The organism is Maccoyibacter intestinihominis, assembly GCF_040096355.1.
In the GTDB taxonomy this organism is placed as follows: domain Bacteria; phylum Bacillota; class Clostridia; order Lachnospirales; family Lachnospiraceae; genus Maccoyibacter; species Maccoyibacter intestinihominis.
On record NZ_JBBMEX010000005.1, the window covers coordinates 57,672 to 115,342 of the forward strand.

At 42.2% G+C, this 57,671-nt stretch carries 55 protein-coding genes and 1 pseudogene (2 of these 56 cut by a window edge); 52 read left to right on the forward strand and 4 right to left on the reverse strand.

Translation table 11 applies throughout. The features are described 5' to 3' along the window. From WMO43_RS06135 to WMO43_RS06150, 4 genes and pseudogenes are all read left to right on the forward strand, one after another. Positions 1 to 68: the end of an L-lactate dehydrogenase gene (locus tag WMO43_RS06135; protein WP_353530616.1), read on the forward strand. It extends 877 nt beyond the left edge of the window; only the last 68 of its 945 coding nucleotides appear in the window; its start codon lies off the left edge, out of view; its stop codon occupies positions 66 to 68. 27 nt (positions 69 to 95) lie between these two features. Beyond that, positions 96 to 470 (forward strand): desulfoferrodoxin family protein, encoded by a 375-nt coding sequence (locus WMO43_RS06140; RefSeq protein WP_023920586.1) that lies wholly within the window; start codon positions 96 to 98, stop codon positions 468 to 470. A 58-nt stretch (positions 471 to 528) separates the two neighbouring features. Continuing rightward, a pseudogene (locus WMO43_RS06145) lies at positions 529 to 705 on the forward strand (HD domain-containing phosphohydrolase); the annotation flags it as partial. A 114-nt stretch (positions 706 to 819) separates the two neighbouring features. Further along, complete coding sequence (locus WMO43_RS06150; protein ID WP_353530617.1) at positions 820 to 1,008, forward strand: hypothetical protein; 189 nt, start codon at positions 820 to 822, stop codon at positions 1,006 to 1,008. Between the two features lie 261 nt (positions 1,009 to 1,269). On the opposite strand, the gene WMO43_RS06155 is transcribed toward WMO43_RS06150, so the two are convergent. Continuing rightward, the gene (locus tag WMO43_RS06155; RefSeq protein WP_353530618.1) at positions 1,270 to 1,977 is read right to left on the reverse strand and encodes a FadR/GntR family transcriptional regulator; all 708 of its coding nucleotides are present in this window, start codon (positions 1,975 to 1,977) and stop codon (positions 1,270 to 1,272) included. A gap of 680 nt (positions 1,978 to 2,657) precedes the next feature. Between WMO43_RS06155 and WMO43_RS06160 the strand changes: the two genes are divergently transcribed. The 7 genes from WMO43_RS06160 to WMO43_RS06190 all read left to right on the forward strand — a co-directional run bounded on the left by WMO43_RS06160 (position 2,658) and on the right by WMO43_RS06190 (position 11,511). Then, positions 2,658 to 3,674: an SPM autocatalytic domain-containing protein gene (locus tag WMO43_RS06160; protein WP_353530619.1), complete on the forward strand. Its 1,017-nt coding sequence runs from the start codon at positions 2,658 to 2,660 to the stop codon at positions 3,672 to 3,674. A gap of 82 nt (positions 3,675 to 3,756) precedes the next feature. Continuing rightward, on the forward strand, positions 3,757 to 4,563 hold the full coding sequence (locus WMO43_RS06165; protein WP_353530620.1) for a transporter substrate-binding domain-containing protein: 807 nt from the start codon (positions 3,757 to 3,759) through the stop codon (positions 4,561 to 4,563). A 16-nt stretch (positions 4,564 to 4,579) separates the two neighbouring features. Beyond that, the gene (locus WMO43_RS06170; protein WP_177962660.1) at positions 4,580 to 5,269 is read left to right on the forward strand and encodes an amino acid ABC transporter permease; all 690 of its coding nucleotides are present in this window, start codon (positions 4,580 to 4,582) and stop codon (positions 5,267 to 5,269) included. Continuing rightward, positions 5,259 to 6,002, forward strand: coding sequence for an amino acid ABC transporter ATP-binding protein (locus WMO43_RS06175; RefSeq protein ID WP_353530621.1), 744 nt, complete (start codon positions 5,259 to 5,261; stop codon positions 6,000 to 6,002). The genes WMO43_RS06170 and WMO43_RS06175 overlap by 11 nt, the downstream gene beginning before the upstream one ends. Positions 6,003 to 6,200: 198 nt before the next feature. Next, entirely contained in the window at positions 6,201 to 9,683 is a 3,483-nt protein-coding gene (locus WMO43_RS06180; RefSeq protein ID WP_353530622.1) for a DNA polymerase III subunit alpha, read from the forward strand. A gap of 26 nt (positions 9,684 to 9,709) precedes the next feature. Next, on the forward strand, positions 9,710 to 10,684 hold the full coding sequence (gene pfkA, locus WMO43_RS06185) for a 6-phosphofructokinase (RefSeq protein WP_353530623.1): 975 nt from the start codon (positions 9,710 to 9,712) through the stop codon (positions 10,682 to 10,684). Positions 10,685 to 10,692: 8 nt separating this feature from the next. Then, positions 10,693 to 11,511, forward strand: a complete 819-nt coding sequence (locus WMO43_RS06190; protein ID WP_353530624.1) for a TrmH family RNA methyltransferase — start codon at positions 10,693 to 10,695, stop codon at positions 11,509 to 11,511. Positions 11,512 to 11,520: 9 nt separating this feature from the next. Here WMO43_RS06190 and WMO43_RS06195 read toward each other — a convergent pair whose 3' ends face one another. Continuing rightward, complete coding sequence (locus WMO43_RS06195; protein WP_353530625.1) at positions 11,521 to 12,039, reverse strand: transcription repressor NadR; 519 nt, start codon at positions 12,037 to 12,039, stop codon at positions 11,521 to 11,523. A gap of 1 nt (position 12,040) precedes the next feature. Continuing rightward, positions 12,041 to 12,304: a hypothetical protein gene (locus WMO43_RS06200; RefSeq protein ID WP_177962656.1), complete on the reverse strand. Its 264-nt coding sequence runs from the start codon at positions 12,302 to 12,304 to the stop codon at positions 12,041 to 12,043. A gap of 304 nt (positions 12,305 to 12,608) precedes the next feature. Between WMO43_RS06200 and WMO43_RS06205 the strand changes: the two genes are divergently transcribed. The 19 genes from WMO43_RS06205 to carB all read left to right on the forward strand — a co-directional run bounded on the left by WMO43_RS06205 (position 12,609) and on the right by carB (position 35,305). Continuing rightward, positions 12,609 to 13,259, forward strand: coding sequence for a GTP pyrophosphokinase (locus tag WMO43_RS06205; protein WP_177962859.1), 651 nt, complete (start codon positions 12,609 to 12,611; stop codon positions 13,257 to 13,259). A 52-nt stretch (positions 13,260 to 13,311) separates the two neighbouring features. Next, the gene (locus tag WMO43_RS06210) at positions 13,312 to 13,671 is read left to right on the forward strand and encodes a TIGR04086 family membrane protein (RefSeq protein WP_353530626.1); all 360 of its coding nucleotides are present in this window, start codon (positions 13,312 to 13,314) and stop codon (positions 13,669 to 13,671) included. Between the two features lie 105 nt (positions 13,672 to 13,776). Beyond that, positions 13,777 to 13,920: a six-cysteine ranthipeptide SCIFF gene (gene scfA, locus WMO43_RS06215; RefSeq protein ID WP_177962857.1), complete on the forward strand. Its 144-nt coding sequence runs from the start codon at positions 13,777 to 13,779 to the stop codon at positions 13,918 to 13,920. 109 nt (positions 13,921 to 14,029) lie between these two features. Next, on the forward strand, positions 14,030 to 15,391 hold the full coding sequence (scfB, locus tag WMO43_RS06220; protein ID WP_353530627.1) for a thioether cross-link-forming SCIFF peptide maturase: 1,362 nt from the start codon (positions 14,030 to 14,032) through the stop codon (positions 15,389 to 15,391). Positions 15,392 to 15,413: 22 nt separating this feature from the next. Beyond that, positions 15,414 to 17,561: a protein translocase subunit SecD gene (secD, locus tag WMO43_RS06225; protein ID WP_177962860.1), complete on the forward strand. Its 2,148-nt coding sequence runs from the start codon at positions 15,414 to 15,416 to the stop codon at positions 17,559 to 17,561. A gap of 1 nt (position 17,562) precedes the next feature. Next, entirely contained in the window at positions 17,563 to 17,820 is a 258-nt protein-coding gene (locus WMO43_RS06230) for a DUF1294 domain-containing protein (RefSeq protein WP_177962855.1), read from the forward strand. Positions 17,821 to 17,858: 38 nt separating this feature from the next. After that, on the forward strand, positions 17,859 to 19,097 hold the full coding sequence (gene glyA, locus WMO43_RS06235) for a serine hydroxymethyltransferase (protein WP_177962854.1): 1,239 nt from the start codon (positions 17,859 to 17,861) through the stop codon (positions 19,095 to 19,097). A gap of 123 nt (positions 19,098 to 19,220) precedes the next feature. After that, a complete protein-coding gene (locus WMO43_RS06240) occupies positions 19,221 to 20,621 on the forward strand; it encodes an efflux RND transporter periplasmic adaptor subunit (protein ID WP_353530628.1) in 1,401 nt (466 codons plus the stop codon). A gap of 6 nt (positions 20,622 to 20,627) precedes the next feature. Further along, positions 20,628 to 21,317 carry an ABC transporter ATP-binding protein gene (locus WMO43_RS06245; RefSeq protein WP_353530629.1) on the forward strand — a complete coding sequence of 230 codons (690 nt, stop codon included), beginning with the start codon at positions 20,628 to 20,630 and terminating at the stop codon, positions 21,315 to 21,317. Continuing rightward, a complete protein-coding gene (locus tag WMO43_RS06250) occupies positions 21,310 to 22,884 on the forward strand; it encodes an HlyD family efflux transporter periplasmic adaptor subunit (RefSeq protein WP_177962851.1) in 1,575 nt (524 codons plus the stop codon). The genes WMO43_RS06245 and WMO43_RS06250 overlap by 8 nt, the downstream gene beginning before the upstream one ends. Before the next feature lie 12 nt (positions 22,885 to 22,896). Beyond that, complete coding sequence (locus WMO43_RS06255; RefSeq protein ID WP_177962850.1) at positions 22,897 to 24,147, forward strand: ABC transporter permease; 1,251 nt, start codon at positions 22,897 to 22,899, stop codon at positions 24,145 to 24,147. 491 nt (positions 24,148 to 24,638) lie between these two features. Continuing rightward, complete coding sequence (serS, locus tag WMO43_RS06260; protein WP_353530630.1) at positions 24,639 to 25,925, forward strand: serine--tRNA ligase; 1,287 nt, start codon at positions 24,639 to 24,641, stop codon at positions 25,923 to 25,925. A gap of 805 nt (positions 25,926 to 26,730) precedes the next feature. Then, entirely contained in the window at positions 26,731 to 27,654 is a 924-nt protein-coding gene (locus WMO43_RS06265; RefSeq protein WP_353530631.1) for an RpnC/YadD family protein, read from the forward strand. Positions 27,655 to 27,952: 298 nt separating this feature from the next. Then, complete coding sequence (locus tag WMO43_RS06270; protein ID WP_353530666.1) at positions 27,953 to 28,792, forward strand: Rossmann-like and DUF2520 domain-containing protein; 840 nt, start codon at positions 27,953 to 27,955, stop codon at positions 28,790 to 28,792. Positions 28,793 to 28,805: 13 nt separating this feature from the next. Next, positions 28,806 to 29,633 (forward strand): 3-methyl-2-oxobutanoate hydroxymethyltransferase, encoded by an 828-nt coding sequence (gene panB / locus WMO43_RS06275; RefSeq protein WP_353530632.1) that lies wholly within the window; start codon positions 28,806 to 28,808, stop codon positions 29,631 to 29,633. Between the two features lie 30 nt (positions 29,634 to 29,663). After that, positions 29,664 to 30,503: a pantoate--beta-alanine ligase gene (panC, locus tag WMO43_RS06280; protein WP_353530633.1), complete on the forward strand. Its 840-nt coding sequence runs from the start codon at positions 29,664 to 29,666 to the stop codon at positions 30,501 to 30,503. Positions 30,504 to 30,516: 13 nt separating this feature from the next. Continuing rightward, the gene (panD, locus tag WMO43_RS06285) at positions 30,517 to 30,900 is read left to right on the forward strand and encodes an aspartate 1-decarboxylase (RefSeq protein WP_353530634.1); all 384 of its coding nucleotides are present in this window, start codon (positions 30,517 to 30,519) and stop codon (positions 30,898 to 30,900) included. A gap of 131 nt (positions 30,901 to 31,031) precedes the next feature. Further along, positions 31,032 to 32,102: a carbamoyl phosphate synthase small subunit gene (locus WMO43_RS06290; protein ID WP_177963595.1), complete on the forward strand. Its 1,071-nt coding sequence runs from the start codon at positions 31,032 to 31,034 to the stop codon at positions 32,100 to 32,102. Continuing rightward, positions 32,102 to 35,305, forward strand: coding sequence for a carbamoyl-phosphate synthase large subunit (carB, locus tag WMO43_RS06295; protein WP_353530635.1), 3,204 nt, complete (start codon positions 32,102 to 32,104; stop codon positions 35,303 to 35,305). Before WMO43_RS06290 ends, carB begins: the two co-directional genes overlap by 1 nt. Positions 35,306 to 35,393: 88 nt before the next feature. Here the strand turns inward: carB and WMO43_RS06300 are convergent, their stop codons facing one another. Next, positions 35,394 to 36,581, reverse strand: a complete 1,188-nt coding sequence (locus tag WMO43_RS06300; RefSeq protein WP_353530636.1) for an HD-GYP domain-containing protein — start codon at positions 36,579 to 36,581, stop codon at positions 35,394 to 35,396. A gap of 269 nt (positions 36,582 to 36,850) precedes the next feature. Here WMO43_RS06300 and WMO43_RS06305 point away from each other — a divergent pair, with 269 nt between their 5' ends. The 22 genes from WMO43_RS06305 to WMO43_RS06410 form a co-directional block, all read left to right on the forward strand. Then, complete coding sequence (locus WMO43_RS06305; RefSeq protein ID WP_353530637.1) at positions 36,851 to 37,021, forward strand: hypothetical protein; 171 nt, start codon at positions 36,851 to 36,853, stop codon at positions 37,019 to 37,021. Positions 37,022 to 37,090: 69 nt separating this feature from the next. Continuing rightward, the gene (locus tag WMO43_RS06310) at positions 37,091 to 37,441 is read left to right on the forward strand and encodes a hypothetical protein (protein WP_353530638.1); all 351 of its coding nucleotides are present in this window, start codon (positions 37,091 to 37,093) and stop codon (positions 37,439 to 37,441) included. Between the two features lie 12 nt (positions 37,442 to 37,453). Further along, entirely contained in the window at positions 37,454 to 38,611 is a 1,158-nt protein-coding gene (locus WMO43_RS06315; protein WP_291541602.1) for a cell wall hydrolase, read from the forward strand. 304 nt (positions 38,612 to 38,915) lie between these two features. Beyond that, entirely contained in the window at positions 38,916 to 40,097 is a 1,182-nt protein-coding gene (locus WMO43_RS06320; protein ID WP_177963600.1) for an acetyl-CoA C-acetyltransferase, read from the forward strand. Positions 40,098 to 40,175: 78 nt separating this feature from the next. Further along, positions 40,176 to 41,015 (forward strand): 3-hydroxyacyl-CoA dehydrogenase family protein, encoded by an 840-nt coding sequence (locus WMO43_RS06325; protein WP_177963601.1) that lies wholly within the window; start codon positions 40,176 to 40,178, stop codon positions 41,013 to 41,015. A 130-nt stretch (positions 41,016 to 41,145) separates the two neighbouring features. After that, positions 41,146 to 42,300 carry an acyl-CoA dehydrogenase gene (locus WMO43_RS06330; protein WP_177963602.1) on the forward strand — a complete coding sequence of 385 codons (1,155 nt, stop codon included), beginning with the start codon at positions 41,146 to 41,148 and terminating at the stop codon, positions 42,298 to 42,300. Between the two features lie 60 nt (positions 42,301 to 42,360). Next, the gene (locus WMO43_RS06335) at positions 42,361 to 43,143 is read left to right on the forward strand and encodes an electron transfer flavoprotein subunit beta/FixA family protein (protein ID WP_177963603.1); all 783 of its coding nucleotides are present in this window, start codon (positions 42,361 to 42,363) and stop codon (positions 43,141 to 43,143) included. A 37-nt stretch (positions 43,144 to 43,180) separates the two neighbouring features. After that, positions 43,181 to 44,197: an electron transfer flavoprotein subunit alpha/FixB family protein gene (locus WMO43_RS06340; protein WP_177963615.1), complete on the forward strand. Its 1,017-nt coding sequence runs from the start codon at positions 43,181 to 43,183 to the stop codon at positions 44,195 to 44,197. Between the two features lie 260 nt (positions 44,198 to 44,457). Next, positions 44,458 to 44,715: a type II toxin-antitoxin system HicA family toxin gene (locus WMO43_RS06345; protein ID WP_353530639.1), complete on the forward strand. Its 258-nt coding sequence runs from the start codon at positions 44,458 to 44,460 to the stop codon at positions 44,713 to 44,715. Positions 44,716 to 44,743: 28 nt separating this feature from the next. Beyond that, a complete protein-coding gene (locus tag WMO43_RS06350) occupies positions 44,744 to 45,232 on the forward strand; it encodes a type II toxin-antitoxin system HicB family antitoxin (protein ID WP_353530640.1) in 489 nt (162 codons plus the stop codon). Further along, positions 45,219 to 45,575, forward strand: a complete 357-nt coding sequence (locus WMO43_RS06355; RefSeq protein ID WP_353530641.1) for a hypothetical protein — start codon at positions 45,219 to 45,221, stop codon at positions 45,573 to 45,575. Before WMO43_RS06350 ends, WMO43_RS06355 begins: the two co-directional genes overlap by 14 nt. Positions 45,576 to 45,808: 233 nt before the next feature. Next, entirely contained in the window at positions 45,809 to 46,417 is a 609-nt protein-coding gene (locus WMO43_RS06360; RefSeq protein ID WP_353530642.1) for an ECF transporter S component, read from the forward strand. A 262-nt stretch (positions 46,418 to 46,679) separates the two neighbouring features. Then, complete coding sequence (xth, locus tag WMO43_RS06365; protein WP_353530643.1) at positions 46,680 to 47,441, forward strand: exodeoxyribonuclease III; 762 nt, start codon at positions 46,680 to 46,682, stop codon at positions 47,439 to 47,441. 15 nt (positions 47,442 to 47,456) lie between these two features. Further along, a complete protein-coding gene (gene pfkB / locus WMO43_RS06370) occupies positions 47,457 to 48,380 on the forward strand; it encodes a 1-phosphofructokinase (RefSeq protein ID WP_353530644.1) in 924 nt (307 codons plus the stop codon). A gap of 33 nt (positions 48,381 to 48,413) precedes the next feature. Then, complete coding sequence (locus WMO43_RS06375) at positions 48,414 to 48,935, forward strand: peptidylprolyl isomerase (RefSeq protein WP_353530645.1); 522 nt, start codon at positions 48,414 to 48,416, stop codon at positions 48,933 to 48,935. A 23-nt stretch (positions 48,936 to 48,958) separates the two neighbouring features. After that, positions 48,959 to 49,954, forward strand: coding sequence for a DHH family phosphoesterase (locus WMO43_RS06380; protein WP_353530646.1), 996 nt, complete (start codon positions 48,959 to 48,961; stop codon positions 49,952 to 49,954). Further along, positions 49,923 to 50,810: a GNAT family N-acetyltransferase gene (locus WMO43_RS06385; protein WP_353530647.1), complete on the forward strand. Its 888-nt coding sequence runs from the start codon at positions 49,923 to 49,925 to the stop codon at positions 50,808 to 50,810. Before WMO43_RS06380 ends, WMO43_RS06385 begins: the two co-directional genes overlap by 32 nt. A gap of 100 nt (positions 50,811 to 50,910) precedes the next feature. Further along, positions 50,911 to 53,217 (forward strand): RelA/SpoT family protein, encoded by a 2,307-nt coding sequence (locus WMO43_RS06390; protein ID WP_353530648.1) that lies wholly within the window; start codon positions 50,911 to 50,913, stop codon positions 53,215 to 53,217. A 26-nt stretch (positions 53,218 to 53,243) separates the two neighbouring features. Continuing rightward, complete coding sequence (locus WMO43_RS06395) at positions 53,244 to 53,873, forward strand: MBL fold metallo-hydrolase (RefSeq protein WP_353530649.1); 630 nt, start codon at positions 53,244 to 53,246, stop codon at positions 53,871 to 53,873. 21 nt (positions 53,874 to 53,894) lie between these two features. Beyond that, entirely contained in the window at positions 53,895 to 55,400 is a 1,506-nt protein-coding gene (gene hemZ / locus WMO43_RS06400; RefSeq protein ID WP_353530650.1) for a coproporphyrinogen dehydrogenase HemZ, read from the forward strand. Between the two features lie 11 nt (positions 55,401 to 55,411). After that, positions 55,412 to 57,271: an ABC-F family ATP-binding cassette domain-containing protein gene (locus WMO43_RS06405; RefSeq protein WP_353530651.1), complete on the forward strand. Its 1,860-nt coding sequence runs from the start codon at positions 55,412 to 55,414 to the stop codon at positions 57,269 to 57,271. Positions 57,272 to 57,471: 200 nt separating this feature from the next. After that, a protein-coding gene (locus tag WMO43_RS06410) for an AAA family ATPase (protein WP_353530652.1) crosses the window boundary here: on the forward strand, positions 57,472 to 57,671 show its start. The gene runs 1,084 nt beyond the window's last position; only the first 200 of its 1,284 coding nucleotides appear in the window; its start codon is at positions 57,472 to 57,474; the stop codon falls past the right edge of the window.

Consider the following 57,671-nt stretch of genomic DNA (forward strand, 5'->3'; position numbering starts at 1 on the left):
AGGAAGCGTTAAAGCTTAAGGAATCTGCAGATTCATTGAAAAAGATTATGGAGACAATTGAATTATAAATTTTACACATGGAAGGAGAAAAAGACATGGAAGTAAGGTATTATATTTGTAAGCATTGTGGAAACATTGTTGAAAAGGTAAAGGATAAGGGTGTACCTGTAATTTGTTGCGGAGAACCTATGCAGGAATTAAAAGCCGGAGTGACAGATGCTGCTGTCGAGAAGCATGTACCTGTATATACGATAGAAGGCAGTCATGTTCATGTCGTGGTCGGAGAGACAAAACATCCAATGCTTGAAGAGCATTTCATTGAGTGGATTACATTAAATACAAACCAGGGAATATACAGAAAACAGTTAAATCCAGGGCAGGAGCCGGTAGCAGATTTTTGTCTTTGCGATGGTGAACAGGTAGAAGAAGTATATGCATATTGTAACCTGCATGGATTATGGAAATGCTAAAAGCATTTATACATATTAAGGTTACAGAACAGCACAAATATAACAGTAATATGAATTACAAGATTTATCCGAGAAAAAAACAAATCTTCATTGTATTTATGGTGAAAAAAATATTACTAAAATTCCATTTAAAACAGATGTGTCAAATGTGATTTTGTATCATCATGAACATGCCGATGGAACTGGTCCTTTTCAAAAAAAGTGGAATGAAATTCCATTGTTTGCAAGGACTTTATCAGACGATGAGTTTTAAGGACATCACTTTAAAAGAAATCGAAAAGAAACCAGTTTTTCAAGAACATCGATCTATAACTATTTTCAGACAAAAGAGGAAATATTTCTTGCACTTTTGAAAAGAGAATATGATTCATGGATCGAACAACTATGTGAGGCAATGGAATCAAAAGAAACCATGACAGATGATGAGATAGCAGATCTTCTTGCACGAACGTTAGATGATCGCAGGCAGCTTTTGAAGATCATGTCCATGAACCATTATGGCAATGTTAGAAAAGTTCCGCAAAGATATGGATTTTGAAAAAAGGTAGGAATTTGTATATTCTTTTTTCCCGTTTATGTTTGGAATATATCCGTATACCGTTGTGACAAAGAAACAGAAAGAGGCAATGAAACTAGCGGGAGTGGATTATACATACAGTTCATTGTACAATCTGACTTTTGTTGCAGTTAGAAGGATGCTTAGGAATTAAAAAGGTAATCTCAAAAACAAAATAATCCGTGATAAATATAGGAACATTTAGATATAAAAACATAAGAATCAGGCAGACAAGGACAAATCCTAGTCTGCCATATATTTTTGCCGTTTATAAGCCTCTAACCATTCTCTTTGCAGATCAGCCAGCTCCTTGCCCTTTCCGTTTCGAATATAATCTAAAAAGATTTCTAACCGTTCGAGCGAGGCATCTTCTCCGACGGTCAGGATATAATCCTCCCAGAAGGAAAGTCCTGCCACTAAAAAAGCATTGAGGATCAGCGGTGTAATCGTATTTCCACTTAAAAAAATGATCGTGCGGTGAAAGAGGAACATCGCCTGTGAAAGGGCATGGATGCCATCCCCCTTTGCCTTGTAGGTTTCTGCTAAAAGCTGCTCTAACTTTGCAATATCCTCTTGGGTATGGTGTGCGGCTAATGCTTCCAGAGCCGGACATTCCAAAAAAGCGCGTACATCTAAAAGACTTTTTGCAGTCTGTGGATTCAGATAGCCACCATTATATTTCATAATAGCCATCAGTGTGTCGAGGTTGCCGTTTTGTGCATAGTCAGCCACCGTAACACCTTTTCGGCTGACCACGTCTAAAAAACCAAGACGGGAAAGTTCACGGATACCCTCGTGAACAATCGTTTTGCTGATGTTCATTTCATCTGCAAGCTCGCGTTCGGTAGGCAGTCGTTCTCCGGGTTTTAAGGCACCGGAGAGGATCATTCCTTCAATTTTTTGTATAAAAAGCTCCTTAATGGAAGGAGCGATGATTTCTCCAAATTTCATAAGACACCTCTTTTGTATCGATTGGTCAGACCAGGACCATATAAAAAATATAGCATGTACAAAATATTTTCGCAATAGAAAAAAGCTGAAAAGTTAAGTTGAAAGAAAGTTGAACTAAGGAAAACGCACAACCTTCCGATAAATAAGATAACAACGATTTATTGAGAAGCCAGGGACGGTAGATAAAAAGAAGAGATTCTTTTTGTGTACCGTCCTTTTTACGCTATAGGATTCGGGTGTCAAAAGGCGGTTTCAAGTTTTTTGATTGGTAAATTGCACAAAGCCGAGTCTATTTTGTTCCGTTGTACGAAAATAAGAAAATCTAAGTCTGCCTGAGTCAGGCTGCGATGGAGTGACGTGTACGTCTTAAACGCCCCGTCCATGGGGCTTAAGACTTTTGCTGCCGTCCATGGCAGCAAAACACTATACATAAACAGCCAGACTTAGATTTACTAATTTTCTCCCAAAGTCACAAAAGTAGTCCTAGGTTTGTGCAATTTGCCAGCCACTAAGTTGTGAGCGCCTTTTGACACCCTAATCTTTATAGGAAATACGGTGCTTCCTATAGAGCAAGAAGCCCTTTGGGCGAAGATGCGCAGCTCGCGGAGAAGTAAATAGCTGTTATGCAGCACCGCTCGCGCGCGGAACAAAAGTTTCAGAGTGAAAGAGGAGGAAAAGAGATGGTCATACAGTCGTCAAATATCGGAATGCGAAGTGAAAGATATTACAGAAAACGGGAAGAAGAGGTCAAGAGTCTGCAGCTTTGGGGAACATCGAAAAACGGACAGGATGAGCTTCAGATGGGGAATGCCCTAAAAGAAGGCGGCGTGGATGCAAAAGAGATTGCAGAAGCTAAAAACACGGTAAAGAGCAGCAGAAATATTCAAAAGCAGGAGGACTCTGAACTGAAAAAGAGTATCCATCAGATCCAGGCAGAAGCGATCCAATACCTGTTAGACCTCTTTTTCGGGGATGGAAAAGGAAAACATACAGCGTTGGGTATGCTTGGACAGACAAATGCGCAGGCATTTGGAGGAAGCTATCAGGAGATCAGCTATTATTCAGAAGAGGAGACAACTTCCTTTCAGACAGAAGGAACGGTTAAAACCGCGGATGGCAGGGAAATGTCGTTTCAGATCAAAGTGGAAATGTCCCGCTCTTTTACTTCTTATATGGAAAAAAGAGTGGACTTTGGTGCAGCAAGGTTGTGCGATCCTTTAGTCATTAATTTAAACAGCTCCACCGCACAGGTGACAGACCAGAAATTCTATTTTGACTTAGATGCAGACGGAACGGCAGACCGGATATCCATGCTAAAGAGTGGAAGCGGATTTTTAGCACTCGATAAAAATGGAAACGGAAAGATCGATGACGGTTCCGAGCTGTTTGGCACGCAGAGCGGAGATGGATTTGCAGATTTAGAGGAATATGACATCGACAAAAACGGCTGGATCGACGAGGCCGATGAGATTTTTGACAAACTGCGTATCTGGATACGGGATGAAAATGGCAATGACAGGCTGATCAAATTAAAGGAAGCGGGAGTAGGTGCGATCTGCTTAAAAAACGCAGATACACAATTTTCCTTAAATTCCCGGTATTCTAACCGGACAAATGCCTATATCCGGAAAACAGGAATCTTTCTATATGAAAACGGTGGTGTCGGGACCGTACAGCATCTGGATCTGGCACAGTAACCGGAAGTCATGGCAATTCCAACTTGTATTTTTGCGGAAATGATACTATAATAAATGCATATTTATACAAGGAGGACTTATTATGAGAAACATGAGAAAGGCTGCAGCAGTTCTGTTGGCAACAGGAATGGTATTTGCATTGACAGCTTGCGGTGGAAACAAAAAAGTAGAGAATACAGTAAATTCCATTGATGACTTAGAGGGAAAGAGCATCGGTGTACAGCTTGGAACAACCGGCGATATTTATGCATCTGATTATGAAGGTGACAAGGCAGGCACTAAGATTGAGCGTTATAATAAAGGAACAGATGCTGTACAGGCATTAAAGCAGGGCAAGATCGACTGCGTAATCATCGATTCACAGCCGGCAGAGGCATTTGTAGAAAAGAACGACGATTTACAGATTTTAGACGAGCCGTTTGCAGACGAGGAGTATGCAATCTGTATTTCAAAAGACAAACCGGAGTTAACAAAAGAGTTTAACAAAGCATTAGCAGAGTTGAAAAAAGACGGAACACTGGATTCTATCGCAGATAACTATATCGGTGATGACACAAAGGGCAAAACCCCATACGAATCACCAAAAGACATTGAGTATCCAAATGGAAAACTGGTAATGGCAACTAATGCAACTTTTGAGCCATATGAGTACTATGATGGTGATAATATCGTAGGTATTGATGCAGATATCGCAAAAGCAATCTGTGACAAGCTCGGATATGAGTTACAGATCGAAGATATGGAATTTGACTCTATCATTGCAGCAGTACAGTCAGGAAAAGCAGATTTTGGTGCGGCAGGAATGACTGTAACAGAGGATCGTCTGAAAAACATTGACTTTACAGACAGCTATGCAAAAGCAAAACAGGTTATCATTACCAGAAAGTAGAGCAGAGGGCTGACAAGTGAGTGGTTTTAAGGAAAGCTTCTATCAGAATTTTATTGAAAAAGACAGATGGCAGTATCTGTTGACCGGTTTGGAGAACACATTACTGATCACCATATTTGCGGTTTTGATCGGAGTAGCCATCGGTTTTCTGGTAGCGATTATTCGTGCGAGCCATGATAAGAATGGTTCATTAAAAATATTGAATTTTATCTGCCGGGTGTATCTGACGGTAATCCGTGGAACACCAACCATGATACAGTTGATGATTACATACTACATTATTTTTGCTTCCGTGAATGTGAGCAAGATCTTTGTGGCAGTATGTGCATTCGGCATTAATTCCGGTGCCTATGTGGCGGAGATTGTGCGTTCCGGTATCATGTCCATTGATCAGGGACAGTTTGAGGCGGGACGAAGCCTTGGCTTTAACTATGTGCAGACCATGCGCCTGATCATTTTGCCGCAGGCATTTAAAAATGTCCTTCCGGCACTTGGAAATGAAATGATCGTGCTGTTAAAAGAGACATCCATCAGTGGATATGTAGGAACGATGGATCTGACCAAGGGTGGCGATATTATACGAAGTACCACCTATGAGGCATATCTGCCACTGTTTGGAGTTGCGGCAATTTACCTTGTGATCGTTATGCTGATGACAGCAGGTGTCAATAGACTCGAAAGGAAATTGAGAACAAATGAACGTTAATGAAAATGCGCTGATTCAGGTACAGGATTTAAAAAAATCTTTTGGTACGCAGGTGGTATTAGACGGGATCACAACAGAAATCGACCAGGGAGAAGTGGTAGCCATCATCGGACCATCCGGTTGTGGAAAATCTACCTTTTTACGCTCCTTAAATCTGTTAGAAGAACCGACATCAGGAACGATCCTGTTTGAAGGAACGGATATTACAGATAAGTCCGTGGATATCAACAAGATGCGTCAGAAAATCGGTATGGTATTTCAGCAGTTCAATCTGTTCCCAAACTATACCATACAGAACAACATTACGCTTGCACCGGTAAAACTCGGATTGATGACACAGCAGGAAGCGGAGAAAAAGGCAAAGGAACTGTTAGAAAGAGTCGGACTCCCGGAACGTGCCAATGATTATCCATCCCAGTTATCCGGAGGACAGAAGCAGAGAATTGCCATTGCAAGAGCACTTGCAATGAACCCGGACGTGATGCTCTTTGACGAACCGACTTCTGCACTTGACCCGGAAATGGTAGGCGAAGTGTTAGAACTGATGCGTGAGTTAGCAAGAGACGGAATGACCATGGTGGTTGTAACCCATGAGATGGGCTTCGCAAGAGAAGTCGCAAACCGTGTTCTGTTTATCGATGAAGGGAAAATCCAGGAAGAGAACACACCGGAGGAGTTTTTTGCAAATCCAAAGAACCCAAGACTTCGGGAATTTTTATCCAAGGTATTGTAGAAAAATTAAACTTAAGTTTAATAAAACACAGCACCGTTCATTAAAGGCGGCGCTGTGTTTTTGGATTTATTGGAAGATTTTTTTGTGGCTTAGAACTTATAAAAATGATACAATAATACTGTTGCATTTATGGGACACATTCGTTGTAGAACATAAGAAGGAAGAGAAAGAAAAGATTATCTGGTACGGAGGAAGAACATGGCATTTACACATCTGCATGTCCATACGGAATACAGTCTTTTAGATGGTTCAAATAAAATAAAAGAATATGTAGCAAGGGTCAAAGAACTCGGAATGAACAGTGCTGCCATTACAGATCACGGAGTCATGTATGGAGTCATAGATTTTTATAAAGAAGCAAAGGCACAGGGGATCAATCCGATCTTAGGATGTGAAGTCTATGTTGCACCAAATTCCAGATTTGACCGGGAGACGGTACATGGAGAAGACCGGTACTATCATCTGGTATTATTGGCAGAGAATAATACAGGCTACAGCAATCTGATGAAGATTGTATCCAAGGGATTTGTAGACGGATATTATTACAAACCGAGAGTGGACATGGAGGTTTTAGAGCAGTACCACGAAGGAATCATTGCCCTGTCTGCCTGCCTTGCCGGTGAAGTGCCAAGAGCAATCACAAGAGGAAATTACGAAGAAGCAAAAGAGATTGCTTTAAAATATCAGAAGTGTTTTGGAAAAGAGAACTACTTCTTAGAACTTCAGGACCATGGAATCCCGGAGCAGCAGAATGTCAATCAGCATTTACTGCGGATGAGTCAGGAGCTTGGGATCGAGTTAGTGGCAACAAACGATATCCATTATACCTATGCCAAGGATGCAGAACCGCATGATATCCTTCTTTGTATACAGACCGGAAAAAAATTAGCCGATGAGGACCGAATGCGTTATGAGGGCGGACAGTATTACGTCAAATCCGAGCAGGAGATGGCAGAACTGTTTCCCTATGCAAGACAGGCCTTGGAAAATACACAGAAGATCGCAGACCGCTGCCATGTCGAAATAGAGTTCGGCGTGACCAAGCTGCCGCATTTTGAAGTCCCGGAGGGTTATGATTCCTGGAGCTATCTGAACAAACTGTGCTTTGACGGATTAAAAGAGCGTTATCCGCAAAACCACACGGAATTAGAAGACCGCCTGAACTATGAGTTAGGTGTCATCAAAGAGATGGGTTATGTAGACTATTTCCTGATCGTCTGGGATTTTATCCACTATGCGAGAGAGCATGATATCAGTGTGGGACCGGGAAGAGGAAGTGCGGCAGGAAGTCTGGTGTCCTACACAACGGGGATCACGAATATCGATCCGATCAAATATAATCTGCTGTTTGAGCGTTTTTTAAATCCGGAGCGTGTCTCCATGCCCGATATCGATATTGATTTCTGCTATGAAAGACGGCAGGAAGTCATTGACTATGTCGTAAGAAAATATGGCGAGGACTGCGTGACCCAGATCGTCACCTTTGGTACGCTTGCCGCCCGCGGTGTCATCCGCGATGTTGGAAGAGTTATGGATCTGCCGTATGCTTATGTGGATGGCATCGCAAAACAGATTCCGATGGAATTAGGCATTACGATAGAAAAAGCGTTAAAAATGAACCCGGAACTTCGCACGATGTATGAAAACGATGAGAGCGTAAAGACGCTGATCGATATGTCAAAGAGGCTCGAAGGACTGCCAAGACACACCTCCATGCATGCCGCCGGAGTCGTGATCAGTCAGAAATCCATGGATGAGTATGTTCCGCTATCAAGAGCGTCAGACGGAACGATCACAACACAGTTTACGATGACGACCATTGAAGAACTCGGACTGTTAAAAATGGATTTCTTAGGACTGCGCACCCTGACTGTCATACAAAATGCCGTGCGTATGGCACAAAAAAGCAGTGGAAAACAGATCAACATCGATGAAATAGATTATCAGGATAAAGGAGTCTTAGAGCTGATCGGCTCCGGTAAGACAGAGGGAATCTTCCAGTTAGAAAGTGCCGGAATGAAGAACTTTATGAAGGAATTAAAGCCACAGAGCTTAGAGGATATCATTGCCGGAATCTCACTTTACCGTCCGGGACCAATGGACTTCATTCCTGCATATATTAAGGGAAAGAATCACCCCGAGGAAGTGACCTATGACTGCCCGCAGTTAGAACCGATCTTAGCACCGACCTATGGATGTATTGTCTATCAGGAGCAGGTCATGCAGATTGTGCGTGACTTAGCAGGCTATACGCTTGGAAGAAGTGATCTCGTGCGTCGTGCCATGTCGAAGAAAAAAGGCTCTGTCATGGAGCAGGAGCGGAAGAACTTCGTCTATGGAAATGAAGAAGAAGGAGTTCCGGGCTGTATTGCGAATGGAATAGACGAGAAAATTGCAAATAAAATCTATGATGAGATGATGGATTTTGCTAAATATGCATTTAATAAATCCCATGCAGCCGCATATGCAGTCGTTGCATACCAGACGGCATGGTTAAAATACTATTATCCGGTAGAATTTATGGCATCCTTAATGACCTCCGTTATGGACAATTCCACGAAAGTATCGGAGTATACACTGACCTGTCGGAAAATGAATATAGAGATACTGCCACCGGATATCAACGAAGGAGAAGGCGGATTCTCCGTTGCGGGAAATGCGATCCGCTATGGCCTGTCTGCGATCAAAGGTGTGGGAAGACCTGTTATCGAGACGATCATTGCAGAAAGGGAAGCCAATGGAGCATTTTCCAATCTGGAGGATTTCTGCAGCCGCCTGAATGGAAGAGAATTAAATAAAAGGACCATAGAGAACTTTATCAAAGCGGGAGCCATGGATGGGTTAGAAGGAACGAGAAAACAAAAGATCATGATCTATTCTGCCATTTTAGATCAGATCAACGATGAGAAAAAACATTCCATCGCAGGCCAGATGAGCCTGTTTGACTTTGCAGATGAGGAAACAAAGCACGATTTTGAAATCCAGTTGCCGGATGTGGGAGAATTTCCAAAAGAAACACTGTTAGGATTTGAAAAAGAAGTCTTAGGAGTCTATATCAGCGGACATCCGTTAGAAGAATATGAAGAAAAGTGGAGAAAAAATATTAACGCCACCACAAACGATTTTATCTGGGACGAGGAGACCGGAAAAACCAAAGTGTCTGATAATGAAAAAGTGATTGTCGGTGGAATGATCACGGATAAGACCATAAAATATACAAAAAATAATAAGACCATGGCATTTTTAACGTTAGAGGATCTGCTTGGAACCGTGGAAGTCATCGTATTTCCAAGAGATTATGAGCGGTATCATACTTATCTGAATGTCGATGAGAAAATATTTGTCAGTGGCCATGCAAATGTGGAAGAAGATAAGAACGGAAAGATCATCTGTGAAAAAATCTATGGATTTGACGATACGAAAAAAGAATTGTGGATGCAGTTTGCCACCAAAGAAGAGTATCAGCAGATGGAGCAAAAACTATTTCAGATGCTTCTTTCTTCTGACGGCAATGACCAGGTTGTCATCTATCTTTCCAAAGAAAAGGCGATCAAGCGTCTTGCAAACAACCGGAATGTCCATATAGAGCCGCAGCTTTTAGAGAATCTTCGGGAGTGTTTTGGAGAGGGTAACGTAAAAGTTGTGGAAAAACCCATTGAAAACCGTACGAAAAGAGATTAAAATGGAAAAAGCAGGAGGAAGAGAGAATGGCAAAAGAAGTTAAGACAATCGGTGTCCTCACCAGTGGAGGAGATGCACCGGGTATGAATGCGGCAATCCGTGCCGTAGTACGTCAGGCAATTACAAAAGGTTTGGAAGTAAAAGGAATCAAGCGTGGTTACGCAGGACTTTTACAGGAAGAGATCATAGATATGCATGCACAGGATGTTTCCGATATCATCCAGCGTGGAGGAACCATTTTACAGACAGCAAGATGTATGGATTTCACAACACCGGAAGGACAGCAAAAAGGTGCGGAGATCTGTAAAAAACATGGAATTGATGGTGTTGTAGTCATCGGAGGAGACGGTTCATTTAAAGGAGCACAGAAATTAGCAGAGCATGGGATCAATACGATCGGCCTGCCGGGAACGATCGACTTAGATATTGCATCCACAGAGTATACGATCGGATTTGATACGGCAGTTAATACTGCAATGGAAGCGATCGACAAGGTGCGTGATACCTCGACTTCCCATGAGAGATGTTCCATTATAGAAGTTATGGGACGCGGAGCCGGATATATTGCACTCTGGTGTGGAATTGCCAATGGAGCAGAGGATATTTTACTTCCGGAAAAATATAACTATGATGAGCAGATGATCGTAAATCATATTATCGAGAACAGAAAACGCGGCAAAAAGCACCATATCATCATCAATGCAGAGGGAATCGGACACTCCACCAGTATGGCAAAACGGATCGAGGCTGCAACCGGAGTAGAGACCAGAGCAACGATCTTAGGACACATGCAGCGTGGCGGAAGCCCGACCTGTAAGGATCGTGTCTACGCATCGACCATGGGAGCGAAAGCCGTGGATCTGCTGTTAGAAGGAAAGACAAATCGTGTGGTAGGTTATCGTCACGGAGAATTTGTGGATTTTGATATTGATGAAGCACTTGCAATGCAAAAAGGAATTCCGGAGTACCAGTGGGAAATCTGCCGGAATCTGTCAAAGTAGGAACGGATATGATCACAAGTACGAGTAATGCACAGATAAAAAAAATCATACAGCTGAATACAAAAGGAAAGGCACGTCGAAATTCGCGTGCCTTTGTTGTCGAGGGAGTAAAAATGTTTTTAGAAGCTCCCTTAGACTGGATTGAAGAGGTCTATCTTGCAGAGAGTTTTTTAGAAAAATATCAGGGATCGAAAAAAGAAGAGTATAAACAGGAACTTTTAGAAAAATTAGAGACTACCGGATATGAAACTGTATCGGATCAGGTATTCCGTCATGCATCGGATACGATGACACCGCAGGGAATTTTGTGCATCGTAAAAATGCCGGAGTACCGGAGAGAGGACTTGTCAGGAGGCTCTGATCAAAAGAAAGCACCGCTGCTGCTCGTAACAGAAAATGTGCAGGACCCCGGAAACCTTGGAACCATGTTCCGTACAGCCGAAGGAGCGGGAGTGACAGGAATCCTGATGAGCCGCGATACCGTGGATATTTTTAATCCAAAGACGATTCGCTCTACCATGGGATCGATCTACCGGATGCCGTTTTTGTATACAGAGGATTTAAAAAAAGACATTTCAGAGCTTCAAAAAGAAGGCGTACACTTCTACGCAGCACATTTGAAAGGAAAGGCTTCTTATGATGAGGCAGACTATCAGAAACCGAGTGCTTTTTTAATTGGAAATGAAGGAAATGGTCTGACGACGGAAATTGCCGACTTAGCAGATGTCTATATCCGTATTCCGATGGAGGGCAAGTTAGAATCCTTAAATGCCGCTATGGCAGCAGGGATATTGATGTATGAAGCGAACAGACAGAGAAGAACATAACGGAAAAGGCTATCGGATGAGATAGCCTTTTTTCTTTAACTGTTCTTCAATCCGGTCAAAGACTTCCGGGGAGGATGCCTCAACGGTATGCATATGATTGCCGCCGGTAAGTTCCTTGAGTGGTTTTGCCGGAGTGGTAAAGAGACGTGTGGTAAAATCGTCCACATCCACACGGTTATTCAAGATCAGATCAACGGTAATGGCACCATAGATTTCATGCATGACTGTAACATCTAACACCTTTCCGCCACAGTCCACAAAGGTATAGAGTTCGTCCTGGATCTGCTCATCCGTATGTGAAACCGCAAAGGTACGTTTGAAATTCTCCGTGTCCTTTTCCGGCTGATAGAGCAGATAGCCACGGTAAGTACTTAAGATATTTTTATTGGTGGCTCGTAAGAGTGCAATGTCCTGTACAATGATCTGTCGGCTCACACCGCATTTTCCGGCAATTTCCGTTCCGGAGAGCGGACTTTCTGAGCCTGCAAGTAATTTTAAAATAAACTGACGACGTTCGTCTCCTTCCATGTTAGTCCTCCTCAATTACCTGAATTTCCATATAGTCAAAGTCAATATGTTCAATAAAACTGTCCTGATAAAAACGTGCCTTGCCATGGCGTTTAAAATCCGAAATGGTATTGTCTAACCAGATCGGAACACCAAGGTCAAAGGTGTGGCATGCTTCATCTAAAGCATGAAAAATTTTATGGGTTCTTGTATCGTCCCTGTCATCGGTCAGACAGAGATCTTTTTGCATACGATTGTCTTTAAATATTTTAAACCAGATCCGCATGGGAATATCCTTTCTAAAAAAGTTCGATCACAAAATAGAATAATTTTACATCAAAACATATTATATCAGATATGGGCATCTCTTCACAACCTTTTCTAATCGTGGTATACTGTATATGTATAGTAATGAGCAGTGCCATCCGGCAAAAATATACCAGGCTTGTGCTTGCACAAAGCCGTGTATATTTTTACCGGATGATAGGGCGAATGCCCGTACATCGAAAAAATCTTTGATTTTTGAGATGCACTGCGGAGTATATACTATTATATATAACGTAACAAACATAACGGAGGTTAAGGTCAATATGCAGCAGCAGTTTGACGAAGGCGTCGACAGTTGGAAAAGTGTCATGTTCCTTTATAACTCAGCATTAAAAGAAGTCAGTACAAAACTGGAGATTTTGAACGATGAATTTCAGTATGTACATCAGTATAACCCGATCGAGTACATAAAATCCCGTATCAAATCCCCGGAGAGTATCGTAAAAAAATTAAAAAAGAACGGATATGAATCATCCATACAAAATATGGTAAATTATGTAAACGATATTGCGGGAATCCGTATCGTCTGCTCCTTTACATCAGACATCTACCGGATGGCGGAGATGATCGGAAAGCAGAACGATCTGACCGTAGTGTCTATCAAAGATTATATCAAGAATCCAAAACAGAGCGGCTATAAGAGCTATCACATGCTTGTGACGGTACCGATCTTTATGTCGGACAGAGTCATTGATACCAAAGTAGAGATACAGATCCGTACGATCGCCATGGATTTCTGGGCAAGTTTAGAGCATAAAATCTATTACAAATTTGAAGGAAACGCACCGGAATACATCAGCCGTGAACTGAGAGAGTGTTCCGGTATCGTATCCGTTTTAGATGATAAAATGTTGTCCTTAAATGAGGCAATCCTAAAGGCAAAAGCCGAAGCAGAACACGAAGCAAAGAGTTAAGGATGTTCTAATCAGTCCCACCCGGCATATATATGTAGGGGAGGGAAAAGATATGGAGCGTAAATCTTTTAAGTGGATGATCGTGGATCTGATGTTCATGTACATCGTGACCGGACTCGGGCTGATCCTCATGGCATTTTTAATGGAAAAGTTTCAGTTGAACGGAACATTTGTAGAAGTAGGGGTTACGGTGATCTATGTGGTATCAGGGATCGCAGGCGGATTGATCGCAGGAAAAAAGATGAAGAGAAAAAAATTCCTGTGGGGACTGTTATTAGGAAGCCTGTACTTTTTGATCTTGTTTGCCGTATCGGCAGCATTGGCCGGAAGGCTTCCGAAAGATCTGGTACATATGGGAACGACACTTGGGATCTGTATGGCGGCAGGAACACTTGGGGGCATGATGAGTTAAAAAATGCTTTTCAACTGAAAAATATTATGCTATAATGTCAAAAGATATTTTATTTTCGGGAAGCGAGAAGCAGATAACCGGAGAAATTTGAAAGGAGATTTCATTATGAAACACATAAAGACATTAAATACAAAAAAATTACAGAACACAGTAAAAAAAGGCGGATGTGGCGAGTGTCAGACATCCTGTCAGTCTGCATGTAAGACATCCTGTACCGTAGGAAACCAGACTTGTGAGCAGAGCAAATAGTCCGTACAAAATCATAGATACATGGTATGAACGACCGTTCGCAGTTGCGTGCGGTCATTTGTGCGTTATATAAAGATGAAAAAAGTAACAGGAAAGAGAGGACTATCAGGTGGTTCATCAGTATATCAATAATGGTTATCACATTGTGTTAGATGTGAATAGCGGAGCCATTCATGTTGTAGACGAAGTGGTATATGATGTGATTCCGTTATTTGAGAAACACAGCAGTGAAGAGATAACAGGTCTGCTTCGTGAAAAATACAGCGAAGAAGAAATCCGTGAGGCTGTGGAAGAGGTTGCCCAGCTTAAAAAAGAGGGAAGTCTGTTTACACCGGACACCTACGAGGCACCGCTGATCGATTTTAAGAAACGTCCAACCGTGGTAAAAGCACTCTGTTTACATATTGCACATGACTGCAATCTGGCATGCCGCTACTGTTTTGCGGAAGAGGGCGAATATCATGGAAGAAGAGCGCTGATGTCATATGAGACAGGAAAAGCTGCATTGGATTTTCTGATCGCAAATTCGGGAAGCAGAAGGAATTTAGAGGTGGATTTTTTCGGCGGAGAACCGCTGATGAATTTTGAGGTAGTAAAACAGTTAGTAGCTTACGGAAGAGAGCAGGAAAAACTGCATGACAAGCATTTCCGTTTTACCTTAACAACCAACGGCGTACTTTTAAATGACGATATCATGGAATTTGCCAACCGTGAAATGGACAATGTGGTTTTAAGTATCGATGGACGTAAAGAGGTACATGACCATATGAGACCATTCCGAAAAGGAGCCGGAAGCTATGATCTGATCGTGCCGAAGTTCCAGAAGTTTGCTAAGAGCAGAAATCAGGAGAAATATTATGTGCGTGGTACCTATACACATTTCAACACAGATTTTTCCAAAGACGTGCTTCATTTAGCGGACTTGGGATTTAAGCAGATTTCCGTAGAGCCGGTGGTGGCAGAAGAGACGGACGATTACGCGATCAAAGAAGAAGATTTACCGGTACTTTTTAAAGAATATGATGATTTAGCAGCAGAGATGGTAAGAAGAAATAAAGCCGGAAACGGATTCAACTTTTTCCATTTTATGATCGATTTAGAAGGCGGTCCGTGTGTCTATAAACGCCTTTCCGGTTGTGGTTCCGGTACAGAGTATTTAGCAGTGACACCATGGGGAGATTTATATCCGTGTCATCAATTTGTCGGTAATGAGAAGTTTTTAATGGGAAATGTACATGACGGCGTAGTGAACACCGGACTTCAGGAAGAGTTCAAGTGCTGTAATGTATATGCGAAAGAAAAATGCCGTGACTGCTTCGCAAGATTTTACTGCAGCGGCGGTTGTGCGGCAAATGCATACAATTTCCATGGAGATATATTAAAAACCTATGAAACAGGCTGTGAATTACAGAAAAAGCGTGTAGAGTGTGCGATCATGATAAAAGCAGCCATGGCAGAACAAGAAGATTAAGAGAGGAAAAGAAATGAAAAACATGAAAAAGAGCAGAGGGATCATCACTCTCATTCTCGTACTCGGAATTTTAGCCGGTCTGTGCTATTATTCCGCAACCATTATTTCTTCGACCGGAGTAGGAGAAGACCGGAGCATTAACCTCGGTCTGGATTTAGCAGGTGGTGTATCCATTACCTATCAGGTAGTCGGAGACAAGCCGACCGATGAACAGTTAGACGATACCGTCTATAAGTTACAGAAACGTGTGGAAGGCTACAGTACGGAAGCACAGGTATACAAAGTCGGAGATGACCGTATTTCCGTTGAGATTCCGGGAGTCAGCGATGCAAACAAGATTTTAGAGGAACTCGGAAAACCGGGAACTTTGGAATTCCAGACAGAAGATGGTAAGACCTTCATGGATGGATCTGCAGTTGCGCAGGCAAAAGCAGCAACCATTACAAATGATACCGGAAACAAAGAAAATATCGTAGAGCTGACCTTAACCGATGAAGGAGCAAAGACATTTGCAGAGGTCACATCCGCAAACGTCGGAAAAGCACTTCCGATCGTTTACGATGATGAAGTCATCAGTTATCCGACCGTACAGCAGGCAATTACCGGAGGAACTGCACAGATTTCCGGAATGGCAAACTATGAAGAGGCAGAGTCCTTAGCTTCCCAGATCAGAATCGGTTCCCTTTCCCTAAAGTTAGAGGAGATGCGTTCCGAGGTAGTAGGTGCACAGCTTGGAGAAGAAGCAATTTCAAGCAGTTTGAAGGCAGCAGCGATCGGTCTTGTGATCGTTATGATCTTTATGATCGTGCAGTACTTAGTACCTGGTGTGGTAGCCGCATTTGCACTTGCAATCTATACGACATTAGTGATCGCGACCTTATATCTGTTTGAGATTACCCTGACCTTACCGGGTATTGCCGGAATTATCCTTTCTATTGGTATGGCGGTGGATGCGAATGTCATTATCTTTGCCCGTATCCGCGAAGAGATCGCAGATGGAAAGAGCGTGGCAACCGCAATTGAAACAGGTTTTGCAAGAGCACGTTCCGCGATCTTAGATGGAAATATTACAACATTGATCGCAGCAGCAGTTCTTGGACTTCGCGGTTCCGGTACCGTAAAAGGATTTGCTTCTACATTAGCGATCGGTATTATCCTTTCAATGTTTACCTGTATGGTAGTTACGAAGGTGCTGATGCATGCAGTTTATGCGATCGGTGTCCGTGATGCGAAATTCTATGGTAAGGCAAAAGAACGTAAGCCATTTGATTTTGTCGGAAAGACAGGAATCTTTATTGCAATCTCCTGTGCGATCATCGTGTGTGGCTGTGTAGGAGTAGGCATGCACAAATCAAGTGATGGAACCATTTTAAATTACAGTCTGGAGTTTAAGGGTGGAACGTCTACCGCAGTTGTGATGGATAAACAGTATTCCATCAAAGAGATTGATAAAGAGATCGTTCCTCTAGTAGAAAAAATTACAGGCGACGGTAACGTACAGGCACAGGCAGTCGAGGGTACCAAGCAGATCATCATCAAGACCCGTACGCTGTCACTGGAAGAGAGAACAAAGTTAGAAAAGACCATGACCAAGAATTTTGGCGTGGATAAAAAAGATATTACATCCGAAAGTATCAGTTCCACCGTCAGCAATGAGATGAAGACCGATGCGATCGTAGCAGTTGTGATCGCAACGATCTGTATGCTGCTCTATATCTGGTTCCGGTTCAAGGATGTACGTTTTGCGGGAAGTGCGGTAATTGCACTGAGCCACGATGTTATCATGGTATTTATCTGTTATGTGTTAGCATGGATTTCCGTAGGAAATACCTTTATTGCATGTATGTTAACGATTATCGGTTACTCGATCAATAATACGATCGTTATCTTTGACCGTATCCGTGATGCATTGAAAAAACATCATGCACAGACAAAGGCAGCATACAAAGAGATCGTCAACAAGAGTATCGCACAGACCATGTCAAGAAGTGTGAATACTTCCATTACAACCTTTGTTATGGTATTAGTTCTTTATATTATGGGTGTAACCTCTATCCGTGAGTTTGCACTGCCATTGATGGTAGGACTTTTAGCAGGTACTTATTCTTCTATTTGTCTTGCGAGTGAGATCTGGTATCTGTTGCGTACGAAAGGTATGAAGAAAGAATAATATGTGGTGGTATCTGGCAGTGATGAATACTTTGGGATTTGCACTGATGGGACTGGATAAAAAAAGAGCCGGGGAACATCAGTGGAGGATCTCAGAGCGAACATTATTCTTAGTGGCGGCCTTAGGCGGAAGCGTGGGGAGCTGGCTTGGAATGTATATTTTTCACCACAAAACAAAGCACTGGTATTTCGTGATCGGAATACCGGTGATTTTTGTATTGCAAAACATTTTGTGGTACTTTATAATGATGAATAGTTAAAGCCAAAACAAGACAAATCAATGATGGAGGATGAATGAATGAATTTACTTCAGGAAGTACAGGCAGTAGACCGTGAGGTAGCAGATGCTATTACAGCAGAAATGGAGAGACAGAACAGTCATATTGAACTGATCGCATCCGAGAACTGGGTAAGTCCGGCAGTGATGGAGGCAATGGGAAGTATTTTAACCAATAAATACGCAGAAGGATATCCGGGAAAAAGATATTATGGCGGATGTGAATGTGTGGATATTGTAGAAAATCTTGCAATTGAACGTGCAAAAGAGCTGTTTGGCTGTGAATATGTCAATGTACAGCCACATTCAGGAGCACAGGCAAATATGGCAGTACAGTTTGCAATGCTGACACCTGGCGATACGGTTATGGGAATGAACTTAGACCATGGCGGTCACCTGACACACGGAAGTCCGGTGAATTTTTCCGGAAAATACTTCAATATTGTACCTTATGGAGTAAACGATGAAGGTGTCATCGATTATGATAGAGTCATGGAAATTGCAATGGAGTGCAAGCCGAAGCTGATCATTGCAGGTGCAAGTGCTTATGCAAGAGTTATTGATTTTAAGAAATTCAGAGAGATCGCAGATGCATGCGGCGCATATCTGATGGTAGATATGGCACATATTGCAGGTTTAGTAGCAGCAGGACTGCATCCAAGCCCGATCCCATATGCAGACGTAGTAACCACGACCACACATAAGACACTGCGCGGACCAAGAGGCGGTATGATCTTAGCAAGTGCAGAGTCCAATGAGAAGTTCAACTTTAACAAAGCGATCTTTCCGGGAACCCAGGGTGGCCCTCTAATGCATGTGATCGCAGCAAAAGCAGTATGTTTTAAAGAAGCATTACAGCCGGAGTTCAAGGCATATCAGCAGGGAATCATCGACAATGCACAGGCGCTCTGCAAAGGTCTGATAGACAGAGATATCAAGATCGTTTCCGGAGGAACAGACAACCATCTGATGTTAGTCGATTTAACGAACTATGACCTGACAGGAAAGGCAGTGGAGAAATTATTAGATTCCGTAAATATTACATGTAATAAAAATACGATCCCAAATGATCCGAAGTCTCCATTTGTAACAAGCGGTATCCGTTTAGGAACAGCATCCGTAACCTCCCGTGGCATGAAAACAGAGGATATGGATGACATTGCAGAGGCAATCGCACTGATGATCAAAAATGGTGAGGACTCCGCAGAAGAGGTCAAAGCCATTGTGAAAAAACTGACTGATAAATATCCGTTAAAATAATTCTTAAGAATTTTATAAAATCGAGAAAATACAAAAAAGACATGCTATAATGAGCACAAATTGATTTTTGTGCTCATTTTAAATTATGACATGATAAAAAATCAGAGTATTCAGGAGGCTAGAATGGATAAGAAGAAAAAAATTATTATCGGTGTTGTGATCGCCGTGGTTGCCGTAGCGGCAGTCATTCTAAGTATCGTATTGGCAAAAGGCGGCGGAAAAAAAGCGAAAGATAAAGTGTATGTGGAAAAAGTCAAGACAATCTGCGGCAATGATGCGGGGACAACGAACCGTTTTTCCGGTGTGGTAGAGGCACAGGACAGCTGGAAGATCAAACTGGATGGCGATAAAAAGGTCAAAGAGGTATTTGTCAAAGTCGGAGATGAGGTCAAGGAAGGAGATCAGCTCTTTTCCTATGATATGGACGAGACAAATTCACAGATCGAGCAGGCAAATCTCGAATTAGAGAGTATCACAAACGAGATTAACGATTACAACAGTCAGATCGCAACCTTAAGTGCAGAAAGAGATGCGGCACCGGAGGAAGCAAAGTTCGATTATACGACGCAGATCCAGAGTGTACAGAATGATTTAAAACAGTCTGAGTACAACCGAAAGAGCAAACAGCTTGAAATTGATAAAATGAAACAATCTCTTGGGGATGCCGTGGTAACGAGCAAAATGGCAGGTGTCGTAAAGACAGTCAGCAGCAGTAACGGCGATTCGGATGACGGTTCTTCTGACGATGCATTTATGACCATCCTTGCGACCGGTTCCTATCGGGTAAAATGTATGATCAATGAGCAGAACATGTCTGAGATATCCGAGGGAGAGCAGATGCTGATCCACTCCAGAGTAGATGAAGATCAGACCTGGAACGGTACAATTTCAGGAATTGATATGGAATCGCCGCAGTCAAACGGTGACCAGTACACGGACAGCAGTGATTCTTCCGATACCACAACCTCTTCAAAATATCCGTTCTATATTAATTTAGAAAATTCAGATGGAATGATGTTAGGACAGCATGTGTTTGCGGAAGCAGATCTGGGACAGGGACAGAAGAAAAAAGGTATCTGGCTTATGGAATCCTATATCGTAAAAGAAAAAAAGGAAGCCTATGTCTGGGCTGATAACGGAAAGGGCAAGCTGGAAAAACGTAAGGTTGAGCTTGGAAAATATGACGAAGAACTTGGCGAGTACAAGATCAAATCCGGTCTGAAAAAAGATGACTATATCGCATGGCCGATGGATGGCTTGTATGAAGGTGTAGAAGCAGTTAAGAATGAGAGCGAAGTAGATTATGATGCACCTTTATATAAGGATCAGCAGGACAGTACAGAACCGTACACAGAGGACAGTGCAGAGCCGGCAGATGATGCGGTCGAACCAATGAGTGGTACGGGACAGCCGGTTGATGGGGTCGAAGCGGAGCCGACGGAGGAAACGACAACGGAAGAAGACGGTGCAGCACAGGATGCAGAACAGCCGGTCGATGAGAATGAGACGAGTGGAGAGGAGTAAAAATCCATGATATTGAACTTGGAACATATTTACAAAGATTATCAGCAGGATAAGCTGGTGGTCCCAGTATTAAAGGACGTCTGCTTACAGGTAGAAGAGGGTGAATATGTGGCGATCATGGGACCGTCCGGTTCCGGAAAGACCACTCTGATGAATATCATCGGATGTTTAGATCAGCCTACTTCCGGAGTCTATGAATTTTCAGGCGAAAATATTTTATCCTATAAAGACAGGGAACTTGCAGCAGTGCGTTCTAAAAGCATAGGATTCGTATTTCAGAACTTCCAGTTACTGCCGAGGGCAACTGCTTTAGATAATGTTGCACTGCCTTTAAGCTATGCAGGCGTAAAACCAAAGGAACGAAAGGAGCGGGCATTTGTAGCATTAGAGCGTGTGGGTTTAGCAGACCGTGCAGAGTTTCGCCCGAACCAGTTATCCGGTGGTCAGAAACAGAGAGTTGCCATCGCAAGAGCTGTAGTAAACGAGCCGAAGATCCTGCTTGCAGATGAACCGACCGGAGCATTGGATTCAAAATCGGGACAGCAGATCATGGAACTGTTTGAAAAATTAAATGAAGAAGGCGTAACGATCGTAATGATCACTCACGATGCAAAGGTTGCACACCGTGCAAAACGGGTAGTTCACATCATAGACGGAGAACTGACCGAGGAAAAGGAGGAAGAGAAGGATGAATAAAAAGAAAGTCGTAATTCTTGTCCTGGTCATTGTTCTGGCAGCAGGAGCTGTAGGTGGCGGAATTTTTGCTTTCAAAAAGCAAAAGGATAAAAAGACAAAGGTGGACGTTTATCCGGTATCTTTAATGGATATGGGTGGCGGAGATGGTAACGGAGAGTCCTACAGCAGTGGAACGGTTACAGATGATAAGTCACAGGTGATCTATCTTGAAGACAGTGATAAAGTGGCGGAGGTCTATGTCAAAGAAGGCGATAAGGTCAAAGAAGGCGATCCACTGATGCGGTATGATATGGAAGAAGCAAATCTCAATGTCGATATGAAGACCTTGGATGTGGAAAATGCTGAAAATGATCTGGTGATCGCACAGCGTGAGTTAGAAAAACTGAAAAACATGACTCCGGTGGCAGAGACACCAACCGTACCGGACGAACCGGAAGAGCCGGCACCAAAACCGGAAGTTCCGGAAAAAGACGGAGATGCCTATAACATCATCGGAAAATCCGCGAAGTCCTACGAAGGAAAAGGAACACAGGAGAAACCATACCGTTTTTTATGTACAGAGAAAGCGTATGTAACCGGAGAATATCTGAATTACCTGAAAAAACATTCCTATACGGCAGTCTTTGAAATCCATGAGGATAACAAAAAGGATGGAGATGTCCTGAATGCATGGCTGGTAAACGGAAGCAGTATAAAAGAAGAATACGATGCGGAATCAAAATGGTCTGTTGCAAGCCGACAGGAAGTAACGGATGAAGATACCACAGAACCGGATACCACGGATGACAGTGCGGATGATGAGAGTGATAGTGGTGATGATGAAAGCAGTATGGGATATACCGCATCAGAACTTGCAGAAAAGATCCGTGAAAAAGAAAAGGAGATCCGTGAACTGGATATTACAAAGCGAAAAGCAGCCTTAGAGTTAGAGGAAGCAAAAAAAGTATCAGGAGACGGCATATTAAAAGCCAGTGTCAATGGAACCGTAGACACAGCATGTGATCCGAGTGATCCGCCAAATGACGGTTCTCCGTTCTTAGAAGTAAGAGGACAGGACAGCCTCTATGTGACCGGAACACTGAGCGAGTTGATGCTAGGAGAAATCCAGACAGGTCAGAAGGTTCAGATCAGTTCATGGGAGAGCGGCAAGACCTATGAAGGAGAGATCACGGAGATTTCCACTACACCGGTAGATGGCAGCAACTACATGGGCGATGGCAATCCAAATGCATCTTATTATACTTATAAAGCCTTGGTAAAAGACAGCAAGGGGCTGCATAATGGAGAAGGCGTAGATTTAAATATCAGTCAGGATGCAAATTCGGGAAGTTCCGTACTGTGTATTGAAAAAGCATATGTGCGTACCGTAGACGGTACATCGTATGTGATGAAAGAAGATAAGAACGGAAGATTGAAAAAGCAGAAAGTAAAGACCGGAAAGACTTACTACGGTCAGGCAGTGGAGATTTTATCGGGCTTAGACGGAAGTGAATACATTGCATTTCCATATGGTAAAAATGTCAAAGAGGGCGTGAGAGTCCGCGAGACAGATGAATTGGCATATTAGGAGGAAGGAAGAATGATAGAGAATATAAGATTATCGTTTCAGGGAATCTGGTCCCATAAGATGCGTTCCTTTCTGACGATGCTGGGAATCATTATCGGAATTGCGGCAATCATAGCTATTGTATCTACAATTAAAGGAACAAACGAACAGATCAAAGAGAATCTGATCGGCTCGGGAGACAATACGGTCACGGTCAGCCTGTATCAGGGCGACTGGGAATACGATATGTCTGCAGGCGTTCCGGATGGAGTCCCTGCGATTTCAGAGGAGATGTTAGACAGCATCAAGGATACCGATAAGGTAGAGGATGTATCTGCATTTTACAAAAGACAGGACTATGACAATATTTTTTATAAAAATGTTTCCTTAGCAGGAGGATATCTCTATGGTATCGAGCAGAACTATCTGGATACCTGTGATTTTATCCTGCGGGAAGGCAGAGGTTTTGACAAAGAGGATTATAAAAAACAGAGAAAAGTGGCACTCTTAGATTCGGATTCCGAGCAGACATTGTTTCAGGGAGAGTCAGCAGTCGGAAAAACGATCGAGATCAAAGGAGAGCCATATGTGGTTGTCGGTATTGTGACGAAAAGCAAGACCTTTGAGCCGGTCATCAATTCCGTAGAGGATTATTATACTTATATGCAGGAGTCGAGCGGTGCAGTCTATGTGCCAAAAGTAACGTGGCCGATCATCTATCAATATGATGAGCCGGAAAATGTAATTTTGCGTGTAAAGAGTACCGATGACATGACACGTGTAGGCAAAAAGACCGCAGATTTATTAAATGAGAATCTGAGCGTGTCCGATGATACGATGAAATACAAGGCAGAGGATTTATTAGAGCAGGCGAAAGAGATTCAGGAGCTGAGTGATTCCACAAACTCCATGTTGATCTGGATCGCCGGAATTTCCCTTTTAGTAGGTGGTATCGGCGTTATGAATATCATGCTGGTATCCGTAACCGAGAGAACCAGTGAGATCGGTCTGAAAAAAGCACTCGGAGCAAGAAAAGGCATTATTTTGGGACAGTTTTTAACAGAGTCCGCAGTGCTGACCAGTCTGGGTGGAATTTTTGGCGTGATTATCGGGATCATACTGGCACAGGTCATTTCGAAAGTAAGTGATATGCCGGTAGCGATCAGTATTCCGGCAGCAGTCGGAGCGGTCGTATTTTCCATGCTGATCGGAATTATCTTTGGAATGCTGCCATCTTATAAAGCAGCAAACCTCAATCCGATCGATGCCCTGCGTCATGAATAAACCATATAACAATAGAATTATAAAAGTGTTAGAAAAAGTATGATGAAGAGCAGTAGCAAAACAACGTGACCGAAAACAAAAAACAACATGACAGAAAAATTACTTGCACACAGGACATAATCGCGTTATAATGTGCAAAGAATAAGTACCAGGCGTTAACGGAAGCTACGATTGCAAAGGTGTTCAGAGAGCCGGTGGTTGGTGAGAACCGGAGATTGGAGCAGTCTTTCCACTTTCTCAGTCGGCAGTGAGAACTGCGGGGTGACAGTCCCTTATCCTGTCGATGAGAGGTCAGGTCCATGAATTTAGTATTCGAAAAAGATCTGACAAACCGGGTGGCAACGCGGAGTATACCTTCGTCCCTGTAGCACGTCAGAGTGCAAAGAGGGACGGAGGTTTTTTGTTTTTCTATAGGAAATGTTTCCTATAGAAAAAAACTTTTGGGCGAAAATGCAACCCTTAGTTCTTGATTTTTTTATAGGAGGATTTATATGTTAGATTTAAAATTTTTAAGAGAGAACCCGGATATTGTAAAGAAAAATATCGAAAATAAGTTTCAGCCGCAGAAACTTCCATTAGTGGATGAAGTGATTGAGTTAGATGCACAGGCAAGAGCAACCCAGCAGGAAGCGGATGATCTGCGTGCAAACCGCAACAAGATTTCTAAGCAGATCGGTGCTTTAATGGGCCAGGGTAAAAAGGATGAAGCCATGGAGCTCAAAGCACAGGTAGAAAAAGATGCTGCCCGTCTTTCTGAATTAGAAGAAAAGGAAAAAGAATTACAGGGAAAGATCACAAAGATCATGATGACGATTCCGAACATCATTGATCCATCCGTACCGATTGGAAAGGATGATTCCTGTAACGTAGAAATCGAAAAATTTGGTGAGCCGGTCGTACCGGATTTTGAAATCCCATATCATACAGAGATTATGGAGCGTTTTGACGGCATTGACTTAGATGCAGCAGGAAAAGTAGCGGGCAACGGTTTTTACTATCTGATGGGTGACATTGCAAGACTTCATTCCGCAGTGATTTCCTATGCGAGAGATTTTATGATCGACCGCGGATTCACATACTGTGTACCGCCATTTATGATTCGCAGCAATGTGGTAACCGGAGTTATGAGTTTTGACGAAATGGATGCCATGATGTACAAGATCGAGGGCGAGGATCTCTATCTGATTGGTACCAGTGAACATTCCATGATCGGAAAATTCATTGATACCATTAATGAAAAAGAAAAACTTCCATATACATTGACCAGTTATTCTCCATGCTTCAGAAAAGAAAAAGGAGCACATGGAATCGAGGAACGTGGCGTATACCGTATCCATCAGTTTGAAAAACAGGAGATGATCGTAGTATGTGAGCCGGAAGAATCCAAACTGTGGTATGACAAGCTGTGGCAGAATACGGTAGATCTATTCCGCAGCCTTGACATTCCGGTCCGTACCTTAGAGTGCTGCTCCGGTGATTTGGCAGACTTAAAAGTAAAATCCTGTGACGTAGAGGCATGGTCGCCAAGACAGAAGAAATATTTTGAAGTCGGAAGCTGCTCTAATTTAGGAGATGCACAGGCAAGAAGATTAAAAATCCGTATCAAAAACGGAAAAGAAAAATATTTTGCACATACACTTAACAACACAGTTGTTGCACCGCCAAGAATGTTGATCGCATTCTTAGAGAACAACTTAAATGAAGACGGAAGTGTAAATGTTCCGGAGGCACTGCGTCCATATATGGGTGGAAAAGAGAAACTGGTGCCGAAGCATTAAGGGTAGTGTTCAACATTTCGATGAATCTTTAGCAAAGCAGGAAGCGTGTTAGGAAGAGGGAATGTTCAGCAAGCTCCCGCCAATGATTCCGAGTTTCCTTGTGCTAAGCATTCCGATGAACCTCCTTCAAAGCAGGAAGCATGTTCGCCAAGGGGCTCCATGCTTCCGGGAGTTTCATCTCCATAGCACAAAAAGAAACTCTTCATCATTGGCGGGAGCTCGCTGGGATATACGCTTTCTAAGACAGTTTGTAGAGAAGATGAGGAAGAAGTTAAATAAGAGATGTCACTCAAAAGAATGAGTGGCATGTTTTGTTTTGAAATTCTATTCTGCAGCAGATAAAATGAGAAATAACTATATCTGCATTGTATATGAGATTCAGTGATGTAAATCCATTAAGTCAGTAAATATTTCCTAAAATTCATGGAGGATGCTTTTGATAATCCTTTTCAAGAGAATCCCTAATAGGCTATTTTAGAATTTTTCATATATAGATTCATTAAATAATTCTCAAAATGCTATTCTTTTAAATTTCTAAACAATTTACCCCAGAATTTTCCATATACACACAATGTAGACGGGAACAGCAGAATTGTACAAAATCCGGTTGTAACCCACTTCCCACCATGCTATAATACTCTCAAAGCATATTTTCTTTTATATAAGGCGGCAATTCTGCCGTAGTCTATTACAAATCTAATTCAGATCAGAAAATTCATGCTTTTCCAACATTATGAACAGCAGGAGTTTTCAAGAAAAAAGGATAAGAACTCCTGCGAGACAATTTCAAACAGGAGGTAATACTATGACAGAAACTCAAAACGAGATCCGTGTTGCAAGAAACCATAAGGACAGATTATTCCGCATGATATTCCGTGAAAAGAAAGAGCTATTGAGCCTTTATAATGCGGTTAACGGAACATCTTACACGAATGCAGAAGATTTAGAGATTGTAACCTTAGAAAATGCCATTTATATGAATATGAAAAACGATCTGGCATTTATCATGGATTCCTATCTGAATCTTTACGAGCATCAGTCCACTTATTCTCCCAACATGCCGTTGCGGGATTTGTTCTATATTGCAAAAGAATTACAGGGGCAGGTTAATCACAGGGATCTGTATCGCAACACACTGATTAAAATCCCGACACCGAGATTTTTAGTATTCTACAATGGTTCGGAAGAACAGGCAGAGAAGAAATATTTAAGATTATCAGATGCATTTCAAAAATCGATGGACGACCCGGATTTGGAATTAGTGGTAACAATGCTAAATATCAATCTTGGGAAAAACAAAAAATTATTAGAGCAGTGCCGGACTTTAAAGGAATATGCGATCTATGTGAAGAAAGTACGTACCTATGCAAAGAGCATGAAGAATGTAGAAGAAGCAGTAGACCGTGCAGTGACAGAATGCATTAATGAAGGAATCCTGCGGGAGTTTCTACTTCAGAACAGGAAAGAGGCGGTAGAAATGAGTATCTTTGAATATGATGAAGAAGCAGTCTTTGAGATTGTCCGAAAAGATGAATATGAGAAAGGACATCAGGAGGGAATTATTGAAGGAAAAGTAGAATCTATTTTGGAATTATTGGAAGATATCGGTACAATACCAGATAAAGTTCGTGAAAGAATCCACAATGAAAAAGATATCAAAGTCCTGAATAGCTGGTTAAAACTGGCGGCTAAAGCAGAATCTATAGATGAGTTTGTATCAAAAATGTAGATAGCGGGGGGTATATGTTCAGCGAGCTCCCAACGATGCTTTCAAGTTTCCTTGTGCTGAGCATTTCGATGAACCTCCCTAAGAGCAGGAAACGCAGCATGTCCGTGGGAATAGCTGGGGATAGCCGCCTGTATAAACAAAGTTCCCAAGAAATCCCCTTGCCATCCCCAATTCCATATGTTAAAATCTTAACGAACAGTATTTCGGATGAAAACGGTATCATTTTGATAATGCATCCTTTCCATTTTGTACAGCATGCAGCAGATAGAAATGGAGGTGCATAGCGATAGGAATAGGAATTATAGGTGCCGGGAAGGTAGGTACAACCATGGGAAAATATTTTGTTACCCATGGCGAAGAAGTCAGCGGATTCTACAGCAGAACCGTAAACAGTGCCAAAGAAGCGGCAAAATTCTGTAACACAAAATATTTTAGCGAGTTAGATTCACTCATTGAGGTAAGCGATACCCTGTTTATAACCGTGACAGACGGGGCAATAAAGGAAGTATGGGATTGCATTGCAGCAAAAGATGTGAAGGGAAAATCAGTCTGCCACTTTAGTGGCTCATTATCAAGTGATATATTTTCAAATGCAGAGCAGGCAGGAGTATCTGTTTGTTCACTTCATCCAATTTACGCGTTCAGTAACAAATTCACAGCTTATCAAAATTTAACAGAGGCAATTTTTACCGTAGAGGGCGACGAACAGGCAGTTGCGGATATCTATCGGATGTTTGAAAAACTACCGAACAGGTTAGTACTGATCCATACAGAGGCAAAAACGCGTTATCATGCGGCAGTCAGTATGGCGAGTAACCATGTCATCGGGCTTTTGTCCATGGCAGTAAAAATGTTAGAAGAAGCCGGCATAGAGAGTACAGCGGCTTATGAAATGCTGACACCGTTGGTAAAAAATAACGTAGAAGCGGCATTGAAGTACGGATGCGAACAGGCGCTGACCGGCCCGATAGAACGGAACGATCTTGGTACGGTAAGACATCATTTAGAAGTGCTGTCAGAAGAACAAAAGGCGGTGTATGATGCGATCGGCACAGAACTGGTCAGAATCTCAGAGAAAAAGCATACCGAACGAAATTACCGGCAGATGAAAGAACTGTTAAGGAAAGAAAGTGAATGATTGGAGAGCAAAAATGAAGAACACAGTAGTAACAATACAGGAAGCAAAGAAACGCGGCGAAAAAATCACCATGCTGACAGCCTATGATTATTCTATGGCAAAACTGATCGATGAATCAGGCATCAACATGATCTTGGTGGGAGATTCCTTAGGAATGGTCATGTTAGGATATGAAGACACCTTATCCGTAACAATGGAGGATATGATACATCATACAAAAGCAGTTACAAGAGGAGCAAAAAATGCATTGATAGTTGCGGATATGCCGTTTATGTCCTATCAGGCATCTGTCTATGATGCAGTCTGCAATGCAGGCCGTCTGATGAAAGAGGGACGGGCGCAGGCAGTCAAGTTAGAAGGCGGCAAAGAAGTGTTTCCACAGATAGAAGCAATCACCAAAGCGTCCATACCGGTTGTGGCTCATTTGGGACTGACCCCGCAGTCCTTAAATGTGTTCGGCGGATTCAAGGTGCAGGGAAAATCAGAAGAGGCAGCTAAAAAATTAATCGAGGATGCCAAAGGAGCAGAAGCGGCAGGAGCGGTAGCCGTTGTTTTAGAGTGTGTTCCGGCAAAATTAGCAGAATTGATCTCAAAACAGATCAACATACCAACGATCGGCATTGGCGCAGGTGCAGGATGTGACGGACAGGTGCTGGTATATCAGGATATGTTAGCAATGTTTGGTGATTTTAAACCGAAATTCGTAAAGCAGTTCGGACAGATTGGCGAACAGATGAAAGCAGCTTTTTCACAGTACATCAAAGAAGTACAAAACGGCGTATTTCCGGCGGAACAGCATACCTATGGGATCAGCGACGAAATGTTAGAGAAATTATATTAAGAAAAGTATCTTATCAGAGGAGGAAAAAACATGCAGTTAGTCCATACAATAGACGAAGTAAGAGCACAGGTAAAAGCATGGAAACGGGAAGGGCTGAGTGTCGGACTGGTTCCGACCATGGGATATCTTCACGATGGCCATAAAAGTCTGATCGAGCGTGCCGTGAAAGAAAATGACCGCGTAGTGGTCAGTGATTTTGTGAATCCGACACAGTTTGGAGAAAATGAAGATTTAGGAAGTTACCCAAGAGATATAAAGAGAGATGCGGCACTTTGTGATGCGGCAGGCGTGGAACTTTTATTCAATCCGTCACCGGAGGAAATGTACTATAAAGACAACTGTACTTTTGTGGATATGAACCGTTTGACGGATGTGCTTTGTGGAAAGACAAGACCGATCCATTTTTCCGGAGTATGCAGCGTAGTGACCAAGCTATTTCATATTGTAACACCGGACCGTGCCTATTTTGGACAAAAGGATGCACAGCAGTTAGCAGTGATCCGCCGGATGGTCAGAGATCTGAATTTTGATATTGAGATCGTAGGATGCCCGATCGTGCGTGAGGCAGACGGACTTGCAATGAGTTCGAGAAACACCTATCTGAATGAAGAAGAGAGAAAAGCGGCATTAGTGTTAAGTCAGGCAGTCCGTTTAGGAGAAGAACTGATAGAAGCAGGAGAAAAAAATGCAGCAGTGATCAAAGAAAAAATGATCGCCCATATCGAAGCGGAGCCGCTTGCAAAAATAGATTATGTGGAGATCGTGGATGCACAGAGTTTAGAACCGGTGTCAGAAATCCGGGGAGAGATCTTAGCTGCAATGGCAGTCTATATCGGTAAGACCAGATTGATAGACAATTTTATCAGATAGAGGGAGAGCAAAGATGTATTTAAAAATGTTAAAAGGAAAGATCCATCGTGCAGTAGTAAAACAGGCGGAATTAAACTATGTTGGCAGTATCACGGTGGACCCGGTGCTGATGCAGGCGGCTGGGATTTTAGAATATGAAAATGTCCAGATCGTAGATATTGAAAACGGAAATCGTTTTGAGACCTATACGATAGCCGGAGAGCCGGGAAGCGGGATGATCTGCTTAAACGGTGCGGCGGCAAGACAGGTGCAGACCGGAGATCATGTCATTATCATGGCGTATGCACAGATGACCCCGCAGGAAGCAGAGCAGTTCTTACCGGCAGTCGTATTTGTCGATGAAAATAATGCGATAGAGCGGATCACCAGCTATGAAAAACATGGAGAGATTGCATAAGACAAAAAATAAGGTTGAAAAATCTTACACAATATGATAAACTTTTTACAATTTAGGCATAGCACAGAATAAGAAAAAAAGAGAATCTCCCTCTTTTTTTTTGAGAAAATTTAGAAAGGACAGGGTAAAGAATGAAAGCTTTTCTGATCTTAGAAGACGGAACTGTCTTTGAGGGAACCAGTATCGGTTCACAAAAAGAGGTTATCAGTGAAATTGTATTTAATACATCCATGACAGGATATTTAGAGGTAATGACCGATCCATCCTATGCAGGACAGGCAGTTGTCATGACCTATCCACTGATTGGAAATTATGGGATCACACCGGATGCAGAGTCAAAACGTCCATGGGTGGACGGATATATTGTCAGGGAGTTATCCAGAATGCCAAGCAATTTTCGCTGCGAAGGAACGATACAGGACTTTTTGAAAGAAAATGATATACCTGGGATCGCAGGAATTGATACAAGAGCATTGACAAAGATCCTTCGTGACAAAGGAACCATGAACGGTATGATCACCACAGATGAACAGTATGAGTTAGAGAAGGTTCTTCCGAGGTTAAAAGAATATCAGACAGGAAACGTAGTAGATAAAGTAACCTGTGATGAGAAAAGCGTATTAAATGGAAAAGGAAAAAAAGTAGCCCTGTTAGATTTAGGAGCGAAAAAAAATATTGCAGACTCCTTACATGACAGAGAATGCGAAGTAACGATTTACCCTGCCCACACAACAGCAGAAGAGATTTTAGCAGCCAAACCGGACGGTATCATGCTGAGTAACGGACCTGGAGATCCGAAGGAATGTCAGGCGATCATAGAAGAGATCCGTAAATTATATGAATCCGATGTGCCGATCTTTGCAATCTGTTTAGGACATCAGCTCATGGCATTAGCAACCGGGGCAGATACCTATAAATTAAAATACGGACATCGCGGTGGCAATCATCCGGTCAAAGATTTAGAGACCGGAAGAGTCTATATCTCATCCCAGAACCATGGCTATGCAGTGGATGATAAAGCATTAGATGAAAACATTGCAGTTCCGGCATTTGTAAATGTCAATGATGGAACCAATGAAGGCTTAAAATATATCGGAAAGAACATTTTTACGGTACAATTCCACCCGGAAGCATGTCCGGGACCACAGGACAGTTCGTATTTGTTTGACCGTTTTATCACAATGATGGGAGGGAACCAGTAATGCCAAAGAATCAGGATATCAAAAAAGTATTAGTTATCGGTTCCGGTCCTATTGTCATCGGACAGGCAGCCGAATTCGATTATGCGGGAACACAGGCATGCCGTTCTTTAAAAGAAGAAGGCATCGAGGTAGTGCTTGTCAACTCCAACCCTGCAACGATCATGACCGATAAAGAGATTGCAGACGAGGTGTATATTGAGCCACTGACCGCAAAAGTCTTAGAGCAGATCATTTTAAAAGAAAAACCGGACAGCGTACTTCCGACCTTAGGAGGACAGGCAGGACTGAACTTGGGAATGGAGCTTGCAGAATCCGGATTTTTAGAAGAACATGGTGTGAAACTGATCGGAACAACTGCGGAAACGATTTTCAAAGCAGAGGACCGTCAGGCATTCAAGGACACAATGGAAAAAATCGGTGAGCCTTGTGCGCCATCTTTAGTCGTACACAACGTAGAAGACGGTATCGCATTTACAAATACCATCGGTTATCCGGTCGTATTACGTCCGGCATATACCTTAGGTGGAAGTGGCGGTGGTATCGCCCATAATGAGACAGAGCTGATCGACATCCTTTCTAACGGACTGCGTTTAAGCCGTGTAGGAGAAGTATTAGTAGAGCGCTGTATCGCAGGCTGGAAGGAAATAGAATACGAAGTAATGCGTGATGCAAACGGCAACTGCATTACTGTATGTAATATGGAAAATATCGACCCGGTCGGTGTGCATACCGGAGACTCGATCGTAGTAGCACCATCCCAGACCTTAGGCGATAAGGAATATCAGATGCTCCGTACATCTGCCTTAAATATTATATCAGAATTAAACATTACAGGAGGATGTAACGTACAGTATGCTTTGCATCCGACAACATTTGAATATTGTGTCATCGAGGTAAACCCTCGTGTCAGCCGTTCTTCCGCATTAGCATCAAAAGCAACCGGATATCCGATTGCCAAAGTAGCAGCGAAGATCGCACTCGGATATACCTTAGATGAGATCAAGAATGCCATCACCGGCAAAACCTATGCAAGTTTTGAGCCGATGTTAGATTATTGTGTCGTAAAGATCCCAAGACTTCCGTTTGATAAATTTATCACGGCAAAGAGAACACTGACAACACAGATGAAAGCAACCGGAGAGGTTATGAGTATCTGCACAAACTTCGAGGGAGCGCTGATGAAAGCCATCCGTTCCTTAGAGCAGCATGTGGATTCCATGATGTCCTATGATTTTACGGAGCTTTCCAAAGAAGAGCTTTTAAAACAGTTAGAAGTGGTAGATGACCGCAGGATCTGGGTGATCGCAGAAGCGATCAGAAAAGGAATCTCCTATGATACGATCCATGAGATTACAATGATAGACCACTGGTTTATCGACAAAATTGCCATTCTTGTGGAAATGGAGGAGCGTTTAAGAAGCGAAGAACTGACTACAGACCTCTTAAAAGAAGCAAAACGGATAGAGTTCCCGGATAATGTTATTGCAGAACTGACCGGAAAGACAGAAGAAGAAATCCGCGATCTGCGTTATGAAAACGGGATCGTGGCAGCATTTAAAATGGTAGATACCTGTGCGGCAGAATTTGAAGCCAGCACACCGTATTATTACTCCTGCTTTGGAAGTATCAACGAGGCAGAAGAGACACATCCGGAGAAAAAAGTACTGGTACTTGGTTCCGGACCGATCCGTATCGGTCAGGGTATCGAGTTTGACTATTGTTCCGTACACAGTACCTGGGCGTTTGCAAAAGAAGGCTATGAGACCATTATTGTAAACAATAACCCGGAGACCGTATCCACAGACTTTGATATTGCAGATAAGCTCTACTTTGAGCCGCTGACACCGGAAGATGTCGAAAACATTGTGCGTTTAGAAAAACCGGACGGAGCAGTCGTACAGTTCGGTGGACAGACTGCGATTAAATTAACCGAAAGTCTGATGAAAATGGGAGTTCCGATTCTTGGAACAAAGGCAGAAGATGTAGATGCCGCAGAAGATCGTGAATTATTTGACAAAATATTAGAGGAAACAGAAATCCCAAGAGCAGCCGGTGGAACCGTCTTTACAGCGGAAGAAGCGAAAGAGGTTGCAAACCGTCTGGGATATCCTGTCTTGGTACGTCCTTCCTATGTACTTGGCGGACAGGGTATGCAGATTGCCCTGAATGACGAAGAGATTGAAGAATTTATGGCAGTCATCAACCGCTATGCGCAGGATCATCCGATCTTAGTAGATAAATATTTACAGGGAAAAGAAATCGAAGTCGATGCGGTATGTGATGGAACAGACATCCTGATTCCGGGAATTATGGAGCATATCGAGAGAACCGGAGTACATTCCGGAGACAGTATTTCCGTATATCCGGCACCGACGATCGGAGAGGATATCAAGGCGACCATCGTAGAATATACAAAACGATTGGCAAAAGCACTTCATGTCATCGGATTAATTAATATCCAGTTCATTGTTATGGACGGACAGGTATATGTGATTGAGGTAAATCCGCGTTCATCCAGAACCGTACCATATATCAGTAAGGTAACAGGAATTCCGATTGTAGATCTTGCAACAAAAGTAATCATCGGTAATACCTTAAAAGGAATGGGTTATCCGACAGGTTTAGCACCGGAGGCAGATTATATCGCAATTAAGATGCCGGTATTTTCCTTTGAAAAACTGCGTGGTGCAGAGATCAGCTTAGGACCTGAAATGAAATCAACCGGAGAATGTCTGGGTATTGCAAAGACATTTAACGAGGCACTGTACAAAGCATTTTTAGGTGCAGGAATTGTCCTTCCGAAATATAAGCAGATGATCATGACCTTAAAAGACGCAGATAAAGAAGAAGGTGTCGCAGTCGCAAGACGATTTGAGGCACTTGGTTACAAAATCTATGCAACCAGAAGTACGGCAAAATATCTGCAGGAGCGTGGTGTCAATGCCCTGCGTGTCAATAAGATCTCACAGGAGTCACCAAACGTTATGGACTTGATCTTAGGACATAAGATCGATTTAGTGATCGATACCCCGACACAGGGACGTGATAAGAGCAGAGACGGTTTCCTGATCCGAAGAAACGCAATAGAGACCGGTGTACACTGCCTGACATCCTTAGATACGGCAAATGCATTAGCACTCAGCTTAGAGAATGCAAGTGATGAGATGACACTTGTGGATATTGCGACAGTAAAGAATATCTAAAAATTAGGAATAATAGGAATCAAGTAATGAAAATAAAGTGATTAAATTACTAAGAATCAGGAAGTAGATAGTAGGAAAAACCGCGGAGTCAGATGACTTCGCGGTTTTTTTGCTTTTTAGCCAGTTTTGCTTTGGCTTTTCGGAAACGGTTCATCATTTCCGTGACATAAGTGTCGGTCTGGAACTGTTTTAAAGTTTCCTCATCCACCTGGATGCGGTTATCCATTGTTTTCATCAGATCCTTGATCTGGAATTTTTCCGAAACATCGGGATCACTCAGATCATAAATCCGGTTATCCGAAAAACGTAAGATCAAAGGCTGTAAAAAATCATCCGGATTCGTCTCTAAGATCAATGCTTTATCCCCGCTGGTCAGATCGACACAAGCTCCCTGCGGAAGAATGTTGATACATTCACCGAGAGCCTGAACCACGGTAGAGTTAAAAAAGTCAGGATGTTCAAACAGATATTTCATGGTCACAACCTCAGATTGTGGTTCAAAGCCATAGCGCATAGCGGTCATCTGGTCAAAGCAGCCGGCAACACGCAGAACCTGGGTGCCAAACCGCCAGGTATGCTCTTTCATCTCCGGATGGGCAATATGGTTTGCCGGATGGATCATCTCCGCGATTACTTGTAGCGTCATTTTTGGAAGATGATATTCATTGGTCTGCGGTTTTAAAAGTGCAAAAGCATCTCCTCTGGCAAGACACAGTTTTTTATAATCAGCACTCTCGACATCTTCAAAGTCCGTCAGTTGGTCAGAATCCAGATAGAGATACCCGGTATCATACAAAAGAGCGGCTTCCACTAATGCAAGCTGTTCTTCATAGGAAAAACCGAGATGGTGTGTCAGGATGGCACAGAGAATACCGGTATTCAAACCGTGTTTATAGACAAAATCACCGGAACTTCGGAGATTTTGTGAAAAAATAATCTTGTGGTCAAGGTTTCCAAACTCACGGATAATGCTTTTACAAAGTTCAGAGAGCTTATCCGGTTCTTTTCCGGTTACTAACTTGCCAAGTTCATCCCGCAGCCGGAACATATACATGGTCTGGAACTGTTCAAAATGCAGCTCCTCCTCACTTAAAGGCGGCAGAGGTTCGGCAGGGTCTAGAACATAGATTCCAATCAAAGAGAATTTGCGGATACTGTTGATACCCTGAGGAGTCAGTTCCGTGTTACGTTCGTATAAAAGAACCCCTAAGCGGTTATAGATGGGTTTTGCAAGTCTCATACCGGGACATAAATCTTCTGTTTTTACAAAATGCATGATATCCCTCCCAATACATTGGTTTTACATAGAATATTGATTTATTTTAGCATAAACGGATATAAATGACAAATGACATCTTGGAAAGCATAAAAAACTATTGTAAAATAAAATTAGGATATCAAAAGGCGGTTTCAAGTTTTTTGATTGCCGGTTTTGTGCAATCAGCCAGTCGTTAAGTTGTGAGCCGACCTTTGACACCCTGATCAAAATAATGAATAAAAAGAGGGATGAAACATTTAACAATGAAAAAGAGAGGGTGAAGCAGTATGGGAAGCGTAAAAACTATCAAAAAAGGAATAGCCATTGCCTTGAGCATGATGCTGGCGGTAACCGTATTACCAACAGGATTTGGAGTGCCAAAAGTACAGGCAGCAGGCGAAATGCTGTATGTGGGAAATATACGGGTAACAGAGGCAAACGCATCGGATGTTCTTTGAAATAAGACTATTTCCTATCAGGCATCCACGCATACACTGCCACTCAATGGGGCAAATCTGACGACTCCGATGAAGGCCGGTAAATATATCTATGGCATTCGGTATGAAGGAGCAGGACAGATGCTGAACCTTGTCCTGAACGGCACGAATACGATCACTACAGGAAATGTAACCGATGCAAAAGAGTGCTATGGAATTTATTTAAGTATGAATGATACCTTGAAAATTTCCGGTACCGGAACCCTGAAAGTTACAGCCGGAATTGCAATGGATGACAGCATGGGAATTCTGACCGGAAGCCTTAAGATGGAGCAGGGAAGTGTAGAGGCAACTGCAGGAAAAGAAACCATATGTAAAATTAAACGTATCTTCCATTATGCTTCAGGTAAAAAAGCAACTTGTAAAGTAACGGTAAAATAAAAAGGAACTGACATGAAAAAATACGGAAAACTGCTCTGTGCATTTACTTTAGCGGTCACGGTAACCTTAACAGGTTCCTCCTCCATAGCGGTCCATGCAACAGAACAGAAAATTGAAGACACCAAAGGAAAACTGAATGAACTGCAGGAAAAGAAGAAACAGGCAGACCAGAAAGTAAAAGACCTGCAAAACAGCAAAGACAGCATGGGGCAGGAATTAGAAAATCTGGATGCAGAGCTGGCTGAGATCAGCACTTCTTTAACCGGTCTCGAAAATAAGATTACAGAAAAGCAGAACAGTATCCGTGAAACAAAAAAGCAGTTAAAGAAAGCAAAAAAACGTGCGAAAAAGCAGTATCAGAGCATGAAAAGCCGTATACAGTTCCTGTATGAAAACGGCAGTGAATCACTTTGGATGTCCTTATTGAATGCGGAATCCATGTCGGATTTTATCAATCGGGCAGAATACGTCAAAGCGATCAGCAGCTATGACAGGGAAAAATTAGAAGAATACGAGCAGATGTGTGCAAAGATAGCTTCTGACAAAGCCAAATTAGAGGAAGAAGAGAAGAGTCTGCAGGCATTAGAACAGAAGACAAAAGAAAAAAAGGAACAGATGAATACGCTGATTGCATCCACAAAGGAAAACATCAGCAGATCGGAACAGGAGATCGGTGAGACGCAGAACCTCTCCGCAGAATATGAAGCCGAAATAGAAAAGCAGAAAGCATATGAGGCACAGTTAGAGGCACAAAAGGCAAAAGAAGACGCAGCAAGGATGAGTGAGATCAAGGCACAGGAAGCCGAAGGGGCAGATGGCTCCAAGGTGCAGACACAGGCGGGAGATTTAGAACTGTTAGCGGCACTGATCGAGTGTGAAGCAGGCGGAGAGCCATACGAAGGAAAGTTAGCAGTCGGCAGCGTAGTGCTGAATCGCGTGGCAAGCTCGCATTTTCCAAACAGCGTAGTCGGGGTCATATACCAGAGCGGTCAGTTTTCGCCGGTAGCAAGCGGTCGATTTGCAACCGTATTGGCAAGGGGAGCAGATGCTTCCAGTACACAGGCGGCACAGGAGGTCATCGGTGGCAGAATCACGGTCAAATGTCTCTATTTCCGGAGAAATAACGGAACGATCCAGGGAACAGTCATTGGCAATCATGTGTTCTATTAACTTGAAGTAAAAGCGGGATTTTGTACAAACTATACAAAAAATCCCCGCTTTTTTTCAATCTCGGAAAGGATTTTGATAAATTTTTAACAATAAGGTTTTTGTTGCATTTTTTAACAGATTATGCTATCATTATTAACGAAGTAAAGCTTAGGTTGAAGTACATAAATTCTTTTGATTTAAGCTTCGAGTAGTAAGGAATAAATTAAAAACTCAGCAGTTTTTCAATTTATTTTTTTTAAGTATGAGATTGTTAAAAAATTAACATCTCATCCACACAAAGAAATCATAAAAAGGAGAAGAAGAAATGGCAGAAAAAGTAGTTTTAGCAGGCGCATGTCGTACAGCAATCGGAACTATGGGAGGAGCTTTAAGCACAACTCCGGCTCCAGTTTTAGGATCTATCGTTATTAAAGAAGCATTAAACAGAGCTGGTGTACCAGCAGAAAAAGTTGATCACGTATATATGGGATGTGTAATCCAGGCAGGATTAGGCCAGAACGTAGCACGTCAGGCTTCCATCAAAGCAGGATTACCAATCGAGACACCGGCAGTTACAGTAAACGTTGTATGTGGTTCTGGTCTGAACTGCGTAAACATGGCTGCACAGATGATTAAAGCAGGAGATGCTGACATCGTAGTAGCAGGTGGTATGGAAAATATGTCTATGGCACCATACGCAGATATGAGCGGACGTTATGGACACAGAATGAACAACGCTACTTTAGTAGATACCATGGTAAACGATGCATTATGGGATGCATTCAACAACTACCACATGGGAATCACAGCAGAGAACGTAGCAGAGCAGTGGGGCTTAACTCGTGAGCAGTTAGACGAGTTCGCAGCAACTTCACAGCAGAAATGCGAAGCAGCTCAGAAAGCTGGAAAATTCAAAGATGAGATCGTTCCTGTAGAAGTTAAGAAGAAAAAAGAGACTGTTATCGTAGATACAGACGAAGGACCACGTCCTGGAACAACAAAAGAGAGCATCTCCAAATTACGCCCGGCATTCAAGCCAGACGGAATTGTTACAGCAGCTAACGCTTCCGGAATCAATGACGGAGCAGCAGCAGTTGTTGTTATGAGCGAGAAAGCAGCAAAAGAATTAGGCGTTAAGCCAATGGCTACATTCGTAGCAGGAGCACTTGGCGGAGTTGACCCATCTATCATGGGTGTTGGACCGGTTGCTTCCACAAAGAAAGTATTCGAGAAGACAGGCTTAACAATTGATGATATGGACTTAGTAGAAGCTAACGAAGCATTCGCAGCACAGTCCTTAGCAGTAGCACATGACTTAAACTTCGATATGAGCAAAGTTAACGTAAACGGTGGTGCGATCGCACTTGGACATCCGGTAGGAGCTTCAGGATGCCGTATCCTTGTTACACTGTTACACGAGATGCAGAGAAGAGACGCTAAGAAAGGTCTTGCAACACTTTGCATCGGTGGTGGAATGGGATGCTCTACTATCGTTGAGAGAGACTAATCAACAACAGGTATCAATAGCCGGTGTCTGATGACACCGGCATCAAAAGTTAATAAAATTCCATAAGGAGGAACTGACATGAAAGTTGGTATTATTGGAGCAGGAACCATGGGTTCCGGTATTGCACAGGCATTTGCACAGACAGAAGGATATGAAGTATGCTTATGTGATATTAATGACGAATTTGCAGCAAACGGAAAAGCTAAAATTGCAAAAGGATTTGAGAAGAGAGTTGCAAAAGGCAAAATGGAGCAGGCAGCTGCAGATGCTATCTTAAACAAAATCGTTACAGGTACAAAAGAAATTTGTACAGATTGTGACTTAATCGTTGAGGCAGCTCTTGAGGTAATGGATGTTAAAAAACAGACATTCAAAGAGTTACAGGATATCGTAAAGAAAGATTGTATCTTCGCTACAAATACATCTTCCCTTTCTATCACAGAAATCGGTGCAGGAATTGACAGACCGGTAATCGGTATGCATTTCTTCAACCCGGCTCCTGTTATGAAACTGATCGAGGTTATCAAAGGCGAGAATACACCGGACGAGTTAAAAGACAAGATCGTTGCTATTTCTAAAGAGATCGGTAAGACTCCTGTAGAAGTAAACGAAGCTGCTGGTTTCGTTGTAAACAGAATCTTAATCCCATATGTAAACGAAGGTGTTGGCATCCTTGCTGACGGCGTTGCTTCTGTAGAAGGAATCGACACAGCTATGAAATTAGGTGCAAACCATCCAATGGGACCATTAGAGTTAGGTGACTTAATCGGATTAGATATCTGCCTTGCTATCATGAACGTATTATATGATGAGACAGGCGATCCTAAATACCGCCCACATCCATTACTTAAGAAAATGGTACGTGCAGGCAAATTAGGACGTAAGACAGGCATCGGATTCTACGACTATTCAAAATAATAAAATGAGCAGAAGGAATAACGGGGAAAATTCCCCGCTGTTCCGTATATGAAATACCTCAAGATGAAACAAGCATTTTGGGGAATTTGCTCGTTTTAAAATAAATAAAGTAAATGGAGGAATATAAATCATGGATTTTTGTTTAGATAAAAAACATGAAATGGCGAGAACTCTTTTCAAAGAATTCGCTGAGACAGAAGTAAAACCTCTCGCTCAGGAGGTTGACGAGACAGAACATTTCCCGGCAGGAACTGTTGAGAAAATGGCAAAAGCAGGCTTTATGGGAATTCCTGTACCAAAGGAGTACGGCGGACAGGGATGTGATCCTCTTACATATACCATGTGTGTAGAAGAGTTATCAAAAGTTTGTGCAACAACAGGCGTTATCGTATCTGCACATACATCTCTTTGCATCGACCCGATCATGACATATGGTACAGAAGAGCAGAAGAAAAAATATGTAACACCACTTGCAAAAGGTGAAAAACTTGGTGCTTTCGGTTTAACAGAGCCGGGTGCTGGAACAGATGCTCAGGGATGCCAGACAAAAGCAGTTTTAGATGGTGACGAGTGGGTATTAAACGGATCTAAATGTTTCATCACAAACGGTGAAGTTGCAGACGTATATATCATCATTGCTATCACAAGCGTAACAGAGGATAAGAGAGGAAGAAAGAAAAAGAACTTCTCCGCATTTATCGTAGAAAAAGGTGCTCCGGGATTCTCCTTCGGAACAAAAGAGAAGAAGATGGGTATCCGTGGTTCATCCACATATGAGTTAATCTTTGAGGATTGCAGAATTCCAAAAGATGCTTTATTAGGACCTGAAGGAAAAGGTTTCCCAATCGCAATGCATACATTAGACGGTGGACGTATCGGTATCGCTGCTCAGGCTCTTGGTATTGCTGAAGGTGCATTAGATGCAACTATCGCATATGTAAAAGAGAGAAAACAGTTCGGTCGTACAATCGCTCAGCAGCAGAACACTCAGTTCCAGTTAGCTGATATGGCAGCAAAGATTGATGCAGCAAAATTCCTTGTATATAGAGCAGCTATGGCAAAAGCAACACAGAAAGTATATTCTGTAGAAGCAGCTAAAGCAAAATTATTTGCAGCTGAGACCGCTATGGACGTAACAACAAGATGCGTTCAGTTATTCGGTGGATACGGATACATCAGAGAGTACGATGTAGAGCGTATGATGCGTGATGCTAAGATCACAGAGATTTACGAAGGAACTTCAGAAGTTCAGCGTATGGTTATCTCTGGTGCTTTATTAAAATAATCGCGATTCCAGCGGATTGAAAATGAAGTCATTAAATCAAACATAAGGAGTGAAATTACCGTGAAAATAGTTGTATGTGTAAAACAGGTACCGGATACAAAAGGCGGAGTTAAATTTAATCCGGACGGTACATTAGACAGAGGTGCGATGCTTACAATCATGAACCCAGACGATAAAGCTGGTTTAGAGGCAGCACTGAGAATTAAAGATGAGTACGGCGCAGAGGTTACTGTACTTACAATGGGTCTTCCAAAAGCAGAGGAAGTTCTTCGTGAAGCTATGGCAATGGGAGCTGACAAGGGAATCCTTGTAACAGATAGAGTATTAGGTGGAGCTGATACATGGGCTACATCTACAACTATCGCAGGAGCTCTTAGAAACATCGATTATGATTTAATCATTACAGGTCGTCAGGCTATCGATGGTGATACTGCACAGGTTGGACCACAGATTGCAGAGCATTTAAATCTTCCTGTAATCTCTTATGCACAGGATATCAAGATTGATGGAGATTCTGTTATCGTACAGCGTCAGTATGAAGACAGATACCATGAATTAAAAGCAAAAATGCCTTGCTTAATTACAGCATTATCTGAGTTAAACCAGCCACGTTACATGACTCCGGGCGGAATCTTCGATGCTTATGATCAGGAGATTACTGTATGGGGCAGAGCTGACTTAAAAGACGTAGATGATTCTGACCTTGGATTAAAAGGTTCTCCTACACAGATCGCAAAAGCATCTGACAAAGTTCGTAAAGGTGCAGGCGAAAAAGTTACTCTTGATGCAACAGAGTCTGTTGACTACATCATGGGTAAATTAAAAGAGAAACATGTAATCTAATAAGAATAAGGAAAAGTGGTGAATAAAAGTGGAAAAAATGAACTTAGAGGAATATAAAGGAGTATTTGTCTTTGCACAGCAGGTTGACAATGAGTTAACCCCAATCGCTTTTGAGTTAATTGGAAAGGGTAAAGACTTAGCAAAAGATTTAAACACTGATGTTACAGCTGTACTTATTGGTTCCGACGTAAAGAGCCTTGCTGACGAGTTAGCAGAGTACGGTGCTGACAAAGTTATCGTTGTAGACGATCCTGAATTAAAAGACTACAGAACAGAGCCATATGCTCATGCACTTGCATCTGTAATCAAAGAGTACAAACCGGAGATCATGTTAGTAGGTGCTACAGCAATCGGTAGAGATTTAGGACCTCGTGTATCCGCAAGAGTTAAAACAGGTTTAACAGCAGATTGTACTGTACTTGAAATCGGTGAGTTCAAAGGTGTTGCAAACCAGTTATTAATGACTCGTCCTGCATTCGGTGGTAACACAATCGCTACTATCGCTTGCCCTAACACACGTCCTCAGATGGCAACAGTACGTCCGGGCGTTATGCAGAAATTAGAGCCTGTAAAAGGTGCTAAAGCAGAAGTTATCGAGTACAACCCAGGATTTACTCCTGACAACAAATATGTTGAAATCTTAAAAGTTGTAAAAGAAGCTAAGAGTGCAGAGAACATCATGGACGCTAAGATCTTAGTATCCGGTGGTCGTGGAGTTGGTTCTGCAGAGAACTTCAAAATGCTTCAGGATTTAGCAGATGTACTTGGCGGAATGGTTAGCTGCTCTCGTGCAGTAGTAGAGAATGGCTGGAAACCAGTTGATGTTCAGGTAGGTCAGACAGGTAAGACTGTACGTCCTAACTTATACTTCGCAATCGGTATTTCCGGAGCAATCCAGCACGTTGCAGGTATGGAAGAATCTGATATCATCATCGCAATCAACAAAGATGAGGATGCTCCAATCTTTGATGTAGCTGATTACGGTATCGTTGGAGACTTAAACAAGATCGTTCCAGCATTAACAGAGGCTTTAAAAGCTGAGTTAAACAAATAATCAGAATGATATAAGACTTAGAGGGACTGTCACATGAATGTGTGGCAGTCCTTTTTTGCGTTATAGGATTAGGGAATATTGTGTTTCTTATAGAGAAAAAAGCCCTTCGGGCAAAGATGTGCAGCTTGCGGAGAAGTAAATAGCTGCTATGCAGCACCGCTCGCGCGCGGAACAAAAACTGTGCTATTGAAAACATAGATAATTTATGATAGAATAAAGCGACTGAAAAACAGTTGCAAAGTGGGAGGTGATAATTATAAATGCCAAAGAAAAGGGAACTGATTGAAAAATTATGTAGAAAGCCAATGCCAAAGAATTTTACAACAAGGGAATTGGATATGTTGATGGGGAAATGCGGTTGTGAGAAATTTTCAGGAGGAAGAGGTTCGGGAATAGGATTTGTTCATTTGGAGACAAAGCGTATTTTACAGTTTGATGAACCTCATCCGGAACATGAGTTGTATGCATATCAAGTAAAAAAGACGATACAATTTCTAAAAGATATAGATGAGATATAACAGATGAGATTTTTGATAGGAGGAAAAAATGAGTTCAATGCTGGAATACAAGGGTTATCATGCAACGGTTGAGTATGATGCAGAAGATGATATATTTGTGGGAGAGGTATTTGGTATTGCAGATTCTTTGAATTTTCATGGAACATCCGTGGAAGAACTGAAAGCAATGTTTCGACAAAGCATTGATAATTATTTAGAGTTATGTAAACAAATAGGTAAAAATCCAGAAAAAGAATTTCGGGGAAGTTTTAATGTAAGAATATCACCGGAGTTGCATCGTAAGGCAGCTTTGGAAGCAGAAAAGCAAAAGATAACATTAAATCAATATGTCCTTAAGGCGATTGAAAAATCTTTTAAGCAGGAGAAGCTGGAAAATAGTAAAACGATTATTTATATGCCGTATGAGACAGCCAAAGTAGATTGGTTAAGCGGGGATGACCAGATGAGATTTGAAGGACACTATAAGAAAGGGATGTCATTAATAAAAGAGGAGAATGTATCTTATGTCAAAAATTAAAGATATAAAATTACTAAAAGCAGAGATAAATATCATGCGGAATATGCCGAAACAATGTGAATTAAAAGTAAAACGCAAAGCACAGATTAGTGCGCCGAAGGAAGAGGGAGACAGGACTGCTTTATTGAATTTAGGATTAAGTGTAGAGACAATAGAGAGTGAAGGCATTAAAATAGAGTTAGAGGCGGATACCATTTTGGAATTTGAAACGATTCCGGAGGATTATGTTAAAATCGGTGAGGAAATCTGTGTACCAATGGTACAGAAAGAGATGTTAAAAAGATTAGATGAGATGTTGGTTCAAATGGGGTATGAAAAGCTGCATTTGAGCGAAAAACTATAGACACAATTAATATGTGAAAAAATTAACAATAACTCTTGCAAACTGGTTTCTTTTATAATATTATAGAGTGAGTGTGAGCGAGTCAATATGTTACATGTTTGACGAGCGGCAAATAATGAGCAGATCCTGCTCATAATACACTAATGTGTCTGGTGTCAAATGGTTCGTAATAGAAACTAGGACGACCAATGATACCGTTGTGACAGAAAAACCAGGAAAGAGAGGAAAAGACCATGAGAAAAAATGGAAAACTGAATACCACTTATATGGTAGAGATGGCATTATTAATTGCGATCATTTTAATTATGGCTTTTACCCCTATCGGTTACATTAAGACATTCGGATTAGAAATTACGCTGATTGTTGTTCCGGTGGCGGTAGGAGCTGTAGTGTTAGGACCGGCTGCAGGTGCAATTTTAGGAGGCGTATTTGGACTTACAAGTTTTATACAGTGCTTCGGAATGAGCGCATTTGGAGCGATGCTCTTAAGCATTAATCCGGCAGGAACATTTGTTGTATGTTTTGTAACACGTCTTGTAATGGGATGGTTGACAGGACTGATCGCACAGGGATTGAAAAAGGTAAAAGCATTAAAAGGAGCATCTGTCTTTATTGCAAACCTTTGCTGTCCACTGTTGAATACCCTGTTGTTTATGACAACACTGATCCTGTTCTTCTACCAGACAGAATTTATCCAGGGACTTGCAAAAAATATGAAAGTGGCAAATCCGTTTGCCTTTGTTATTGCATTCGTTGGAGTGAACGGTTTAGTTGAGGCAGCAGCATGTTTCGTAGTTGGAAGTGCAATTACAAAAGCATTACAGCATTCCGTAAATAAATAGAATAGATGCAGGGAGAACTGTTTGAGAAAAATACCTCTGAGACGATGTTGTGATATGTTCTGTATTGACACATATCCGTGATAGGACATTCGTATCAGGGGTATTTTGTATATAGAGAATATTTTGTGTGGAGATATTTCATATGAAGAACATTCTATATCGAAGATATTTCATATTGAGAGGATTTCGCATTAGAAGTATTCTTTGATAAAGAATTTTGTGGTAGAATGAACACAGAGTGTAAAGCAAGGAGGAACGAAAAGTGGCAAACAAAAAGCTGATATCGTGGAATGTCAATGGTTTACGCGCCTGCATGGGAAAGGGATTTATGGAATTTTTTGAGCAGGCGGATGCGGATATTTTTTGCCTGCAGGAGATCAAGCTGCAGGAAGGACAGATAGATTGGAAAAAAGAAGGCTATTATGCCTATTGGAATTATGCAGAGAAAAAGGGCTACTCAGGAACAGCCATATTTACTAAAGAGGAACCGTTACAGGTCACTTATGGATTAGGAATCGAGGAGCATGATAAAGAAGGACGGGTGATCACATTAGAATTTCCGGAGTATTATCTGATCACTGTGTATACACCAAATTCCCAGAGTGAACTTGCAAGGCTGGACTATCGTATGAAGTGGGAAGATGATTTCAGGGCATATCTGTTGCAGCTTCGGAAAAATAAACCGGTCATTGTCTGCGGGGATATGAACGTGGCACATAAGGAGATTGATTTAAAGAATCCAAAGACAAACAGAAAAAATGCCGGATTTACGGATGAGGAGCGGGCAAAGATGACGGAACTTTTAGAGAGTGGCTTTATTGATACGTTCCGCTATTTTTATCCTGATATGGAGCAGATTTATTCCTGGTGGTCGTATCGTTTTAAGGCAAGAGAGAAAAATGCCGGATGGCGGATTGATTATTTTTTAGTGTCAGAAGAGTACAAAGAGCATTTAGCAGATGCTAAGATCCATACGGAAGTTTTTGGCTCCGACCATTGTCCGGTCGAATTGGATCTGAAGTAGGAAGGACAGAAAAATATGGTATACACGATCACTTGTAATCCATCGCTGGACTATGGTGTTACCGTGGAGAATTTTCAGATGGGACATACGAACCGGACCGTGACCGAACAGATGAATGTCGGTGGCAAGGGGATCAATGTATCCATTGTATTAAAACATCTGGGGATTCCTACGAAAATACTGGGATTTACAGCAGGATTTACGGGAAGAGAGATAGAAAAGAGAATCAAAGAGCAGGAAATCGAGGCAGAATGGATATGGCTGCCGCAGGGAGATTCCCGCATTAATGTCAAATTACTTTCTAACGAAGGAACGGAGATTAACGGACAAGGTCCTGCGATTTCTAAAAGAGAGGTGCAGGAGTTAGAGGAAAAATTAGGCGTTCTAACAAAAGAAGATGTCCTGGTTTTGGCAGGCAATGTGCAAAAGAGTTTAGGACAGACATTTTATGCAGATATTATGAAGAAGTTGAAGGATAGACAGATACGGACCGTGGTGGATGCATCCGGGGAACTTCTAAAAGCGGTACTGCCTTATCATCCGTTTTTGATCAAACCGAATCAGGATGAATTAGAGGGACTGTTTCAGGTCAAAATGAGTACGAAAGAAGAAATGTTTGCCTATGCGAAGCAGTTGCAGAAAATGGGAGCATGCAGTGTGTTGATCTCTTTAGGCGGAAATGGAGCATTGCTTTTGACAGAACATGGAGAGCAGATGCAATTAGATGCCCCAAAGGGCAAGGTGCGAAATGCAGTCGGTGCAGGAGATTCCATGGTGGCAGGTTTTTTAGCCGGATATATGGAGCATGCTTCCTATGAAGAGGCATTTCAAATGGCAGTTGCAGCAGGAAGTGCTAGTGCATTTTCAGAGCATTTAGCAACCAGAGCGGAGATTGAGCAGATATTGCCTTTACTTCTGGATTCATATCAGATACAATAAAAACAATAATAATGGAAAAGTGAGGAAATAAAAATGGCACAGAACCCGATCGTTACAATCGAAATGGAAAACGGAGATATTATGAAAGCGGAGTTATATCCGGAAATTGCACCAAATACCGTGAACAATTTTATCAGTCTGATCAATAAGGGATTTTATGACGGATTGATCTTTCACCGCGTGATCAACGGATTTATGATCCAGGGAGGATGCCCTGACGGAAATGGTATGGGAGGCCCAGGCTATGGGATCAAAGGTGAGTTTGCACAGAACGGTGTGATCAATCAGATGAAGCATACCGCAGGCGTATTGTCAATGGCACGCGCAATGCATCCGAATTCAGCAGGAAGCCAGTTCTTTATCATGCATAAAGACGCACCACATTTAGACGGCTCCTATGCAGCTTTCGGAAAGATTACCGAAGGTATGGATGTGGTAAATAAGATCGCAGAAGTACGCACAGATTACAGTGACCGGCCAATGGAAGAACAGAAGATGAAAAAAGTAACAGTTGAGACGTTTGGAGTAGATTATCCGGAACCGGAGACCGTATAGACATTTTATCATAGAATAAGAGTATGAAAAAAGAGCTGATTCAATTATTAAAAGGAAAAAATGCATATATACAGACCCATGACTTTCCCGATCCGGATGCACTTGCCACAGCCTTTGCATTACAGGAGTATTTGAAATATTACGAGATCGAAGCAACAATCTGCTATGAGGGGAAATTAGAGCGGGCGAGTGCGATTCGTATGCTCGATAACTTTGGGATTCAGGTCAAAGGCGGACAGACCAAGGGAGCATTGCCGGAAGATGCCTGCGTGGTACTGGTGGATTCTCAGAATCAGAATTCCAATGTGACCGATATCGGTGGGCAGAAGTCCGCGTGTATTGACCACCATCCGGTACATCACGAGTGCGAGTATGCCTATTGGGATATCCGGAAAACAGGAGCCTGTGCAACGATCGTTGCGTCCTATTTTGTGGAAGATGGAATCATACCGAAGCCGAATGTTGCCGCAGCACTTGCCTATGCGATCAAGATGGATACTGCGGATTTTACCAGGGGAACGACACAAAAAGATACGGATATGTTTGCCTATCTGTTCCGGTATGCGGATTGGGATCTGGTACAGAATATGTATGCGGATACGCTGGAATTAGCAGATCTGTCTGCCTATGAGGCTGCAATCCAAAGTATTGAAATCTATGACCGGGTAGGTTTTGCATTTATTCCTTTTGAATGTCAGCCGGCATTGATCGCGATGATTTCTGATTTTATGAAAGCATTGGATGGCGTGGATGTTGTCATTGTTTATGCAAGACAGGAGGATGGAATCCGTTTTGCGGTACGCAGTGATGAAAAACGCGTCAATGTAGGTGTCTTATTAAAAGAGATGCTTCACGGTATCGGTGATGGAGGCGGTCACCCTGCGATGGCAGGAGGCTGTATTTCCAAAGAAATTGCCGAACGGCTTGGAGATACATTGCATGAAACGGTAAAACGGCGTTTTATGCAGGGAATACAGGAGATGCGGAATGGAAAATCAATTGAGATGCGTAATGTTTAACCGCGAAGAGTTCCTGATAGAACATCAGTTAGATGCTGATGTTCTGTTTTTATTAGAGGGACTGTATCAATATGGGGTGCGGGTTTTAAATCTTGACGGAAAAACCACAAAAGAGGATATGGAAGAAAAGCTGTTGCAGGCAGGCTATCGGACAGAAGAAACCCTGTTAATAGCGGCAGAGGATGCAACACTGCAAAACGGAAGGGAGATCGGGCTTGCCACGATCGCATTTGTAAATCAGAAGAAAAATGGGCAGACTTATTCTGCGGCAGACATTGTTGTGGAAGGCTTTGAAGAGGTAGATTTTTATTTTTTAGAAAGAATCTACCAGAGAAAACATGGGATTCCGTGGCGTGTGATCGAGACGGAACGGACTTATCTCAGGGAGATGACGGTAGAAGATGTCGAGGCCCTCTATGAAATCTATGCACAGGAGGGAATGACGGATTTTATTGAACCGCTCTGTGAGAAACGGGAGGATGAGATCGCCTATACGAAAGCCTATATTGAAAATATGTATGTCTATTACGGCTATGGAATGTGGCTAGTCTGCGATCGGGAGAACGGAGAGATCATCGGCAGGGCAGGCTTAAATACACAGGAGATCGAGGATGAGATCGTATTGGAAATGGGGTATCTGATACGGCAGGAATATCAAAGACAGGGCTATGCCTATGAAGTCTGTACGGCAATTATGGATTATGCAAAAGAGGCAAGTGGTTTTTCGGAATTGAGCTGTTTAGTAGAGGAAGAAAATCATCCGTCCTTAGGGTTGTTGCAAAAATTGGGATTTTCTTTTCGAAAAGAGGTGGATATCCTCGGAAAACGGATGAAAAGGTATGTTTATGCACTATAGACATTGCTTTTTTATCGTTTTTTTATTATAATTTATTCTATGTTTAGATATGCTGGCGGCGGTTTACAAAAGTATAAATTTAGGAAAAGTTGGTGAGAGAATGGTTGATATTTCTACAGAGAAGTTAGAAGAATTAGAAAATGAAGTGACTTCCCAGAATACAAAGCTTAAAAAAATGGAAGAATTTGTCAGTCCCGATAAGCTCTATCAGGAACTGATCCAGAGTGTGCGTAAATATCATCCATCTGCGGATATTTCCCTGATCGAGAAAGCATATCGGGTAGCAAGAGAGTCACATGAGGGACAGGTGCGTAAATCGGGTGAACCATATATCATCCATCCTTTGTGTGTGGCAATTATTCTTGCCGACTTAGAATTAGATAAAGAGACGATTGTTGCGGGACTGTTGCATGATGTTGTGGAAGATACGGTCATGACGGAAGAGGAGATTGCAAAAGAGTTCAACCCGGATGTGGCATTGTTAGTCGATGGTGTTACGAAGTTGGCACAGTTGTCCTATGATGCAGATAAGGTGGAAAAACAGGCGGAGAATCTGCGAAAGATGTTTTTAGCAATGGCAAACGATATCCGTGTCATTCTGATCAAATTAGCAGACCGTCTGCACAATATGCGTACCTTAAAATATATGACACCGGAGAAGCAGAAGGAAAAGGCAAGAGAGACCATGGATATCTATGCTCCGATTGCCCAACGACTCGGTATTTCTAAAATTAAGATCGAATTAGAGGATTTATCCTTAAAATATTTAGAGCCGGAAGCATATTATGATTTAGTAGAGAAGATCGCACTGAAAAAGAGTGCAAGAGATGACTATATCCAGAAATTAGTAGAAGAAGTCCGCAGCCATATCACCAATGCGGGCATTGAAGCAGAGATTGATGGAAGAGCAAAGCATTTCTTTAGTATTTATAAGAAGATGGTCAATCAGGATAAGACGCTAGATCAGATTTATGACCTCTTTGCCATTCGGATCATTGTAAAAGATGTCAAGGACTGCTACGCGGCATTAGGAGTCATCCACGAGATGTACAAACCGATACCGGGACGTTTTAAGGACTATATTGCGATGCCAAAGCCGAATATGTATCAGTCACTGCATACAACACTGATCGGACCGGACGGACAGCCGTTTGAGATCCAGATCAGAACCTATGAGATGCATCGGACAGCCGAATACGGTATTGCCGCACACTGGAAGTATAAAGAGGCTTCAAACGGTGGCAATGTAGAGAATCAGGAAGAAGAGAAGTTAAGCTGGCTGCGTCAGATTTTAGAGTGGCAAAAGGACATGTCCGATAACCGGGAATTTATGAGTCTGTTAAAGAGTGATCTGGACCTTTTTTCAGATACGGTATTCTGTTTTACGCCTTCCGGAGATGTCAAAAATCTTCCAACCGGTTCTACGCCGATTGATTTTGCCTATGCGATCCATTCTGCCGTAGGGAATAAAATGATCGGTGCAAAAGTCAATGGCAAACTGGTAACGATTGACTATGTCATCCAGAACGGTGACCGGATTGAGATCATTACTTCCCAGAACTCGCACGGACCAAGCCGTGACTGGCTGAATATTGTCAAGAGTACACAGGCGAAAAATAAGATCAATCAGTGGTTTCGAAGTCAGTTCAAGGAAGAGAATATCGCAAAGGGTAAGGAACTGATCTCGCAGTATTGTAAGATGAAGAGTATCGAACTCTCAGATATCAATAAGCCGGAATATCAGAATAAGATTTTAAGAAAATATGGATTCCACGACTGGGATTCTGCACTGGCAACCGTGGGACACGGAGGACTCAAGGAGAGTCAGGTTGTCAATCGGATGTTAGAAGAATACAAAAAGGATCATGTCGTACCGATGACAGATTCGGATGTATTAGAGAATATCCAGGATGCGAATATCTCTAAGACGATCCCGCAGAAGTCAAAGAGTGGAATTGTCGTAAAAGGACTTTATGATGTCGCAGTACATTTTTCAAAATGCTGCAGCCCGGTACCGGGAGACGAGATTGTCGGTTTTGTTACGAGAGGCAGAGGTGTATCCATACACAGAACGGATTGTATCAATATTATCAATCTGTCGGACATGGATCGTGCCAGACTGATCGATGCAGAATGGCAGCAGGGAGCAAGTGAGGGCAGCAACGGACTCTATCTTGCAGAGATTAAGATTTTTGGAAACAACCGTACCGGATTGTTAGTAGATATTACAAAGATTTTTACGGAGCGTGGGATTGATATCAATGCGATCAACTCCAAAACGAGTAAGCAGGGAGTAGCGACGATTTCCGTTTCCTTTAATACAAAGGGAAAAATGGAGCTGCAAAGTCTGGTGGATAAGATCCGTCAGGTGGAGAGCGTGATTGATATTGAAAGAACAACCGGTTAGAACAGAAGTGACAGGCGAGGTAAGGAATGGCAGATTTAAAGGTAAGACATTTAGTAGTCGGAGCAGTGGCAACGAACTGCTATATTGCAGAAAACAGAAAGACAAAAGAAGCACTGATCATTGATCCGGGTGACAATGCAGTGCGGATCGAACAGATCATCAAAGAGGATGGCGTTGTTCCGGTAGCTGTGCTTTTGACACATGGACATTTTGACCATGCAATGGCAGCGCAGGAAGTTGCAGAGCAGTATGGGATAAAAATCTATGCTCATGAGACGGAAAAGGAGACCTTAGAGACACCGCAGATTAATTTATCAGGAATGATCGGCAGAACGCTGACTTTTCATGCGGATTGTTATGTAAAGGACGGCGCAATTTTAAATCTTGCGGGATTTGAGATCCGGGTGCTGCATACACCGGGACATACCCAGGGTGGTGTCTGCTATTATATCGAAGAGGAAAAGGCGTTGTTTTCTGGAGATACACTGTTTTGTCAGTCCGTTGGCAGAACGGATTTCCCAACAGGAAAGTCCTCGACACTGATCCACTCCATTCAGGATAAACTGATGCCGTTACCGGATGATACGATGGTCTATACCGGCCATGAAGACATGACAACGATTGGAATGGAACGAAAATACAATCCGTTTTTATAGAGAGCGTAATGGTGAAAAAATATGATTACAGTTAGTTTAAATGAGGCAGATTTTGAGTATGACATCCATTCATTAGTGAAGGCTTTTTATCCGAAAGAGGATGTCAAAGTATTTGCCGACAGTGAAAAAATTGCAGAGTTAGAAGAAAAAGAAACTCCATTGTTCCACATGGAGGTTCTTTTTTCGAGAGCAGAAAATGTGATTTCTGCCAGTGTCTTAAATGCAGAAGCGAAGACAGGAGAACCAGCTCTTGCGTCGATGCAGATACAGGTGGATTTTTCTGACAGGAAAGAGACGAAAAACCGCCTGAAACGTGGTATTTATCAGATGTTTTCTGAGTATACGGGACAGACACTTCCGTGGGGAACACTGACCGGAATTCGTCCGACGAAGATCCCGATGAGTATGTTAGAAGAGGGAAAGAGCGAGGATGAGATCCGCACTTTTATGGCAGATACTTATTTTTGCAGCCCGGAGAAAACAGAGCTTAGTATCGACATTGCAAAACGTGAGTTAGGGCTTTTGAACAAATTAGACTATGAGAAAGGCTATAGTCTGTATATTGGGATTCCTTTCTGTCCAAGTACCTGTCTGTACTGCTCCTTTACTTCTTACCCGTTGTCTGCATGGGAAAAGCGTGTGGATGAATATTTAGATGCCTTAGAAAAAGAGATTGACTACACAGCCGAGCAGTATCGGGAGCGGCATCTGAATACGATTTATATTGGAGGCGGTACCCCGACGACTCTGGCACCTTATCAACTGGACAGACTGATCAGAAAAATTAAATCCAGTTTTGATTTATCTCATCTTTTGGAGTTTACAGTTGAAGCCGGAAGACCGGACAGTATTACAAAAGAAAAATTAGAGGTTTTACGTTCCCATGGAATTTCGAGGATTTCGATCAATCCGCAGACCATGAAGCAGGAAACGTTAGAGATTATCGGACGGCATCATACGGTAGAGCAGACCGTTCAGAGCTTTTTAACCGCAAGAGAGTTAGGATTTGACAATATCAATATGGATCTGATCGTAGGACTTCCAAATGAAAATTTAGAGGATGTCCGTCATACGATGGAGCAGTTAGAGGAATTACAGCCGGATAATGTTACTGTACATTCTCTTGCCATTAAACGTGCGGCAAGACTCAATATGTTTAAAGAAGATTATACAAATCTTAAAATGGAGAATACCTGGGAACATATTGAAGTGACGGCAGATTATTGTAAGCGGATGGGCTTGCAGCCTTATTATCTCTACCGCCAGAAAAATATGGCAGGAAATTTTGAGAACGTGGGGTATGCGAAAGAAGGAAAGGCAGGCATCTATAATATCCTGATCATGGAGGAGAAACAGACCATCGTGGCGTGTGGAGCAGGAGCTTCCACGAAACGTGTCTGGAATACGCCAAATCCGGATGGCACACATCGGATCGAACGGTGCGAGAATGTTAAGGATGTAGCTCTTTATATCGAAAGAATTGATGAGATGATTGAGCGGAAAAAGAGGCTTTTTGCAGAGGAATAAGAGGAAACAACATGAATCTGATCAATATAGAGAATCTGACCAAGGTATACACGGAAAGAAAATTATTTGATAATACCTCATTTTCATTGCAGGATGGGGAAAAAGTGGGTGTCATTGGTATCAATGGAACCGGAAAGACAACGCTTTTGCGGATGATCATGGGGGAAGAGGAGACCGATGAGGGAACTGTCACGACTGCAAACCATGTGGTGATGCGTTATCTGCCGCAGCATCCGGAATTTGAGCCGGAAAAAAGCAGTTTAGAATGTGTGCTGGAAGGAAATGTGACGGAAGAAAACCGTTGGTCTGTTGAAAGTGATGCCAAGGCCATGATGACCCGGCTTGGCATTAAAGATTTTATGCAGCCTGCAGGACAATTATCGGGCGGACAGAGAAAACGTCTCGCATTGATATCGGTACTTCTTTCTCCGGCAGACATTCTTTTGTTGGATGAGCCTACGAACCATTTAGATAACGATATGGCAGACTGGCTGGAGGATTATCTGAAAAAATGGAGGGGCGCTCTTATCATGGTAACACATGACCGGTATTTTTTAGACAGTGTGTGCAATCGGATCGTGGAGATTGATAAGGGAAAAATTTATAGTTATCAGACGAATTATTCGGGATATCTGGAACTGAAAACCCAGCGACAGGAAATGGAAGCAGCCAGTGAACGGAAACGTCAGTCGATCCTGCGTGTGGAACTGGAATGGATACGCAGGGGAGCAAGGGCACGTTCTACAAAGCAGAAGGCACATATCCAGCGTTATGAGGAGTTAAGAGATCGTCAGGCTCCTGTGCAGGATTCTCAGGTAGAATTAAGTTCCATTTCCACAAGAATGGGAAAAACGACCGTGGAGTTAGAAAATATCTGTAAGTCTTATGGAGAAAGAAAACTGATCGATGATTTTTCTTATATCTTTTTAAAAGGCGACCGGGTTGGATTTATCGGACCGAACGGCTGTGGAAAGTCTACGTTAATGAAGATTATTGCAGGCATTATTCCACAGGATTCCGGGCAGGTTATTATCGGACAGACCGTGAAAATGGGATACTATGCACAGGAAATAGCCTCAGAAAAAAATGAGGATGCACAGGAGATCAATCTGTCCTATATGGACCCGGCTCAGCGGGTGATTGATTATGTAAAAGATACGGCAGAATATATTCGGACTGTGGATGGAGTCATATCCGCAACAGTCTTATTGGAGCGTTTTTTATTTCCACCGGAAAAACAGTACAGTCCGATCGGAAAGCTGTCCGGTGGAGAAAAGAAAAGATTAAATCTGCTTCGGGTACTGGCGACATCTCCGAACTTTATTTTGTTGGATGAGCCGACCAACAATCTGGATATCGCTACGCTGACTATCTTAGAAGATTATCTGGATCGTTATGAGGGCATTGTTGTTACGGTATCGCATGACCGCTATTTTCTCGATAGGACCATGAAGCGTATTTTTGCCTTTGAAGGAGACGGAAAACTAAGACAATACGAAGGTGGCTATACCGATTATTCTTTGAAAAAATCAGCAGAAAAAGAAGCGGAGGAAGCAGAACAGGAAAAGAAAGCCGGTAATGGAGTAAAAACAGACGCACAGGTTACAAAAAAAGGACAGCGTACCCGTGGTCCTCAGAAGTTGAAGTTTACCTATCAGGAACAACGGGATTATGAAACGATTGAAAGTGAGATCGCCGCACTGGAAGAAAAAATAGATATGCTGGATCAGGAGATGGCAGCAGCTTCTACGGATTTTGTGAAACTCAATCAACTGGTAACGGAAAAAGAGGAAGCGGAAAATCTGTTGGAAGAAAAGATGGACAGATGGATGTATTTAGAAGATCTGGCGGCGAGAATTGCGGAGCAGTAATGAAAATATATTAATATATTAAATTGATATTTTTGAGAAAATTTAAGGGAGACATTTTGGTTGTGGATTAAGGAAGTGTATGCTATTATAGATATGGATTGCCATATATGAAAAATTGAAAAGTCTATATATTTTAAATAAATTAGTAGAAATTTCACAAAATATTATATAAATTGTCATATAGAAAAGGTAGGAAAAATATGCATTTAAAAATTTCAAACGTTGGAAAAATTGAGAGCGCAACAATAGAAATTAACGGGATGACAGTGATTGCTGGCGAGAATAATGCTGGAAAAAGTACTATTGGGAAGACTTTATTTTCTGTATTTAATTCTATGAATAATATGGATGAGAAAATTACTCAGGAAAGAAAAAATAGAGCTAGCTCAATTATTAATAG

Coding starts and splice junctions, on each gene's coding strand:
- WMO43_RS06140 (WP_023920586.1), top strand. CDS start 96: ATGGAAGTAAGGTATTATATTTGTAAGCATTGTGGAAACATTGTTGAA.
- WMO43_RS06155 (WP_353530618.1), bottom strand. CDS start 1,977: ATGAAATTTGGAGAAATCATCGCTCCTTCCATTAAGGAGCTTTTTATA.
- WMO43_RS06160 (WP_353530619.1), top strand. CDS start 2,658: ATGGTCATACAGTCGTCAAATATCGGAATGCGAAGTGAAAGATATTAC.
- WMO43_RS06165 (WP_353530620.1), top strand. CDS start 3,757: ATGAGAAACATGAGAAAGGCTGCAGCAGTTCTGTTGGCAACAGGAATG.
- WMO43_RS06175 (WP_353530621.1), top strand. CDS start 5,259: ATGAACGTTAATGAAAATGCGCTGATTCAGGTACAGGATTTAAAAAAA.
- WMO43_RS06180 (WP_353530622.1), top strand. CDS start 6,201: ATGGCATTTACACATCTGCATGTCCATACGGAATACAGTCTTTTAGAT.
- pfkA (WP_353530623.1), top strand. CDS start 9,710: ATGGCAAAAGAAGTTAAGACAATCGGTGTCCTCACCAGTGGAGGAGAT.
- WMO43_RS06190 (WP_353530624.1), top strand. CDS start 10,693: ATGATCACAAGTACGAGTAATGCACAGATAAAAAAAATCATACAGCTG.
- WMO43_RS06195 (WP_353530625.1), bottom strand. CDS start 12,039: ATGGAAGGAGACGAACGTCGTCAGTTTATTTTAAAATTACTTGCAGGC.
- WMO43_RS06200 (WP_177962656.1), bottom strand. CDS start 12,304: ATGCGGATCTGGTTTAAAATATTTAAAGACAATCGTATGCAAAAAGAT.
- WMO43_RS06205 (WP_177962859.1), top strand. CDS start 12,609: ATGCAGCAGCAGTTTGACGAAGGCGTCGACAGTTGGAAAAGTGTCATG.
- WMO43_RS06210 (WP_353530626.1), top strand. CDS start 13,312: ATGGAGCGTAAATCTTTTAAGTGGATGATCGTGGATCTGATGTTCATG.
- scfA (WP_177962857.1), top strand. CDS start 13,777: ATGAAACACATAAAGACATTAAATACAAAAAAATTACAGAACACAGTA.
- secD (WP_177962860.1), top strand. CDS start 15,414: ATGAAAAAGAGCAGAGGGATCATCACTCTCATTCTCGTACTCGGAATT.
- WMO43_RS06230 (WP_177962855.1), top strand. CDS start 17,563: ATGTGGTGGTATCTGGCAGTGATGAATACTTTGGGATTTGCACTGATG.
- glyA (WP_177962854.1), top strand. CDS start 17,859: ATGAATTTACTTCAGGAAGTACAGGCAGTAGACCGTGAGGTAGCAGAT.
- WMO43_RS06240 (WP_353530628.1), top strand. CDS start 19,221: ATGGATAAGAAGAAAAAAATTATTATCGGTGTTGTGATCGCCGTGGTT.
- WMO43_RS06245 (WP_353530629.1), top strand. CDS start 20,628: ATGATATTGAACTTGGAACATATTTACAAAGATTATCAGCAGGATAAG.
- WMO43_RS06250 (WP_177962851.1), top strand. CDS start 21,310: ATGAATAAAAAGAAAGTCGTAATTCTTGTCCTGGTCATTGTTCTGGCA.
- WMO43_RS06255 (WP_177962850.1), top strand. CDS start 22,897: ATGATAGAGAATATAAGATTATCGTTTCAGGGAATCTGGTCCCATAAG.
- serS (WP_353530630.1), top strand. CDS start 24,639: ATGTTAGATTTAAAATTTTTAAGAGAGAACCCGGATATTGTAAAGAAA.
- WMO43_RS06265 (WP_353530631.1), top strand. CDS start 26,731: ATGACAGAAACTCAAAACGAGATCCGTGTTGCAAGAAACCATAAGGAC.
- panB (WP_353530632.1), top strand. CDS start 28,806: ATGAAGAACACAGTAGTAACAATACAGGAAGCAAAGAAACGCGGCGAA.
- panC (WP_353530633.1), top strand. CDS start 29,664: ATGCAGTTAGTCCATACAATAGACGAAGTAAGAGCACAGGTAAAAGCA.
- panD (WP_353530634.1), top strand. CDS start 30,517: ATGTATTTAAAAATGTTAAAAGGAAAGATCCATCGTGCAGTAGTAAAA.
- WMO43_RS06290 (WP_177963595.1), top strand. CDS start 31,032: ATGAAAGCTTTTCTGATCTTAGAAGACGGAACTGTCTTTGAGGGAACC.
- carB (WP_353530635.1), top strand. CDS start 32,102: ATGCCAAAGAATCAGGATATCAAAAAAGTATTAGTTATCGGTTCCGGT.
- WMO43_RS06300 (WP_353530636.1), bottom strand. CDS start 36,581: ATGCATTTTGTAAAAACAGAAGATTTATGTCCCGGTATGAGACTTGCA.
- WMO43_RS06305 (WP_353530637.1), top strand. CDS start 36,851: ATGGGAAGCGTAAAAACTATCAAAAAAGGAATAGCCATTGCCTTGAGC.
- WMO43_RS06310 (WP_353530638.1), top strand. CDS start 37,091: ATGAAGGCCGGTAAATATATCTATGGCATTCGGTATGAAGGAGCAGGA.
- WMO43_RS06315 (WP_291541602.1), top strand. CDS start 37,454: ATGAAAAAATACGGAAAACTGCTCTGTGCATTTACTTTAGCGGTCACG.
- WMO43_RS06320 (WP_177963600.1), top strand. CDS start 38,916: ATGGCAGAAAAAGTAGTTTTAGCAGGCGCATGTCGTACAGCAATCGGA.
- WMO43_RS06325 (WP_177963601.1), top strand. CDS start 40,176: ATGAAAGTTGGTATTATTGGAGCAGGAACCATGGGTTCCGGTATTGCA.
- WMO43_RS06330 (WP_177963602.1), top strand. CDS start 41,146: ATGGATTTTTGTTTAGATAAAAAACATGAAATGGCGAGAACTCTTTTC.
- WMO43_RS06340 (WP_177963615.1), top strand. CDS start 43,181: ATGAACTTAGAGGAATATAAAGGAGTATTTGTCTTTGCACAGCAGGTT.
- WMO43_RS06345 (WP_353530639.1), top strand. CDS start 44,458: ATGCCAAAGAAAAGGGAACTGATTGAAAAATTATGTAGAAAGCCAATG.
- WMO43_RS06350 (WP_353530640.1), top strand. CDS start 44,744: ATGAGTTCAATGCTGGAATACAAGGGTTATCATGCAACGGTTGAGTAT.
- WMO43_RS06355 (WP_353530641.1), top strand. CDS start 45,219: ATGTCAAAAATTAAAGATATAAAATTACTAAAAGCAGAGATAAATATC.
- WMO43_RS06360 (WP_353530642.1), top strand. CDS start 45,809: ATGAGAAAAAATGGAAAACTGAATACCACTTATATGGTAGAGATGGCA.
- pfkB (WP_353530644.1), top strand. CDS start 47,457: ATGGTATACACGATCACTTGTAATCCATCGCTGGACTATGGTGTTACC.
- WMO43_RS06375 (WP_353530645.1), top strand. CDS start 48,414: ATGGCACAGAACCCGATCGTTACAATCGAAATGGAAAACGGAGATATT.
- WMO43_RS06380 (WP_353530646.1), top strand. CDS start 48,959: ATGAAAAAAGAGCTGATTCAATTATTAAAAGGAAAAAATGCATATATA.
- WMO43_RS06385 (WP_353530647.1), top strand. CDS start 49,923: ATGGAAAATCAATTGAGATGCGTAATGTTTAACCGCGAAGAGTTCCTG.
- WMO43_RS06390 (WP_353530648.1), top strand. CDS start 50,911: ATGGTTGATATTTCTACAGAGAAGTTAGAAGAATTAGAAAATGAAGTG.
- WMO43_RS06395 (WP_353530649.1), top strand. CDS start 53,244: ATGGCAGATTTAAAGGTAAGACATTTAGTAGTCGGAGCAGTGGCAACG.
- hemZ (WP_353530650.1), top strand. CDS start 53,895: ATGATTACAGTTAGTTTAAATGAGGCAGATTTTGAGTATGACATCCAT.
- WMO43_RS06405 (WP_353530651.1), top strand. CDS start 55,412: ATGAATCTGATCAATATAGAGAATCTGACCAAGGTATACACGGAAAGA.